The 55,646-nt window shown below is 67.8% G+C and carries 54 protein-coding genes, 1 tRNA gene and 1 other RNA gene (2 of these 56 only partly in view); 32 read left to right on the plus strand and 24 right to left on the minus strand.

The window, feature by feature from the left end:
- From AADJ02_RS06995 to AADJ02_RS07005, 3 genes are all read left to right on the plus strand, one after another.
- Nucleotides 1-1,080 carry the 3' portion of a heme lyase CcmF/NrfE family subunit gene (locus tag AADJ02_RS06995; protein ID WP_341212278.1) on the plus strand. It extends 894 nt beyond the left edge of the window, so the window shows 1,080 of its 1,974 coding nt (coding positions 895-1,974); its start codon lies beyond the left edge, outside the window; the stop codon is at nt 1,078-1,080.
- Nucleotides 1,077-1,520 (plus strand): cytochrome c-type biogenesis protein, encoded by a 444-nt coding sequence (locus AADJ02_RS07000; RefSeq protein ID WP_341212279.1) that lies wholly within the window; start codon nt 1,077-1,079, stop codon nt 1,518-1,520. The genes AADJ02_RS06995 and AADJ02_RS07000 overlap by 4 nt, the downstream gene beginning before the upstream one ends.
- A gap of 68 nt (nt 1,521-1,588) precedes the next feature.
- Complete coding sequence (locus AADJ02_RS07005) at nt 1,589-2,365, plus strand: enoyl-CoA hydratase-related protein (protein WP_341212280.1); 777 nt, start codon at nt 1,589-1,591, stop codon at nt 2,363-2,365.
- Nucleotides 2,366-2,369: 4 nt separating this feature from the next.
- Here the strand turns inward: AADJ02_RS07005 and AADJ02_RS07010 are convergent, their stop codons facing one another.
- The 3 genes from AADJ02_RS07010 to gltX form a co-directional block, all read right to left on the minus strand.
- A complete protein-coding gene (locus AADJ02_RS07010; RefSeq protein ID WP_341212281.1) occupies nt 2,370-2,978 on the minus strand; it encodes a hypothetical protein in 609 nt (202 codons plus the stop codon).
- Nucleotides 2,979-3,445: 467 nt separating this feature from the next.
- Complete coding sequence (locus AADJ02_RS07015) at nt 3,446-4,741, minus strand: citrate synthase (protein WP_341212282.1); 1,296 nt, start codon at nt 4,739-4,741, stop codon at nt 3,446-3,448.
- Nucleotides 4,742-4,844: 103 nt separating this feature from the next.
- Nucleotides 4,845-6,248 (minus strand): glutamate--tRNA ligase, encoded by a 1,404-nt coding sequence (gltX, locus tag AADJ02_RS07020; protein WP_341212283.1) that lies wholly within the window; start codon nt 6,246-6,248, stop codon nt 4,845-4,847.
- Nucleotides 6,249-6,299: 51 nt separating this feature from the next.
- On the opposite strand from gltX, the gene AADJ02_RS07025 reads away from it, so the two are divergent.
- Nucleotides 6,300-8,390, plus strand: a complete 2,091-nt coding sequence (locus tag AADJ02_RS07025; protein ID WP_341212284.1) for a ComEC/Rec2 family competence protein — start codon at nt 6,300-6,302, stop codon at nt 8,388-8,390.
- A gap of 7 nt (nt 8,391-8,397) precedes the next feature.
- Here the strand turns inward: AADJ02_RS07025 and lexA are convergent, their stop codons facing one another.
- The 7 genes from lexA to AADJ02_RS07060 all read right to left on the minus strand — a co-directional run bounded on the left by lexA (nt 8,398) and on the right by AADJ02_RS07060 (nt 13,913).
- The gene (lexA, locus tag AADJ02_RS07030; RefSeq protein ID WP_341212285.1) at nt 8,398-9,078 is read right to left on the minus strand and encodes a transcriptional repressor LexA; all 681 of its coding nucleotides are present in this window, start codon (nt 9,076-9,078) and stop codon (nt 8,398-8,400) included.
- A gap of 69 nt (nt 9,079-9,147) precedes the next feature.
- Entirely contained in the window at nt 9,148-10,320 is a 1,173-nt protein-coding gene (gene glp, locus AADJ02_RS07035; protein ID WP_341212286.1) for a gephyrin-like molybdotransferase Glp, read from the minus strand.
- Complete coding sequence (gene moaC, locus AADJ02_RS07040; protein WP_341212287.1) at nt 10,317-10,790, minus strand: cyclic pyranopterin monophosphate synthase MoaC; 474 nt, start codon at nt 10,788-10,790, stop codon at nt 10,317-10,319. The genes glp and moaC overlap by 4 nt, the downstream gene beginning before the upstream one ends.
- Entirely contained in the window at nt 10,787-11,596 is an 810-nt protein-coding gene (trpC, locus tag AADJ02_RS07045; protein WP_341212288.1) for an indole-3-glycerol phosphate synthase TrpC, read from the minus strand. The genes moaC and trpC overlap by 4 nt, the downstream gene beginning before the upstream one ends.
- 39 nt (nt 11,597-11,635) lie before the next feature.
- Nucleotides 11,636-12,298, minus strand: a complete 663-nt coding sequence (locus AADJ02_RS07050; RefSeq protein WP_341212289.1) for a uracil-DNA glycosylase — start codon at nt 12,296-12,298, stop codon at nt 11,636-11,638.
- Complete coding sequence (gene trpD / locus AADJ02_RS07055; RefSeq protein ID WP_341212290.1) at nt 12,295-13,314, minus strand: anthranilate phosphoribosyltransferase; 1,020 nt, start codon at nt 13,312-13,314, stop codon at nt 12,295-12,297. The genes AADJ02_RS07050 and trpD overlap by 4 nt, the downstream gene beginning before the upstream one ends.
- Entirely contained in the window at nt 13,311-13,913 is a 603-nt protein-coding gene (locus AADJ02_RS07060) for an aminodeoxychorismate/anthranilate synthase component II (protein ID WP_341212291.1), read from the minus strand. Before AADJ02_RS07060 ends, trpD begins: the two co-directional genes overlap by 4 nt.
- Before the next feature lie 156 nt (nt 13,914-14,069).
- On the opposite strand from AADJ02_RS07060, the gene AADJ02_RS07065 reads away from it, so the two are divergent.
- Nucleotides 14,070-15,851 carry a divergent polysaccharide deacetylase family protein gene (locus AADJ02_RS07065; protein WP_341212292.1) on the plus strand — a complete coding sequence of 594 codons (1,782 nt, stop codon included), beginning with the start codon at nt 14,070-14,072 and terminating at the stop codon, nt 15,849-15,851.
- Nucleotides 15,852-15,950: 99 nt separating this feature from the next.
- A complete protein-coding gene (locus AADJ02_RS07070; RefSeq protein ID WP_341212293.1) occupies nt 15,951-16,355 on the plus strand; it encodes a DoxX family protein in 405 nt (134 codons plus the stop codon).
- A gap of 78 nt (nt 16,356-16,433) precedes the next feature.
- Here AADJ02_RS07070 and trpE read toward each other — a convergent pair whose 3' ends face one another.
- From trpE to fabI, 5 genes are all read right to left on the minus strand, one after another.
- Complete coding sequence (trpE, locus tag AADJ02_RS07075; protein ID WP_341212294.1) at nt 16,434-17,942, minus strand: anthranilate synthase component I; 1,509 nt, start codon at nt 17,940-17,942, stop codon at nt 16,434-16,436.
- 5 nt (nt 17,943-17,947) lie between these two features.
- Nucleotides 17,948-19,846, minus strand: a complete 1,899-nt coding sequence (locus tag AADJ02_RS07080; protein WP_341212295.1) for a peptidyl-prolyl cis-trans isomerase — start codon at nt 19,844-19,846, stop codon at nt 17,948-17,950.
- A gap of 77 nt (nt 19,847-19,923) precedes the next feature.
- Nucleotides 19,924-21,099, minus strand: coding sequence for an aminotransferase (locus tag AADJ02_RS07085; RefSeq protein WP_341212296.1), 1,176 nt, complete (start codon nt 21,097-21,099; stop codon nt 19,924-19,926).
- 157 nt (nt 21,100-21,256) lie between these two features.
- Nucleotides 21,257-21,763 carry a xanthine phosphoribosyltransferase gene (gpt, locus tag AADJ02_RS07090; protein WP_341212297.1) on the minus strand — a complete coding sequence of 169 codons (507 nt, stop codon included), beginning with the start codon at nt 21,761-21,763 and terminating at the stop codon, nt 21,257-21,259.
- Nucleotides 21,764-21,767: 4 nt separating this feature from the next.
- On the minus strand, nt 21,768-22,574 hold the full coding sequence (gene fabI / locus AADJ02_RS07095; protein WP_341212298.1) for an enoyl-ACP reductase FabI: 807 nt from the start codon (nt 22,572-22,574) through the stop codon (nt 21,768-21,770).
- Nucleotides 22,575-22,742: 168 nt separating this feature from the next.
- Between fabI and pdxH the strand changes: the two genes are divergently transcribed.
- The 10 genes from pdxH (at nt 22,743) to queE (ending at nt 31,785) form a co-directional block, all read left to right on the plus strand.
- The gene (gene pdxH, locus AADJ02_RS07100; protein WP_341212299.1) at nt 22,743-23,348 is read left to right on the plus strand and encodes a pyridoxamine 5'-phosphate oxidase; all 606 of its coding nucleotides are present in this window, start codon (nt 22,743-22,745) and stop codon (nt 23,346-23,348) included.
- A gap of 100 nt (nt 23,349-23,448) precedes the next feature.
- Entirely contained in the window at nt 23,449-24,057 is a 609-nt protein-coding gene (locus AADJ02_RS07105; protein ID WP_341212300.1) for a cold shock domain-containing protein, read from the plus strand.
- On the plus strand, nt 24,054-24,527 hold the full coding sequence (locus AADJ02_RS07110; protein ID WP_341212301.1) for a DUF192 domain-containing protein: 474 nt from the start codon (nt 24,054-24,056) through the stop codon (nt 24,525-24,527). The genes AADJ02_RS07105 and AADJ02_RS07110 overlap by 4 nt, the downstream gene beginning before the upstream one ends.
- A 62-nt stretch (nt 24,528-24,589) precedes the next feature.
- A tRNA-Pro gene (locus AADJ02_RS07115) sits at nt 24,590-24,666 on the plus strand.
- Nucleotides 24,667-25,241: 575 nt separating this feature from the next.
- On the plus strand, nt 25,242-27,086 hold the full coding sequence (locus AADJ02_RS07120) for a hypothetical protein (protein WP_341212302.1): 1,845 nt from the start codon (nt 25,242-25,244) through the stop codon (nt 27,084-27,086).
- 85 nt (nt 27,087-27,171) lie between these two features.
- Nucleotides 27,172-27,759, plus strand: a complete 588-nt coding sequence (locus AADJ02_RS07125) for an exopolysaccharide biosynthesis protein (protein WP_341212303.1) — start codon at nt 27,172-27,174, stop codon at nt 27,757-27,759.
- Between the two features lie 88 nt (nt 27,760-27,847).
- Nucleotides 27,848-29,908: an NAD(+) synthase gene (locus AADJ02_RS07130; RefSeq protein WP_341212304.1), complete on the plus strand. Its 2,061-nt coding sequence runs from the start codon at nt 27,848-27,850 to the stop codon at nt 29,906-29,908.
- Nucleotides 29,909-30,002: 94 nt separating this feature from the next.
- Nucleotides 30,003-30,701, plus strand: a complete 699-nt coding sequence (gene queC, locus AADJ02_RS07135; protein ID WP_341212305.1) for a 7-cyano-7-deazaguanine synthase QueC — start codon at nt 30,003-30,005, stop codon at nt 30,699-30,701.
- On the plus strand, nt 30,701-31,069 hold the full coding sequence (locus AADJ02_RS07140) for a 6-carboxytetrahydropterin synthase (protein WP_341212306.1): 369 nt from the start codon (nt 30,701-30,703) through the stop codon (nt 31,067-31,069). The genes queC and AADJ02_RS07140 overlap by 1 nt, the downstream gene beginning before the upstream one ends.
- Entirely contained in the window at nt 31,066-31,785 is a 720-nt protein-coding gene (gene queE, locus AADJ02_RS07145) for a 7-carboxy-7-deazaguanine synthase QueE (protein WP_341212307.1), read from the plus strand. Before AADJ02_RS07140 ends, queE begins: the two co-directional genes overlap by 4 nt.
- Here the strand turns inward: queE and AADJ02_RS07150 are convergent.
- Nucleotides 31,782-32,444: a hypothetical protein gene (locus AADJ02_RS07150; RefSeq protein WP_341212308.1), complete on the minus strand. Its 663-nt coding sequence runs from the start codon at nt 32,442-32,444 to the stop codon at nt 31,782-31,784. The genes queE and AADJ02_RS07150 overlap by 4 nt on opposite strands.
- Before the next feature lie 161 nt (nt 32,445-32,605).
- Here AADJ02_RS07150 and AADJ02_RS07155 point away from each other — a divergent pair, with 161 nt between their 5' ends.
- The 12 genes from AADJ02_RS07155 (at nt 32,606) to AADJ02_RS07210 (ending at nt 45,885) form a co-directional block, all read left to right on the plus strand.
- Nucleotides 32,606-33,616 carry a c-type cytochrome gene (locus AADJ02_RS07155; RefSeq protein ID WP_341212309.1) on the plus strand — a complete coding sequence of 337 codons (1,011 nt, stop codon included), beginning with the start codon at nt 32,606-32,608 and terminating at the stop codon, nt 33,614-33,616.
- Complete coding sequence (ctaD, locus tag AADJ02_RS07160) at nt 33,613-36,183, plus strand: cytochrome c oxidase subunit I (protein ID WP_341212310.1); 2,571 nt, start codon at nt 33,613-33,615, stop codon at nt 36,181-36,183. The genes AADJ02_RS07155 and ctaD overlap by 4 nt, the downstream gene beginning before the upstream one ends.
- Before the next feature lie 10 nt (nt 36,184-36,193).
- Nucleotides 36,194-36,616: a hypothetical protein gene (locus AADJ02_RS07165; RefSeq protein WP_341212311.1), complete on the plus strand. Its 423-nt coding sequence runs from the start codon at nt 36,194-36,196 to the stop codon at nt 36,614-36,616.
- The gene (locus tag AADJ02_RS07170) at nt 36,613-37,206 is read left to right on the plus strand and encodes a cytochrome c oxidase assembly protein (protein WP_341212312.1); all 594 of its coding nucleotides are present in this window, start codon (nt 36,613-36,615) and stop codon (nt 37,204-37,206) included. The genes AADJ02_RS07165 and AADJ02_RS07170 overlap by 4 nt, the downstream gene beginning before the upstream one ends.
- The gene (locus AADJ02_RS07175) at nt 37,203-38,360 is read left to right on the plus strand and encodes a c-type cytochrome (protein ID WP_341212313.1); all 1,158 of its coding nucleotides are present in this window, start codon (nt 37,203-37,205) and stop codon (nt 38,358-38,360) included. The genes AADJ02_RS07170 and AADJ02_RS07175 overlap by 4 nt, the downstream gene beginning before the upstream one ends.
- A gap of 132 nt (nt 38,361-38,492) precedes the next feature.
- The gene (locus AADJ02_RS07180) at nt 38,493-39,722 is read left to right on the plus strand and encodes an ABC transporter substrate-binding protein (protein WP_341212314.1); all 1,230 of its coding nucleotides are present in this window, start codon (nt 38,493-38,495) and stop codon (nt 39,720-39,722) included.
- Between the two features lies 1 nt (nt 39,723).
- Nucleotides 39,724-40,554, plus strand: a complete 831-nt coding sequence (locus tag AADJ02_RS07185; protein ID WP_341212315.1) for an ABC transporter permease subunit — start codon at nt 39,724-39,726, stop codon at nt 40,552-40,554.
- Entirely contained in the window at nt 40,551-41,348 is a 798-nt protein-coding gene (locus AADJ02_RS07190) for an ABC transporter permease subunit (protein WP_341212316.1), read from the plus strand. Before AADJ02_RS07185 ends, AADJ02_RS07190 begins: the two co-directional genes overlap by 4 nt.
- Entirely contained in the window at nt 41,345-42,382 is a 1,038-nt protein-coding gene (locus AADJ02_RS07195; protein ID WP_341212317.1) for an ABC transporter ATP-binding protein, read from the plus strand. The genes AADJ02_RS07190 and AADJ02_RS07195 overlap by 4 nt, the downstream gene beginning before the upstream one ends.
- Nucleotides 42,383-42,489: 107 nt before the next feature.
- Nucleotides 42,490-43,245: a cytochrome c biogenesis protein CcdA gene (locus AADJ02_RS07200; protein ID WP_341212318.1), complete on the plus strand. Its 756-nt coding sequence runs from the start codon at nt 42,490-42,492 to the stop codon at nt 43,243-43,245.
- A 64-nt stretch (nt 43,246-43,309) separates the two neighbouring features.
- A complete protein-coding gene (locus AADJ02_RS07205) occupies nt 43,310-44,536 on the plus strand; it encodes a hypothetical protein (protein ID WP_341212319.1) in 1,227 nt (408 codons plus the stop codon).
- Entirely contained in the window at nt 44,533-45,885 is a 1,353-nt protein-coding gene (locus AADJ02_RS07210) for a cytochrome P450 (RefSeq protein WP_341212320.1), read from the plus strand. The genes AADJ02_RS07205 and AADJ02_RS07210 overlap by 4 nt, the downstream gene beginning before the upstream one ends.
- A gap of 48 nt (nt 45,886-45,933) precedes the next feature.
- Here AADJ02_RS07210 and AADJ02_RS07215 read toward each other — a convergent pair whose 3' ends face one another.
- From AADJ02_RS07215 to AADJ02_RS07250, 8 genes are all read right to left on the minus strand, one after another.
- Nucleotides 45,934-46,164, minus strand: a complete 231-nt coding sequence (locus AADJ02_RS07215) for an N-(5'-phosphoribosyl)anthranilate isomerase (RefSeq protein ID WP_341212321.1) — start codon at nt 46,162-46,164, stop codon at nt 45,934-45,936.
- Nucleotides 46,165-46,188: 24 nt separating this feature from the next.
- Nucleotides 46,189-46,407, minus strand: a complete 219-nt coding sequence (locus AADJ02_RS07220) for a ribbon-helix-helix domain-containing protein (RefSeq protein WP_341212322.1) — start codon at nt 46,405-46,407, stop codon at nt 46,189-46,191.
- On the minus strand, nt 46,400-46,576 hold the full coding sequence (locus AADJ02_RS07225) for a DUF4169 family protein (protein WP_341212323.1): 177 nt from the start codon (nt 46,574-46,576) through the stop codon (nt 46,400-46,402). Before AADJ02_RS07225 ends, AADJ02_RS07220 begins: the two co-directional genes overlap by 8 nt.
- Nucleotides 46,573-47,973 (minus strand): class II fumarate hydratase, encoded by a 1,401-nt coding sequence (gene fumC / locus AADJ02_RS07230; RefSeq protein ID WP_341212324.1) that lies wholly within the window; start codon nt 47,971-47,973, stop codon nt 46,573-46,575. Before fumC ends, AADJ02_RS07225 begins: the two co-directional genes overlap by 4 nt.
- Before the next feature lie 86 nt (nt 47,974-48,059).
- The gene (locus tag AADJ02_RS07235) at nt 48,060-48,506 is read right to left on the minus strand and encodes a ClpXP protease specificity-enhancing factor SspB (RefSeq protein ID WP_341212468.1); all 447 of its coding nucleotides are present in this window, start codon (nt 48,504-48,506) and stop codon (nt 48,060-48,062) included.
- A gap of 110 nt (nt 48,507-48,616) precedes the next feature.
- Nucleotides 48,617-49,285, minus strand: coding sequence for a DUF1194 domain-containing protein (locus AADJ02_RS07240; RefSeq protein ID WP_341212325.1), 669 nt, complete (start codon nt 49,283-49,285; stop codon nt 48,617-48,619).
- Nucleotides 49,286-49,353: 68 nt separating this feature from the next.
- Nucleotides 49,354-49,709, minus strand: a transfer-messenger RNA (tmRNA) gene (gene ssrA / locus AADJ02_RS07245).
- 46 nt (nt 49,710-49,755) lie between these two features.
- Entirely contained in the window at nt 49,756-50,796 is a 1,041-nt protein-coding gene (locus AADJ02_RS07250; RefSeq protein WP_341212326.1) for a polyamine ABC transporter substrate-binding protein, read from the minus strand.
- 156 nt (nt 50,797-50,952) lie between these two features.
- Between AADJ02_RS07250 and acuI the strand changes: the two genes are divergently transcribed.
- From acuI to AADJ02_RS07270, 4 genes are all read left to right on the plus strand, one after another.
- Nucleotides 50,953-51,942: an acryloyl-CoA reductase gene (gene acuI / locus AADJ02_RS07255; protein ID WP_341212327.1), complete on the plus strand. Its 990-nt coding sequence runs from the start codon at nt 50,953-50,955 to the stop codon at nt 51,940-51,942.
- A 135-nt stretch (nt 51,943-52,077) separates the two neighbouring features.
- On the plus strand, nt 52,078-53,793 hold the full coding sequence (locus AADJ02_RS07260; RefSeq protein ID WP_341212328.1) for a BCCT family transporter: 1,716 nt from the start codon (nt 52,078-52,080) through the stop codon (nt 53,791-53,793).
- A 118-nt stretch (nt 53,794-53,911) separates the two neighbouring features.
- A complete protein-coding gene (locus AADJ02_RS07265; RefSeq protein WP_341212329.1) occupies nt 53,912-55,018 on the plus strand; it encodes a mechanosensitive ion channel family protein in 1,107 nt (368 codons plus the stop codon).
- A gap of 51 nt (nt 55,019-55,069) precedes the next feature.
- A protein-coding gene (locus AADJ02_RS07270; RefSeq protein WP_341212330.1) for a deoxyribodipyrimidine photo-lyase crosses the window boundary here: on the plus strand, nt 55,070-55,646 show its 5' portion. Its footprint extends 839 nt past the window's final position; only the first 577 of its 1,416 coding nucleotides appear in the window; its start codon is at nt 55,070-55,072; its stop codon lies off the right edge, out of view.

Genomic DNA, 55,646 nt, shown 5'->3' on the forward strand with positions numbered 1-55,646 from the left:
ACCTCCGTGCACGCCTTCGCCAACGATCCCGAGCGCGGCGTCTTCATCCTGATGATCCTCGCCGTCTTCACCGGCGGCGCGCTGACGCTCTATGCCGCGCGCGCCCATGCGATGGAGGCCAAGGGCGTTTTCGGCCTCGTGAGCCGCGAGAGCGCGCTGGTGGCCAACAACGTGCTGCTCGCCGTGGCGGCGATGGTGGTCTTTGTCGGCACGCTCTGGCCCCTGATCGCCGAGATGGCCTTTGGCCGGGTGCTGTCGGTCGGCCCGCCGTTCTTCGACGCGGCATTCACGCCGTTCTTCGTGGCGCTGGCGCTGCTGCTGCCGCCGGGCACGCTCATCGCATGGAAGCGCGCCTCGGGCGGTCGGGTGCTGCGGCAACTTTGGCCCGCCCTGACGCTGGCGCTGGCGCTGTTGCTGCTGGGCTACGCGCTTGGTTCGGGGCGCTCGGCGTTGGGCCCGTTGGGTCTGGCCCTCGGCGGCTGGGTGATCGGCGGCGCCGGGACCGATCTCTGGGCGCGCTCGGGGCGTGGGGCGCTCTCCGCGCGCTTGGGTCGCTTGCGCCGCCTGCCGCGCGCCGATTGGGGACGCGGGATGGCGCATGGCGGGCTTGGCGTCACCATCATCGGTATCGCTGGCCTGCTGGCTTGGCAGCAAGAGGACATCCGCGTCGCCGAGATCGGCGACACTTGGACCCTTGGTCGCTATGAGATCACGCTCGACACGGTGCGCGAGGCCGAAGGGCCGAACTATCTCACCACCATCGGCGAAATGTCGGTGCGCGAAAACGACCGCGTGGTGGCGACCCTGCTGCCCGAAAAGCGGTTCTACCCGGTGGCGGGCATGCCCACCACCGAGGCCGGGATCGACGGCGGGATATGGCGCGACCTCTACCTCGTGATCGGCGATCCGCAGGACGGCGGCGGCTGGGCCGTGCGCAGCCATGTCAAACCCATGGCGGGCTGGATCTGGGCCGGTGCCATCCTGATGGCGCTTGGCGGTCTCACCTCGCTGTCCGACCGGCGGATGCGCGTGGCGGCGGGGGCACGGCGCGCCGCGCCCGCGCCGGTGGCGGCAGAGTGAGGCGGCTGGCCCTCCTCCTCGCCCTCGTGGCAGCACCCGCCTTCGCGGTGCAGCCCGACGAGGTGCTCGACGATCCCGCGCTCGAAGCGCGCGCGCGCGACATCAGCGCCGGGCTCCGCTGCCCGGTTTGCCGCAACGAGAGCATCGACGAGAGCAATGCGGGCGTCAGCCGCGATCTGCGCCTGATGGTGCGCGAGCGGCTGCTCGCGGGCGACACCGATGCCGAAACGATGCAGGCCGTGGTCGACCGCTATGGCGAATACGTGCTGCTCAAGCCCGATGCCTCGGGAGCCAACCTGATCTTGTGGCTCGCCGCCCCCGGCCTGCTGATCCTCGCGGGTGGCGTCGCCTTCGTGTCGATCCGTCGTCGCGCCTCGGGCCCCGAGGATCGCCTCACCGAAGAGGAAGAGACCAAGCTCCGGGACATCCTGAAGCCCTGACGCTTGGTTGCCCCTTTTTTCGCGCGCGCGCCGCTGTAGGCTCGCTCGCGAACCAGGGGAGAGCTTTGATGGACTACCAGACGATCGGTCTCGCGGTGAAGGAGGGCGTGGCGCTGCTCACGCTCGACCGCCCGGCGGTGATGAATGCGCTCAACACCCAGATGCGGGCCGAGATCACCCATGCCCTGCGCAACCTCGACGCCAGCGCGCGGGTGCTGGTGCTGACCGGTGCGGGCCGCGCCTTCTGCTCGGGTCAGGATCTGGGCGACACCGGCAACGCCAACGTCACCGATCTCGAGCGTGTGCTGCGCGACGAATACGTGCCGATGCTGCTCGCATTGCGGGATCTGCCGGTGCCCAGCATCGCCGCGGTGAACGGGGCCGCGGCAGGGGCAGGGGCCAACCTCGCGCTGGCCTGCGACGTGGTGATCGCCTCCGAGGCCGCGCATTTCACCCAAGCTTTCACGCGGATTGGTCTCATCCCCGACGCGGGCGGCACATGGACGCTGCCACGGCAGGTGGGGGCCGCGCGCGCGATGGGGGCGATGCTCTTCGCCGACCGGATCCCGGCGCGTCAGGCGGCCGAATGGGGCATGATCTACGAAGCCGCCCCCGAGTCCGATTTCGAGGAACGCTGGCAGGGGCGGGCGGCGCAGCTGGCGCAGGGCCCCACCGAGACCTACCGCCACCTGCGCGAAGCGATGCGCGCCAGCCCCGAGAACGGCTTCGAGGCGCAGCTTGCACACGAGGCGCGTCTGCAGGGGGCCTGCGGGCGCAGCCGCGATTTCAAGGAAGGGGTCGTGGCCTTCATCGAAAAGCGCGCGCCGCGCTTCGAAGGGCGCTGACGATTCAGGCGGCGCTGGCCCCGCGCTGCGTCAGGCGCGACATCAGCGGCAGGATGTCGTCGAGCACGCCACCGAAGACCGAACCGTCGGTCGAGGGCCGCGCCGTCCTGCCGGCGGCGGGACGCGCGGGAAAGCGGCCTTCGACGGTGAAGCTTTCGCAGGCGACGTGGTTCGCGGCCGTCGGCACGAGCTGCAGCGAAAAGTCGCGCCCGGCGAGATCGTCGAGGGTGAGCGACAGCGTGTCGTGGGCCAGCGTCAGGCGGGTCTCGCGGGGGGCGTTGATGCCCATCGCGGTGGCGCGGCCCAAACGTGCGCCGCAATCATAGCCGCGCCCCGACCGGTCGGTCCCATGCACCTTGCGGGCACCGAAGCACTGCTTGCGCAGATGCGGGCCGGTCAGGCTCATCTGACCCAGAAGATCGTGATCGGCAAAGTCGAACACAAGCGCCGCGATTCCGAGCCCCTGACCTTCGCCCTCCGCCATCTCCAGCCCGAGCAAAATGGTGCCATCCGCCGTCTCGTGCAGCGCCAGCTTGATACGAACGTCGCGGCCGAAGATGGCGTTGGCGCTTTCGGGCGTGGGGGTGGACTGCACTGCGATATGGGTCGGCATGGGTAGATCCTTCCGCTGAGGGCTGAAACTGGCACTGGTCTAACTGAACGCATTCTGTATCGCCCCGGATTGCGGCATTGCGGTGGCATCGCGGCCGGGGATCTGGGAAATGCCCTTTATCGCCAATGGCTTAGGCGAAAGGATAGGTCTCTAAAGTATAGGTCTCCTATCCTAAATTTTTTGACACCGAGGTTTTCTAAGGAAATCAAGGGTTCTTTTGAGAGCCCTGTTTGTCCGGACATGTCCCATTCGGCAGGTCGATGGCTCGACAATACGGCGGTTCGGGCAAGGATTGATGCATTGTGGTCCGCAATCTTCATCCGCGCCCATGCGGCGCGTCGATCGTGGCAAAATCATGGCGATTCCCTTGTCATTCGCTACCGGTGTTGCCCGACTCGCGCCCCGAAACGCAAACGGGCCCGGCGTCGCCGCCGGGCCCGTCCTTCGTTCCGTCGATCGCAAGCGGATCAGCGCGTCTCGATATCCACATAGTCGCGCGCGGCGGCCCCGAGATAGAGCTGGCGCGGACGGCCGATCTTGAGCTGCGGATCGGCGAGCTGCTCCTTCCACTGCGAGACCCAACCGACGGTGCGCGCCAGCGCGAAGATCGGCGTGAACATTGAGGTCGGGAAGCCCATCGCATCGAGGATGATGCCCGAATAGAAATCAACGTTCGGGTAGAGCTTCTTCTCGGAGAAGTAGGGATCTTCCAGCGCCAGACGCTCGAGCTCCTTGGCGACCTGCAGCGTCGGGTTGTTCTCGACGCCGAGCAGATCGAGCACCTCGTCGGCGCTTTCCTTCATCACCTTCGCGCGCGGGTCGAAGTTCTTGTAGACCCGGTGGCCGAAGCCCATCAGGCGGAACGGGTCGTTCTTGTCCTTGGCGCGGGCGATGAACTCGGGGATCCGGTCCGGGGTGCCGATCTCGCGCAGCATCTCGAGGCAGGCCTGGTTGGCGCCGCCATGGGCAGGGCCCCAGAGACAGGCGATGCCGGCGGCGATGCAGGCGAACGGGTTGGCGCCCGAGGAGGAGGCGAGGCGCACCGTCGAGGTCGAGGCGTTCTGCTCGTGATCGGCGTGCAGCGTGAAGATCCGGTCCATCGCGCGGGCGAGGATCGGGTTCACCTCGTATTCCTCGGCCGGGACCGAGAAGCACATGCGCAGGAAGTTCGACGCATAGTCGAGATCGTTGCGCGGATACACGAAGGGCTGGCCGATCGAGTACTTGTAGGCCATCGCCGCGATGGTCGGCATCTTCGCGATCAGGCGGATCGAGGCGACCTCGCGCTGGTGCTGGTCGTTGATGTCGGTGCTGTCGTGGTAGAAAGCCGACATCGCGCCGACCACGCCCACCATGGTGGCCATGGGATGCGCATCGCGGCGGAAGCCACGGAAGAAGTTGTGCATCTGCTCGTGGATCATCGTGTGACGCGTCACCAGCGTCTCGAACTCCTCGAGCTGCGCCGCCGAGGGCAGCTCGCCATAGAGCAGCAGGTAGCAAACCTCGAGGTAGTGCGACTGCTTGGCGAGCTGGTCGATCGGGTAGCCCCGATGCAGCAGCACGCCCGCTTCGCCATCGATATAGGTGATGGTGCTGTCGCAGGCCGCGGTCGAGGTGAAGCCCGGGTCATAGGTGAAGACGCCCGCCTGCGCATAGAGCTTGCGGATGTCGATGACTTCGGGCCCGTCGGTGGGGGCGTACATCGCCAGATCATAGCTTTCGCCGTCGATCGTCAGCTTCGCGGTCTTGGTCGTTTCGGCCATTCAGGTCCCCTTCGTGTTCCCGCCGCCGCTCAACTCGCGGCGCGGCGCTCTGATCTTTCGATGCCGCGGTGCAACATAGCGGCGGGAGGCAGGCGGGCCAGTGTCAGGCTGCCGCGTCCCCGATCCGCGCCACGCTTTCGTCGCGGCCGAGCACCAACATCATGTCGAATACGCTGGGGCTGACCATGCGCCCCGCCAGCGCGGCGCGCAAAGGCCCCGCAATCTTGCCCAGACCGAGCCCGTGAGTCTCGGCCAATGCGGTCACGACCCCCTCCAGCGCGTCCCGCTCCCAGCTAGCAGTTTGCAGCTGCGGCGTCAATTCTGCCAGTATACCACGGGATACATCATCGAGGCTCTTCGCCGATTTCTCATCCGGTTCGATCGGCCGGTCGGCCAGAACGAAATGCGCCTTTTCAAGGAGTTCCGGGAAAATCTTGGCCCGATCCTTGAGATGCGGCATCGCCTTGAGCAACCCGTCGCGCTGCCCTTCGGTCAGCGGCAATTGACCCGTGGCCTCCACGAACGCCTCAAGTTCATGCAGCAGCGCAGCATCGTCCGAGGCGGCGATGTGCTGGCGGCACAGGTTCTCGAGCTTCTTGGTGTCGAACCGGGCCGGCGATTTGCCGATGCCATTCAGGTCGAACCACTCGCGCGCCTGCGCGTCCGAGAAGAACTCGGCGTCGCCGTGGCTCCAACCAAGCCGCGTGAGATAGTTGCGCATGCCCGCCGCCGGGTAGCCCATCTGCTGGTACTCGGCCGCCCCCGTGGCGCCATGCCGCTTCGACAGCTTCTTGCCGTCGGGGCCGAAGATCAGCGGAACATGGGCAAAGACCGGAAGATCCCAGCCCATGGCGCGGTAGATCATCGCCTGCCGAAACGCATTGGTCATGTGATCGTCGCCGCGGATCACATGGGTCACGCCCATGTCGTGGTCGTCGACGACGACGGCGAGCATGTAGACCGGCGAGCCGTCCGAGCGCAGCAGCACCATGTCGTCGAGCTGGTCGTTGCCGATGGTGATCTCGCCTTGCACCTCGTCCCGGATCGTCGTCGCGCCGTCGCGCGGGGCCTTGATGCGGATCACGAAGGGGGCGTCGGGGTGGTCGGCCTTGGCCACGTCGCGCCAAGGTGATCGGTAAAGCGTCGAGCCACCTGCTTCGCGGGCGGTCTCGCGGAAGGCATCGATTTCCTCCGGCGTGGAAAAGCACTTGTAGGCCGTGCCTTCGGCCAGCATCTGCCGCGCCACCTCGGCGTGGCGCTCGGCGCCTTCGGCCTGGCTGATCGGCTCGCCGTCCCAATCCAGCCCGAGCCACGTCAGCCCGTCGAGGATCGCCTGTCGGTTCTCGGCGGTGGAGCGGGCGCGGTCGGTGTCTTCGATGCGCAGCAGGAACTTGCCGCCGCGACCACGGGCATAGAGCCAGTTGAACAGCGCGGTGCGCGCGCCACCGATATGGAGAGCGCCGGTGGGCGAGGGGGCGAAGCGGGTGACGACCGGGGTCTGGGACATGTCGGGGAGATTTAACCTTTCGCTAACCATGCTGCGCGCAGCCTTGCTTGCATGGGGGATACTCAGGTCGGGGCGCGGAAACAAGCGTGGCTCAAGGGGGCGGCCCCGGCGCCCCTGGCCCGTCTGGAGGCCGCGCTGGCGCGGCAGCGCGGGCATCTGGCCTGCTGGGCTCCCGTTTGCCTCGGGATCGGGATCGGCTGGTGGTTCGCGCAAACCGATGAGCCGGGCGCTGCTTTTTACGGGATCGCCTCGGGGCTGGCGGCGCTTTGCCTCGCATTGCGATGGGCGCTTCGACGCCATGCGCTGTGCGCTCTGGCCGTGGGAGGGCTTCTCATCTGTCTCGGGGTGCTGCTGGCCGGTGCGCGGGCGCACAGCCTGTCTGCGCCGGTGCTGGGATTTCGCTACTATGGTCCGATCGAGGGGCGGATCGTCGACATCGACCGCTCGCAAAGCGACGTGCTGCGGATCACGCTCGACCGGGTGCGGCTCGATGATGTGGCGCGTGTCCCGGCGCGGGTGCGGGTGTCGCTGCACGCAGAGGTGGCGGCCCCGCTCGCGCCCGGCGTGCGGGTGATGACCACCGGCCACCTGTCGCCGCCGCCCGGACCGGCCGAGCCGGGGGGCTTCGATTTTCGCCGCCATGCATGGTTCATCCAGCTCGGGGCGGTAGGCTACACGCGTGTGCCGGTGCTGATGGCGTCGAACGAGGGCGCGGAGGGCGCATGGCTTGCCCGTGTCCGGGTGCGGCTGAGTGCTGCGATCCGCGAGCGGATCGGCGGCGAGGCGGGCGGCTTTGCGGCGGCGGTGACGACGGGAGATCGCTCGGGCCTCGGGCGCGCGGCCAACGACGCGATGCGCGAGGCCAATCTCTATCACCTCGTGTCGATCTCGGGCATGCACATGGCGATGCTGGCGGGCTTCGTGTTCTGGCTGGTGCGCGCGGGCATCGCCGCCGTGCCGCCGCTGGCGCTGCGGCTCAACGCACGCAAGATCGCTGCCGCCACGGCGCTGCCCGCCGCCGCCTTCTACCTCGCGCTTGCCGGGCGCGATGTGGCGACCGAGCGGGCCTTCGTGATGGTCGCGGTGAGCTTGGGCGCGGTGCTGGCCGACCGCCGTGCGCTGAGCCTGCGTGGCCTTGCCATCGCGGCGATGATCGTGCTGTGTCTGAGGCCCGAGACGCTGCTCAACCCCGGCTTCCAGATGTCCTTTGCCGCCGTTCTGGCGTTGGTTGCGGTCATGGGGCGGCTGCCGCGCGGCTGGCATCGGCCACGCGGGTTTGCGCGGTTCTGGATGCCGGTGGCGCTGCTGTCGCTGACCTCGATCGTCGCGGGCTCGGCCACCGCCCCCTTTGCCGCCGCGCATTTCAATCGCGTTGCCCATTACGGGCTTCTGGCCAATCTCGCGGCCACTCCCGCGATGGGCGTTCTGGTGATGCCCGGCGCTGTGATCCTCGCCGCGACCGGCCCGCTCGGTCTGGATCAGCCCGCCGTGTGGATGATCGATTACGGCTCGCGCTGGATCCTGTGGGTGAGCGCACGCATCGCAGAACTCGACGGGGCAAGCTCCGCGGTGATCGCGCCGCCGGGCACGGTCGTGGCGCTGGTCGCGGCGGGCGGGCTGTGGCTGGTGCTGTGGCAAGGGCGGGGCCGCGCCGCCGCGCTGCTGCCCTTGGTGCTTGCCGCCGGGCTGTGGAGCCGGGCCGAACGCCCGGACCTTCTGGTGAGCGAGAGCGGCGCGCTGGTTGGGCTGATGACGCCCGAGGGACGGGCACTGTCCAAGCCCACAGGCGACGGATTTGCCGCCACGGTCTGGCTCGAAAACGACGGTGACGGGCGGGTGCAGGCCGAAGCGCATGACCCGGTGGCACTGCCGCGCCCCGACCGGGTGCTGCGGCTGCGCATCGGGAAAACGCGGATCGTGCAGGTGACGGGCAAGACCGCGCTCGCGGCGCTTGATGGCTGCGACGGAGCCGATATCCTCATCGCCAACCAGCCCGATCCCGCACCGCGCCCTTGCTGGCGGTTTGACGCGCGCCGCCTGCGCGACACCGGCGCTCTCGCGCTCTGGTCGGAGCCTGAGGGGCTGCTGATCGAGACGGTGGCCGATCGCGCCGGCGACCGTCTCTGGACCAGTGGCCGGTAGCGTAGGATCAGTAGCTGCGGATCAGCCCGACCAGACGGCCCTGCACACGCACCTGATCATCGCTGTAGATCCGGGTCTCATAGGCGGGGTTCGCGGCTTCGAGCGCAATGCGCTTGCCGTTGCGGCGGAACCGCTTGAGGGTCGCCTCCTGCTCGTCGATCAAGGCCACGACGATATCGCCGTTGTCGGCGGTGCCGGTTTCGCGGATCACCACGACGTCGCCATCGTTGATCCCGGCCTGAATCATCGAATCGCCCCGCACTTCGAGCGCGTAATGGCTGCCTTGTCCCAGCATCGAGCCCGGCACCGTGATTTCGTGGCTGATCTCGCTGATCGCGGAGATCGGCACACCGGCGGCGATGCGGCCCATCACCGGCAGGTTCATCGCCATGGCGGCGATCTCGGCGGGCATGTCCGACGGCTTGGGGTCGGCGGCAGGCGCGGCGCTTTCGGTGGCAAAGCGCGCTTCCATCGCCTCGGGCAGCTTGATGATCTCGAGCGCACGAGCGCGGTGCGCGAGGCGGCGGATAAAGCCGCGCTCCTCCAAGGCCGTGATCAACCGATGAATGCCGGATTTCGAACGCAGATCGAGCGCATCCTTCATCTCGTCGAAGGAGGGCGGAACGCCGTCGGCCTTGATCCGACGATGGATGAATTCCAGCAGGTCGGACTGTTTGCGGGTCAGCATGATTGCCCCTTTGTGCGCGCGGACGGTTGGGGCTCCGTTCTACGGCTGTTCTCGTTTTGTGTCAAGACCTCAGAGCGCGATCACCTCGACCGTCTCTCCCGCCTTGCGCGCAGGGTCGCCCGGGGGCTGCACGATCAGGCAATCGGCCTCCGACAGCACCGACAAGAGCGAGCTGTCCTGCTTGGAGAACGCAGTCACGCCCTTGGGTCCGCTCATGGCGCGCAGGTAATGCTCGCGCGGGCCATTCGCCGAAAGCGGAGCCGCGAGGCGGGCCAGACGACGCGGGGCGGGGGCGGGTGCCAGACCCGAAAGCGCCCGGATCAACGGCACGAGAAACACCTGCGCGCAGACCATGGACGATACCGGGTTACCAGGCAGACCCAAGAGCAGCGCCTCTCCGAAACGCCCCGCCATCAAAGGTTTGCCCGGTCGCAGCGCCACCTTCCAGAAGGCGCGCTCCATTCCCGCCTCGGCGGCGGCGGCGCCGACGAGGTCGTGATCGCCGACCGAGGCCCCACCGATGGTCAGCACGATATCGGCCCCTTGGGCCAGGTCGAAGGCTTGGCGCAGCGCGCCCATGCTGTCGCCCGCGATCGGCAGCAGGCGCGGCAGGCCGCCCGCCTGCGCCACCATGCCATGCAGGCCGTAGGCGTTCGACGCGATGATCTGGTCGGGGCGCGGATCGCCGCCCGGTGCCACTAGCTCGTCGCCCGTCGCGATGATCGCGACCTCGGGTCGGCGCGAGACGGTCAGGCGGTCGGCGTTCATCGCCGCCGCAAGCGCGAGATCGGCGGGGCGCAGCAGGCGCGGCGCGGCGAGCGTGTCGCCCACGCAGAAATCGGCCCCGAGCGGGCGGATGTTGCGGTTGTCGGTGATGCCGGGGCCAAGGATGACCGTGTCGCCGTCGCGGGTCGTGTCCTCTTGGATCACCACGCGGTCCGCGCCTTCGGGGACCGGCGCACCGGTGAAGATGCGCACCGCCTCCTGCGCGCCGATGCGGCCCGGATAGGCATGACCGGCGGCGGCCTCGCCGATGACCGTGAGGCGCGCACTTTCGGTACAATCCGCATCGCGGATCGCGTAGCCGTCCATGGCCGAGGCAGAAAACGGCGGTTGATCGCGCCGTGCGGTGACGGGCGCACGCAGCACCCGACCCAGACCTGCGGTCAGCCCCACCTCTTCGACGGGCAACGGAGCGACCAGTGCGAAGAGCCGGTCAAGCGCCTCGGAGACCGGGATCACGCCTCCCAGCGCCCCGATTTGCCGCCCTCTTTCAGCGCGAGGCGGATACCATCGATCTCCATGCCCTTTTCGTTGGCCTTGAGCATGTCGTAGATCGTCAGCGCCGCGACCGAGACCGCCGTCAGCGCCTCCATTTCGACGCCGGTGCGACCGGTGGTCCGCACCGTGGCGGCGATCCGCACGCCGGGCAGAGCCTCGTCGGGCTCAAGCTCGATCGTCACCTTGGACAGCGGCAGCGGGTGGCACAGCGGGATCAGGTCGGCGGTCTTCTTGGCGGCCATGATGCCCGCGAGCCGCGCGGTGCCGAGCACGTCGCCCTTGCCCGCGCGCCCCTCGCGCACCAGTGCCAGCGTCTCGGGCTGCATCCGCACCATGCCCGTCGCCACGGCGAGGCGGCCGGTCACCTGCTTGTCGGTAACATCGACCATGTGGGCGCGGCCGCTTTCGTCGAAATGGGTGAGCGCCATCACGCGCCGCCCGGAGCCGTCAGCGGATTGGCAAGGATCGACCGCGTCGCCGAGGTCACGTCCTCCTGTCGCATCAGGCTTTCACCGATGAGGAAGCTGCGCACCCCGTAACGGGCGACCTCGGCCAGATCGGCGGGCGTCGACAGCCCGCTCTCTGCGACGATCATCCGGTCGACGGGGACGTGCTTGGCCAGCTTGCGCGTCACGTCGAGCGAGGTCTCGAAGGTCTTGAGATCGCGGTTGTTGATGCCGATCATCTTGGAATTGAGCTCCGCCGCGCGCTCGAGCTCGGCGCGGTCGTGCACCTCGATCAAGGCGTCCATGCCCCAGCGGGTGGCCGCGTCCTCGAGTTCGCGCGCCTGCGCGTCCGACACGCTGGCCATGATGATCAGGATGCAGTCGGCACCGAGGCTGCGGCTCTCGGCCACCTGCCATGGATCATAGAGGAAATCCTTGCGCAGCACCGGCAGCGACGTCGCTTCGCGTGCCTGCACGAGGTATTCGTCCGCGCCCTGGAACGAGGGTCCATCGGTGAGCACCGAAAGGCAGGCCGCGCCGCCGTCCTCATAGGCACGGGCGAGAGCGGGCGGGTCGAAATCGGCGCGGATGAGGCCTTTCGACGGGCTCGCCTTCTTGACCTCGGCGATCAGGCCATAGCCCTCGCGCGCGGCCTCTGTGAGACGGGCGGCAAAGCCGCGGGGGGCGGGGGCCTGCGCAGCGCGCGCCTCGATGTCGGAAAGCGGCAGCTCCGCCTTGCGGGCCGCGACCTCTTCGAGCTTGTAGGCCTTGATCTTGTCGAGAATGTCCATGTGGTGGTTCTACCGGGGGAATTGGGGCTTGGAAAGCGTTCAGGAGACGGGGCCGCACCAGTCGACGCGGGGCGCGCTGCGCGCGTCGAGCCATTCGTTGATGCGTCCGAAGGGGCGGGAGCCAAAAAAACCGCGCCGTGCCGACAGCGGCGAGGGATGCGCGGTCTCGATCACGAGGTGGTCCGGGCCATGCGAATTGCCGGTGTAGGGGGCGGCCACCTTCTGCGCGTGGTTGCCCCAGAGCAGGAAGGCGCAAGGCTGCTGCGCCACACGGGCGAGGACCTGCGCCACCAGCGCGTCCCAGCCCCAGCGGGCATGGCCGCCAGCGGCCCCCGGTTCGACCGAAAGCGCGGTGTTGAGAAGCAGCACGCCCTGCTGCGCCCAATGCGTGAGATCGCCGTTGTTCGGCGCGCAGCCGATGTCCTCGCGCATCTCCTTGAAGATGTTGCGCAGCGACGGCGGCAGCTTGGTCAGCTCGGGCGGCACCGAAAAGGCGAGGCCCGTGGCATGGCCCGGTGTCGGATAGGGGTCTTGGCCGAGGATCACCACGCGCACCGCCTCGGGCGGGGTCAGCTCAAGCGCGCGGAACCGCTTTTCGGGCGCGGGCAGGGTGGTGGGCAGGGCGTCGATGCGGTCGCGCAAGGTGGGCCAGTCGGCCGAGAAAAACGGCAGGTCGGCCCAACCATTGGGCAGATCGTTCACGCGCGACCGGATGTGATCGCGGCGAGGCGGTCGATGGCGCGGCGCGCCGCTCCCGAATCGATGCTCGTCGCGGCCATCTGCGCGCCCGCGCGCAGATCCTCGACCCGGCCCGCTACCAGCAGACCGGCGGCGGCGTTGAGCAGCACCGCGTCGCGGTAGGCGCCGGGTGCACCGTCGAGCAATGCGGCCAGAGCACGGCCGTTTTCTTGCGGCGTGCCGCCAAGGATCGCTTCGAACGGATGCTCGGGCAGGCCCGCGTCCGAGGGGCTGATCTCGAAGCTTTCGACCCGGCCATCCTGAAGCGCCGCGACCTGTGACGGCCCGCAGATCGACAGCTCGTCCGTGCCGTCGCCGCCATGCACCAGCCAAGCCCGCTCGGAGCCAAGCTGGCCCAGCGTCTCGGCCATCGGCACGATCAGCGCCGGATCATAGGCCCCGGTGAGCTGGCGTTTGACGCCCGCCGGGTTGGTGAGCGGGCCGAGGATGTTGAACAGGGTGCGGATGCCGATTTCGGCGCGGATCGGGCCTACGTGCTTCATCGCCGGGTGGTGCATCGGCGCCATCATAAAGCCGATCCCGGCCTCGCGCAGGGCGCGCTCGACCACTTCGGCCCCGACCATGACCTCGACCCCCATCTGGCCCAGCGCATCCGCCGTGCCGGATTTCGAGGAGAGGTTGCGGTTGCCGTGCTTGGCCACCGGCACGCCTGCGCCCGCCACGACAAAGGCCGTCGCGGTCGAGATATTTAGCGTGTTCTTGCCGTCGCCGCCCGTGCCCACGATGTCGATCGCGCCCTCCGGCGCCGCTACCTTGAGGCAGCGGGCGCGCATCACGCTCGCGGCGGCGGTGATCTCGGAAACCGTCTCGCCGCGCATCCGAAGCGTCACGAGGAACGCCGCCATCTGGGCGGGCGTGGCGTCACCGTCGAACAGGATGCCGAAGGCCGCCTCGGCCTGCTCTCGCGTGAGCGGCCCAGTCAGCGCGGCGGCGATCAGCGGCTTGAGCCGGTCGCTCATGCCGCCACCGGGGTGCCGGGCACTTGGCCGGGCAACCGGTCGAGAAAGTTCTTCAGCATCTGGTGGCCATGCTCGGAGGCGATGCTCTCGGGGTGAAACTGCACACCCTCGATCGGCAGCTCGCGGTGCATGAGCCCCATGATCGTGCCGTCGGCCAGCTCGGCAGTCACTTCGAGGCAGTCGGGCAGGCTGTCGCGCTCGACCACCAGCGAGTGATAGCGCGTCGCCTTGAACGGCGAGGGCAGCCCCGCGAAGACGCCCCGGCCCGCGTGCAGCATCTCGGCGGTCTTGCCATGCACGATCTCGTGGCAGCGCACCACCTTGCCGCCAAAGGCCTGACCGATGGTCTGGTGCCCGAGGCAGACGCCCAGAAGCGGCATGCGCGCCTCGGCGGCGGCGCGGGTGAGAGCGAGGCAGATGCCCGCCTGATCGGGGTCGCAGGGGCCGGGCGAAAGCACGATACCCTCTGGCGCCATCGCCATCGCCGCTTCGACGTCGATCTCGTCGTTGCGCTTGACCACGACCTCGGCCCCCAGCTCGCCAAGGTAGTGCACGAGGTTCCAGGTGAAGCTGTCGTAGTTGTCGATCAACAGAAGCATGGTCCCTCCGGCCGGGGCGGTTCGGTGCAAATTCGGGGCTACCGTTCGCCGGCGGTCCCTTGGTAAGGTCGGGCCATAAATGGGACCGCAGGACGGGAAACGTCAAGGTCCGGGACTGGGGCGAATGTCGGCAAACGGCGCAGCGGGGCAGGAAACGTGGGATCTGGGTTCATCATCGGCGGACTCTGGGGTCTGATCGTATCGGCGGGGGCCTTGGCCATCGCCTCCTTGATCGGGGAGCCACCGCGCGACAGGGCGGCGGTGCCCGAGGTGTTGCAGCAGATCCCCGGCACACAGGCGATCACGGAGGATGGCACGGCGGTCACGCGGCCCAGCGATGCGCCCGCCGAGGCGCCGACCACCGGCACGGCTACCAGCACTGCGCCTGCCGCCCTGCCGGAGGCGGGCAGCGTCGACACCATGCCGCAGGTGGTGGAGGGGCCGACCGAGCCATCGGGTGATCCGTTGGGCGAACCTGCGGGCGAGCCTCTGAGCGACGTCGCGCCGCCGGTCAGCGCCGAAGCGCCCTCGGCCCCCGCCGCGCAGACCCCGTTGAGCGAAGCGCCGAATGCCCCGCGCCCGGATGCGGGCGCCGACGCGCTGCCGCGGACCCCGCGCGCCGATGTGCCCGCCGGGCGCGGCGACGTGCCTGTGGCCGACACCATGCCGATGCAGCGCCCCCGCGCCGATGACGCGATCGAGACGCCCGCCACCGGCCCCGTGCCGCCTGCATTGCCGCGTCTTGACGCGGGCTCCGAAGAGCCGGTGCTGCCGGGGCCGCAATCGCGGGTGATCGAGATCCCCGCCAACGAAGCCGACATCACCGTCGTGACCGACCCGCCCCCGGCCCCCTCCGCCGCGCCGCGCGAAGTGTTCGATGAGACACCCGCCATGCCCGGTGAGCCGGACACTGAGGGCGCGACCCTGCCGACGAGTTCGGTCGAAGAGGGGTCGGGCGGCCTTTCGGATGATGCGCCCGCCACGCAGGCGGATGGGGCGGTCGGGTCGGCGCCGCCGCCGTCGGTCACGTCGGAGAGGCCGCCGCTGCGCGTGCCGTCGCCGCCTTCGCGCCCCGAACGGCTGCCCGGTTTCGCCGCCGGCACGATCACCGTGCTGCCGGAGCCGGGCGCGCCGGAACTGCCGGGCCGGGCCGCCGGGTTTCAGGACGATTCCGCCGTCGTGGTGCGCAGACCGGGCGCCGAAGCGTCCGAGCCTGAGCCCGCCCCCGCGCCCGAGTTCGACGAGGACACCCCGGCGCTGCTGCGGTTCGCGGCCCCCGATGTTGCCGAAGCCGGAGCGCCGCGGGTGTCGGTGGTGTTGATCGACGACGGCGCGCTCGACGATCCGGTTGCCGCGGCCTCGAGCATCCCCTTTCCCGTCACCATCGCGCTCGACCCCGCAATGGCGCAGGCCGGGACACGCGCGGCCCGTTGGCGCGAAGCGGGTTACGAGATCGTCGCTACGACGCGGCTTCCGGCGGGGGCCACGCCCTCGGATGTCGAGGTCACCTACGAATCCGCCTTTGCCACCTTGCCCGAGACGGTGGCGTTGCTCGACACGGGCGCGGCGGGGCTCACCTCCGACAAGGCGGTGACGGCGCAGGCACTGGAACGGTTGGCGCAGGACGGGCGCGGGTTGGCGGCCCTCTCCGCCGGGCTGGCCACGCCGCTGCGACAGGCACGCGGCGCCGGTGTGCCTGCGATCGAGATCTACCGCGATCTGGGCGAAGTCGGTCAGGACGACCGGGTGATCCGGCGCTTTCTCGATCAGGCCGCGTTTCGCGCGCGTCAGCAGGGGGCGGTGGCGCTGCTGGGTCAGCTCAACCCCGAGACAATCACCGCGCTGACGCTCTGGGGCAACCGCGCCGATCGCGACGGAGTCGTGCCCGCGCCGCTCAGCGCGCTGTTGCAGATGCAGGAAACCGGGCTGGCCAAATAAAGCTTGTGCGCGCTGGCGCACAGATGCCGTGATTTGACCCCGTGAGTAGGGCGGGACATGCGTCTCATGTCCCGCCTCATCCCGAATGGATCCCTACGCATGACCACCCAAACGCCGACCACTGGCCTCTCCGCCCGCGCGCCCGAAATGCTCAGCGTGCTGCGCATCGTCAGCGCGCTGATCTTCATGCTGCATGGCACCCAGAAGCTGTTCGCCTTTCCGCCAACGGATCAGCAGCCGCCGCTTGCCTCGCTGTTCGGCATGGGCGGTCTGATCGAATTCGTCGGCGGGGTGATGCTGCTTCTGGGGCTGTTCAGCCGCCCCGTGGCCTTCGTGCTCTCGGGCATGATGGCCGTGGCCTACTGGATGTTCCACGCACCGGGCAACCTGTTCCCGACGCTGAACGGCGGCGACGCGGCGATCCTGTATTGCTTCGTGTTCCTCTACATCTTCGTCGCAGGCCCCGGCCCGTGGAGCCTCGATGCGATCATGCGCCGTCGCTGAACCGCGCGGCCTTCGATGCGAAAAGGGCGGGGAAATCCCCGCCCTTTGTCGTGTCACCGCTTGGCTCTCGGGCCGAACTCAGCCGTTGCCCTCGGGGCGGAACATGGTGGCGTCCGCGGCCGCCCGCCTGAGCGCGTTCGATTTGTGCACCGTTTCCTGATACTCGGCCTCGGGGTCGCTGTCGTAGACCACGCCGCCGCCCGCCTGAATATAGAGCTTGCCGTTCTGGACCACCGCCGTGCGTAGCGCGATGCACATGTCCATGTCGCCATTGGCGCTGAAATACCCCAAGCCGCCGCCATAGACGCCGCGCTTTTCGGGCTCGAGCTCGTCGATGATCTCCATCGCCCGCACCTTGGGCGCGCCGGAGACCGTGCCCGCCGGAAGCCCCGCCAGCAGCGCCGAGAGCGCGTCCTGACCTTCGCGCAGCTCGCCCACCACGTTCGACACGATGTGCATCACGTGGGAGTAGCGCTCGATGATGAAACGCTCGGTGGGGCGCACGGTGCCGGGCCGGGCGACCCGGCCCACGTCGTTTCGGCCCAGATCGAGCAGCATCAGATGCTCGCTGAGCTCCTTGGCATCGGCGAGCAGGCTCTCCTCGTGGGCGCGGTCCTCCTCGGGCGTGGCGCCTCTGGGCCGCGTGCCTGCGATGGGACGGATGGTCACCTCGCCGCCCATGACCCGCACGAGGATCTCGGGGCTGGCCCCGACCACCTGATAGCCGCCGAAGTTGAAGTAGAACATGAACGGCGAGGGGTTGGTGCGGCGCAAGCTGCGGTAGAGCGCGAAGGGGGGCTCGGGAAAATCCTGCGTCCAGCGCTGGGCGGGGACCACCTGAAAGATGTCGCCTGCGCGGATGTACTCCTTGGCCTTCTCCACGGCGGCGAGATACCCCTCGTGGGTGAAGTTCGACACAGGCTCGGCCAGCGGCGCGGGCTTTTGCAGCGCGCGGGCTTCCTGCGGCACGGGACGGTCGAGCGCGCGCATGGCCTCGGTGACGCGCTCGGCGGCCTGCGCGAAGGCGGCGCGGGCCGATTGCTCCTGACCGGCCCAGACCGGGGCCACGAGGATCACCTCGCCCTTCACCCCATCGAGCACCGCCACCACGGTGGGGCGCATCATCACGGCGTCGGGCAGGCCGAGCGGGTCGGGGTTCACGTTCGGCAGGCGTTCGACCAGACGGATCATGTCGTAGCCCAGATAGCCGAACAGCCCGGCGCTGGCGGCGGGCAGGTCCTCGGGCAGGTCGATCCGGCTTTCGGCGAGAAGCGCGCGCAGCGTGTCGAGCGGATGGCCGTCGAGCGTCTGATACGCGTCCTCGTCATAGCGCGCGGCGCGGTTGACGCGGCTCGTGGTGCCGCGGCAATCCCAGATCAGGTCGGGGTTCATGCCGATGATCGAATAGCGGCCCCGCACCTCGCCCCCGGTGACGCTTTCGAGGATGAAGGCGTGCTTTCCGGCGTTGGCGAGCTTGAGCATCAGCGAGACCGGCGTGTCGAGATCGGCGGCGAGCCGGGTCCAGACGACCTGGTTCGCGCCAGATTCGAAGCCTGTGCGGAACGTCTCGAAATCGGGGCTGAGCATGGGCGTTACCTGAAGGAGCTGTGGACCGCCTGAACGGCGGCATCGTCGATGCGGATCTCGGTGCTCGATTGCACGGCGGTGGCGAAGGCGGCGTAGATGTCTTGCGCCAGCCCGGTGCCGAGCCGCTCCTCGATCGCCTGACGCTCGGCCACGACGCCTTCGTCGTCCTCGGCGGGCGGCTGGGTCGCGTCGAGCCGGACCACGGCGGCAAAGCCTTCGCCGGTGATCACGCGCGTCTCGCCCTCGTCCATCGCAAAGACCTCGCGGATGAACTCGGGCGAGGTGCCCTCGACAAAGGAGCGGCGCGTGAGGTTCGCGGCGGTCCGGGGCGTGAGACCGGCGGCCTCGAAGCTCTCGCCATCGGCGATGCGGGCGGCCAGCGCCTCGGCACGCTCGGCGCGCAGGCGCAGGCGCGTCTCGGCCTCGACATCGGCGATCACCTGATCGCGCACCTCGTCCAGCGGACGCAGCGCGGGCGCGGTCACACCGTCGAGCCGCACGGCGAAGACGCCGCCATCCTCGAAGGCCATCAGCTCGGGAAAATCGCCCTCCTGCACCGAAGCCGCCGACTCGCGGAACGGGGCGTAATCGGCAATGCCGCCGGTCATCTCGGCGGTCCAGTCGATCTGGCCCAGCGTCATGCCGGTGCGATCGGCGAGATCCTCGAGCGCGGCGCCGCCCGCCATGAGATCGGTGATCTCGTCCGAGCGGCGGTCGATCTCGCGCCGGGCGCGGGCGCGGGCCAGCTCTTCGCGCAGGTCGGGTGCGGCCTCCTCGAAGGTCACTTCCTCGGCGGAGAGCACGGCGTTGACGCGAAACAGCGCCGGGCCGAGGTCGGTCTCGACGGGGCCGATCACGTCACCGGCCTCGGCCGCGAACACCGCGTCGGCGGCGGCGCGCAGATCGCCGCGCGCCACGTCGCCGAGATCGACGGCCTGCAGCGTCAGACCGCGTGCGGTCACCAGCTCTTCGAAGCTGGCCTCTTCTGCCTCGAGGCGGGCAAGCGCCTTGGTCGCGGCCTCTGCGTTGGGATAGACCAGACGCTCGACCAGACGGCGCTCTTCCTGCACGTATTCGGAAATCCGCTGCTCATAGAGGGCGCGCACCTCCTCCTCGTCGATCTCGACCTCGCCTGCGACATCCTCGGGGGACAGCCAGACATAGCTGATCTGACGGATCTCGGGGGCGGTGTAGGCGTCGGGTGCGGCCGCGTAACGGGCTTCGATCTCGGCCTCGGTGGGGGCGGGGACCTCGGCGTCGAGTGCGATCTCGGGCAGGATCACGCGCGGGCGGTCACCTTCGGCGCGCGGGGCGGCCGCACCGCTCAGGGTCACGGGTGCCCAGGTGATGTCGCGCCGCGCCATCAGGAACTCGACCAGCGCCTCGACATGGGTGTCGGAGGCGCCGATGCCGCTGACCACCGCCGCCTGCAGCAGCGTGCGGGCCGCACCCTCGCGCAGGCTCTGTTCGAATTCCGAGACCGAAAGCCCGTTTCGGCTCAGCGCCTCGCGGTAGGTTTCGCGGTCGAAATTGCCGCTCAGCCCCTGAAACGCGGGGATCGCGAGCACCTGATCGCGCACCGCCGCATCACCGACCGACAGGCCGAGCCCATCGGCGGCGTTGTCCATCACCCGTTCGGTGACGAGCTGGCCCAGCACCGTGCGGTCGAGACCGATCTGCTGCGCCTGCGCCATGCTCACAGCCGAGCCGGTTTGGCTTTCGAAGGCACGGATGCGCGACTGCAGCGCGTTGGCATAGGCCTGCACGTCCAGCTCCTTGTCGCCCACGGTGCCAAGCCGGGTCGCGTTGCCCGAGAGCCCCGTCGCACCAAACCCGATCAAGCCCACGAAGAGCAGGATCAGGATGATCCAGACGAATACGCGGTTGCCCTTGCTCGATGCCATTGCGGTCTCCCTGTCGCGCGCCCATTCGGCGTCTGAAGCTGAATAGGCAAGCGGGCAGGGCCGCGCAAGCCGATGGCTCAGTCGGGCAGGGCGCCAAGCCGCGCCGCAAGCTCCGAAAGGCCCGCCGCGTCGACATTGGCGAAGGCGATGCGCAGCTGGCGGCGTCCCGCCTCCGACCCCGGTGCGGTGAACATCGTGCCGGGCAGCAGCAGCACGCCCGCATCGCGCACCAGCCGCTGCGCCAGCACGTCGGAGGCCTCTGCAAAGGGGTGCTCGATCCAGCCGAAATATGCGCCGCAGCCCATCAGTCGCCAGCCTTTGTCCGCCAGCGTCGCGAAGTTCTCTTCCATCGACCGGCGCCGCGCGATGATCTCGGCCCGCTCGCCCGCGAGCCAGGAGCCTAGATTCTGCATCCCCCACAGCGCCGCTTTCTGGCCGAGGCTGGTGGGGCAGATTGTCACCGTGTCGAGAAACCGCTCGATCTGCGCCAGACGCTCGACGCTCGCGGTCACCGCGCCGATGCGGTGGCCGGTGAGGCGGAAGGCCTTGGAAAAGGAATAAAGCTGCACCAGCACTTCGGCCCAGTCGGGGTCCGAAAAAAGATCATGCGCCGGGCCTTCGCGGCTGTCGAAATCGCGGTAGGTCTCGTCGAGGATCAGCGCGAGGCCGCGGCTGCGGCACAGGTCGCGGAACGCGGCGAGCAGGGCCGCGGGGTATTCGACGCCGCCGGGGTTGTTGGGGCTGACCAGCACGATGGCGCGGGTCGCGGGGGTGATCAGCTCGGCGGCGCGCTCGGGGTCGGGCAGCAGGGTGGGGCCGGTCTCCAGCGCCACGGTCCTCACGCCGGTCATGTCGTTCCACATGCGGTGGTTGAAGTACCACGGGCTGGGCAGGATCACCTCCGAGCCTTCGCCGCAGAGCGCCGCGATGGCCGCACAATAGGCCTGATTGCAGCCCGAGGTGATGGCGACATGCTCGGGGGTCACCTCGCCGCGGTAGTCCCGTGACCATTGCCGCGCGATCTCCTCGCGCAGCTCCGGCAGGCCCAGCACCGGCCCGTAAAGATGCGCGCTCGCGTCCTGCATCACGATCTCGGCCATGGCGCAGCGCAGCGGCTCGGGCGGCGGGTCGACGGGGGCCGCTTGGCTGACGTTGAGAAGCGGGCGTTCGGGCGCAAAGCTCACCCCCTTCAGCCAGCGGCGGGCCTCCATGACCGGAGGGGCAAAGGTCGAAGCGGTGCGCGCAATGGTCATGGGGCCTCCCTTGGGGTGTCGCGGGTGACGCTAGCCACCACGCGCCGCGGGTGCAATCGCCCGATCTTGAAACCGGACAAACCCTGAAACCAAGCAGACCTTGAAACGAAAAAGGCCCCGCCGATCCGGCGAGGCCTTGCAACGAGGGCAGGGCGGTTCAGTCCTTGCCGCGGTAAGGCTCGACGTATTGCAGGGCCATGTCCCAAGGAAAGAAGATCCAGGTGTCCTGGCTCACTTCGGTGACATAGGTGTCGACCTGTGCGTTGCCCATGGGCTTGGCGTAGACGGTGGCGAAATGCGCCTTGGGATAGAGTTTGCGCACCAGCTCCAGCGTGCGGCCGGTGTCGACGAGATCGTCGACCACCAGAATCCCGGTGCCGTCCCCCATGATCTCGGCGTCGGGGGACTTGAGCACCTTGGCGCCCGACTGGTCCTGATGCTCGTAGGATTTGACCGAGATCGTGTCGACGGTGCGGATGCCCAGCTCGCGCGCGACGATCATCGCGGGCGCCATGCCGCCACGGGTGATCCCGACCACCGCCTTCCAGGCGCCTTCGGCCTCGGGGCCGCGCCCGTCGAGCCGCCAGGCGAGCGCGCGGGAATCGCGATGCAGCTGGTCCCAGGAGACGTGGAAGCCTTTTTCATGCGGCAGTCGGTCGGTCATCGGTTCAGCCTCTCGTGATGTCGGGCGCGTCGGGATTCTTCATGCCGATCACGTGATAACCGGCGTCGACATGGTGAACCTCGCCGGTAACCGCGCGGCCCAGATCCGACAAGAGGTAGAGGGCGGAATTTCCGACCTCGTCCTGGGTGACCGTGCGGCGCAGCGGCGAATTGTACTCGTTCCACTTCATGATATAGCGGAAATCGCCGATGCCGGAGGCGGCCAGCGTCTTGATCGTGCCGGCGGAGATCGCGTTGACGCGGATCGCGTCGCGGCCCAGATCCTCGGCGAGGTAGCGCACGCTCGCCTCGAGCGCCGCCTTGGCCACGCCCATGACGTTGTAATGCGGCATGACCTTCTCGGCGCCATAATAGGTGAGCGTCAGGCAGGAGCCGCCTTCGGTCATCATCGGTGCCGCGCGCTTGACCACCGAGGTGAAGGACCACACCGAGATGTCCATCGACATCAGGAAATTGTTCTTCGAGGTGTCGACATAACGGCCGCGCAGCTCGGATTTGTCGGAAAAGCCGATGGCATGGACGATGAAGTCGAGTTTGCCCCATTTTTCCTGCAGCGCGGTGAACAGCGCGTCGATGCTGTCCTCGTCGCCCACGTCACAGGGCAGCACGATGTCCGAGCCCAGTTCGGCCGCCAAAGGATCGACCCGCTTTTTCAGCGCGTCGCCCTGATAGGAGAAAGCCAGTTCGGCACCCGCGCCGGCACAAGCCTTGGCGATGCCCCAGGCAATCGACTTGTCGTTGGCGAGCCCCATGATGAGTCCGCGTTTTCCCGCCATCAACTGCGATGTCATGAATATTCCTCTTGCCGATCCGGCGCCGTTTCGATCCGGTGTAGGCGATCGGTCGATAGGCATCAAGACTGTGGTCTACGTCACGTCACCGCTGGTCCAGACGATCAGGTAGCGCAAAAGATGACTTATAAGGTACAATGACAGCGTACGAGTGAGTGAGATGGTATGATGGATGACCGCCAAGGTATCTTTGCGGGTGACGATCCATTCGGAATTGCAAGGCGCTGGCTCGGCGAGGCCGAGGCCCAGGAGCCATCCGATCCGAATGCAGCGGCGCTCGCCACGGTTGACGACGACGGCTTGCCGGACGTGCGGATCGTGTTGGTCAAAGATATCGAGGACGAGGGTTTTCTCTTCTTCACCAATTACGAAAGCGCCAAGGCGCGCCAGATCGCAACGGGCGGCAAGGCCGCGCTGGTGCTGCACTGGAAATCGCTACGCCGCCAGATCCGCGTGCGCGGGGTGGTGGAGCGCGAGGACGGGGCAAAGGCAGACGCCTATTACCGAAGCCGTGCCCTTGAGAGCCGGATCGGGGCCTGGGCCTCACCGCAGAGCCGACCGATTGCCTCGCGCGCCGCGCTCGAGGCCGAAGTCGCGCGGCTCGAGGCGGAACTCGGCCCTGATCCCGCGCGCCCGCCATTTTGGGGTGGTTTTCGCATTCGGCCAATTGAGATGGAATTCTGGGCCGACGGTGCCCACCGGCTTCACGATCGCTACAAATGGACGAGACCGGGGCCTTCGGGGTCGTTCAATGTGCTACGGTTGGGTCCCTAATTTCATGCCAGATGAAATTCGGTGCTTGTAGTGAAATCCTGACTGTGCTGCACAGGCACCAAAAGATGATCGGCTCGACCGACGACCGCTGGAGGCGGAGATGAACGAGATGCTGGATAAGCAGGCGGAAGACCGCTTCGAGCTCGAGGGCCACGTGAAGTGGTTCGATCCGGCAAAAGGATTCGGCTTCATCGTGCCTGATGAAGGTGGCGCGGATATTTTGCTGCATGCAAATGTACTGCGCAATTACGGGCAAAACTCGGTCGCCGATGGCGCCCGAATCCGCATTCTGGCGCAGCGCACGGAACGTGGCACGCAGGCCGTGGCGATCCTGACGCTGGATCCGCCGCCGACGGCCTCGGCGGTGCCACTTGCCGATTTCGCGGAATTCGATCCCGAGTATCTCGCCAGCCGCCCGCTGGAGCCTGCGCGGATCAAGTGGTTCGACAAGGCCAAGGGCTTTGGCTTTGCGAACCAGTTCGGCGCGCCAGACGATATATTCCTGCATGTCGAAGTCCTGCGCAGCTCGGGGCTGTCGGATCTCGAACCGGGCGAGGCGGTGGCGTTACGGGTGATTCAGGGACGTCGGGGGCGCATGGCCACCGAGATTCTGCCATGGGACGCGGCAGTGCGTGTGGCGCAGGCCAAGACGGACGAGAACGACCATCCCGATGCGGACCGGGGCAGCGACGACGGCGCGACCGAATGAAGGCCGTGGCCCTGACGGCACTGCTGCTGGGCCTACCCGTCGCGGGCTTGGCCGCCGATTGCACGCCGGACCGCATCACCGTGCGCGGAGACTGGGGGCAGGCGGGGTTTGCGGTCGAGGTTGCCGACGATCCGTCCGAGCGCGCCCAAGGCCTCATGAACCGGGCCGAGATGCCACGGATGGCGGGCATGCTCTTTGTCTATGATGCACCCCAAGCGGTGTCTTTCTGGATGCGCAACACGCTGATCCCGCTCGACATGATCTTTGCCAGCGCCGATGGCACGATCCAGAGCATCCACGCTCGCGCAAAGCCGCTCGACGAGACGCCGATACCGGGCGGGATGGATATTCAATACGTGCTCGAGATCAACGGCGGCATGGCGGCCCGTCTCGGCATCGCCGAGGGCGACACGCTGCGCCATCCCGCGATCGGCTCCGACGAAGTTCCTGCCGCCGATCCCTGCGACTGATCCTAAAACCGGCACGCAGACGCTTGCACCCCGGCGCGGAGCGGCCTAGAAGGGCGGCGGTTCGGGGCGTAGCGCAGCCTGGTAGCGCATCTGTTTTGGGAACAGAGGGTCGCAGGTTCGAATCCTGCCGCCCCGACCAGATTTCTCCCTTTCGATGATGAGTGCACCCGCTCCCCTGAGGGGAACGAGCGTGGTCGACTGCGACCCTGCGCTGTCGTCAAGATCGGCCCTGCGAATCCTCTCCCGACGTCAGTTGACCCGGTGCGTCGGTCAATCCCCCCTAACCGAGCCCATCCGCCGGCGCATGGCGGATCCACCGCTGCAATCCTGACCAGCCCCTCGGTTGGGGCGGTAAAACGGCCTGTGGCAGTGCCGACACGCTCCGACGTGGACAACTTTGCCCGCTGCGCCAAGCCCCCTGTGGACAAGTCGGATGCCCCTTGGTCAAGGCGACCGTTCTGCGTCGTCCCGCAGGCTGAAAACCCTCCCCTGCAAGGGCCTTGGGCTCGGCCGGACAGGTTGCATAAGCCTGTGGAAAACCCTGTGGGGGAAACGCGAACTGCGGTGGGCAAAAAACGCTTCGATCCGGGCGGCTTCGGGATTCGACGGTGGCCCCGTCTTGGCGCGTTGACCGTGCCCGCCATGCTGCACAGGGTCGTGCGACTTGCGGGGGGCCAAAGGCGTCCCGCTCTTGATCCGACACGGGAACGCGGCATGCAGATCGAACGAGGCTACACCACCGCAGGGCGCGATCCGCTGGCCGGTCTGGCGATGCGCCGGGTGGAGCTGTCGGACGGTCGTCGCGTGCAGGTGCCTCAAGACTGGACCCAGCGCGCCGCCCAAGGTCTTTGCGTTCAGATGACGGGCGATGACGGTGCGTTGGACCTGCGCCGCGCCGCGGACCAGCTGGCGGTGCGTCTTCGGGCGCGGGCCGACGCGCAGGGGCGCATCTCCGATCCGGCCGATGCGGCGATCTGGGCCGACGAGATGCGTTACATGATCGCCCGACGGATCGCGGTCGTCGCCCCCGAGATGTGGTCGGGCCACGCGCGCTCGCCCCAGACGGCTTCGCTGCCGCTTGCGGTCGAGATGGCCGCCGTGCTCCCGCAGGACATGTCGCGTTTGTCGCAGGCCGCACGGTACGGCGCGCCGCTCGAGTTGCGCTTCGGTGCCGCCCCCGTCACGCCGCGCGTGGTGCTTGATCTGGGTCGTTTCGTCGAGGACGGCACGGTGGCCATCGAGGCGCTGGTCCGGGCGGTGCGGGTCTGGACGCTGGCCCTTGCGGTCGATGCGGGGCAGGGGGCCATCGGGCTGGCCGGCATGGGCGGCGCGCTGATGCGGCTGGGCCTTGGCCCCACCACGCGAGAGGGCCGGGTCATGGCCGCGGCCATGGCCGCGCTTGTCGAAGCCGCGCGACTGGCGGCGGCGGATGAGCTGGGATTGAGCTTTGACGCCGCAGCAGGGGCCGCCGGTCTGGCACAACTGCGCGCGAGGCCCGATGCCTCCTGTGCGGCACTGCTGCTGTCGCGGGCATCGGCGCTGCGCGAGGGCCTTGTCGGCAGGTCGGATGGCCCCCGGGCCCCGCGCCTCGTCATCGCACCTTTGGGCGACGCGGCGGCGATCCTGGGCACGGGGGCGGACCCGTTCGCACCGCTTACGACGCAGATGATCGACACCGAAACCCCCACCGGTCATCGCCGCGTGGCCGCGCCCGAACTGGTCGCGGGCCTCGTGGCGCAGGGCCACGGCCCCGACCGGATCGCGGCGCTGCTGCGACACGTGGTGGGCCATGGTAGCCTCGCGGCGGCCCCGGGGATCGACCACGCGACCTTGCGCGCCTGCGGGCTCGACGCCACCCAGATCGCCCGGATCGAAGCGGCGCTGCCGGAGGCACGCGATCTGCGCGCGGTGATCACGCCTTGGCGTCTGGGCCGGGCGTTCTGCGCCGATCATCTCGGTCTCGCGCCTGAAAAGGTCTCCGGCCACGGCATGGAGTTGCTGGAGCGCCTGGGCTTCTCGCCCGCGCAGATCGAGGGGGCGAACCGGCATGTGTTCGGCCACGGGAGCCTTCGGGGCGCGCGCGGGATCGACGCGGCGCAGGCCGCCGTTTTCGACGCTCCGGCGCAGGAGACGGACCTGCGCGCGCGGCTTGCCATGGCGGGGGAGGTGTCGGCGATGATCGAGGGGCCGGTGACGGCGCTGTTGCCGCTGGGCGAGGCCGTGCCTGTGGCGCGCGTCGCCCGTGCGATCCGCGCCGCGCGTCGCGCAGGTCTGGCCGCTCTCGTGACTTCGATCGATACCGCCGACAGCCCGCCGCTTGCGGCGCGACTGCGCGAGATCCTGGCGATGCTGCCGTCGGGCATCCGGCCCGGCACCACCCCCGCCGAAGTGCTCGAGATTCTGGATGCGGCCGGGCGTAGCCGCCCCGAGGCCCGCCGCCATGCCCGCGCGCTGCGCGAGCGGCTTTTGTCGGATCCGCTGCCGCAGGGCCGGACCCCGCGTCGTATCGCCGGGATTGCCGAGCCCGAGCGCCCACAGCCCCAGTCCGGACGCGACTGACCGTCCCTGCACGGAACGACTCTGCACGGAACGACCACGCATCGACCGGGTTGCTGACCTGAGTGAGCAAACCGGGAGACGGGCCATGGGTCGTGAGTCGCACGCGGTCGAGGACATCCTCGATCGGTTGGAGCAGGAAGGCCGCGACGACGACCGCGCCACGGTCGGCGACGTCACCGACGCGCTGGGGGATCGTGGCTTCGGCCCGTTTCTTTTCGTGCCCGCGCTGATCGAGATCTCGCCCATCGGCGGCATTCCCGGCATCCCGACGCTGCTGGCGCTGATCATCGCGCTGTTCGCGATCCAGATCGTCATGGGCCGCGACGAAATGTGGCTGCCGGGGTTTCTCGAAAACCGCTCGGTCTCGGGCGACAAGCTTGCCAAGTCCGCCGACAAGCTGCGCGGCATCGGCCGCTGGCTCGACCGCTGGTTTCACGGGCGGCTCCGCGCCTTGACCGGTCCGAAGGTGTCGCGCATCGCCGGGGTCGTGGTGGTGCTGTTGTGCCTGACCGTGCCGCCGCTGGAGCTTTTGCCCTTTGCCTCCACTGCACCCATGGCCGCCATCGCGGCGATCGGTTTGGCGATGACGCTGCGCGACGGGCTTCTGATGGCCTTGGGCTTCGTGTTGAGCGTCGTGGCGCTGGGCGTCGGGCTGGGTATGTTGGGCGGCTGAACGCGCCCCCGTCGGACTTGCGAAGGGCTGGCGCATTTCGTGCGTACGCGGCATGGTCGCGGCGCCCGCAACGCCCGGAGACGACGAAATGACGATCATGCGCAAGGGACCCGACGCCTTTCATTCCCTGCACCGCCACGGCTTTGTCCGCGTCGCCACCGCGACGCCGCGTGTGCGGCCCGCAGATGTGTCGTTCAACCGCGACGCTGTGATCGCCGAGGCCCGGCGCGCGCATGACGCCAAGGCGGATCTCGTGGTGTTCCCCGAGCTTTGCGTCTCCTCCTACGCCATCGACGACCTGCATCTTCAGACCGCGCTCATGGACGCCGTGGAGGCGGCGGTGGGGCGGATCGTGGAGGAGAGCGCCGCTTTGGCCCCGGTGCTGCTGATCGGCGCGCCGCTGCGGCACGAAGGGCGGCTCTATAACTGCGCCGTGGCGATCTCGCGCGGGCGCATTCTGGGCATCGTCCCGAAAAGCTTCCTGCCCAACTACCGCGAGTTCTATGAAAAGCGCTGGTTCGCCGAAGGGCGCGGCGTCACGGGGCGGATGCTGCGGATCGCGGGGCAGGAGGTGCCGTTCGGCACCGATTTGATCTTCGAGGCCGAGGATCTTCCGGGCCTCATATTTCACACCGAGATTTGCGAGGATTTCTGGGCCCCCGTGCCGCCGTCGAGCGCGGCGGCCACCGAAGGCGCGCTGATCCTCACCAACCTTTCGGCGTCGAACATCGTCATCGGCAAATCCGACGACCGCCATGTGCTGTGCCGCAGCCATGGCATGCGCAGCTTTGCCGCCTATGCCTATTCCGCCGCAGGGCCGGGCGAGAGCACCACCGACCTTGCATGGGACGGGCAGGGCGCGATCTACGAGATGGGCGACCTGCTGGCGCAATCGACGCGCTTCGATCTGGAGCCAGAGCTGTGCATGGCCGATGTCGACACGCAGCGGCTCTTGAACGAGCGGCTGCGCACCGGCACCTACAACGACGCAGGAAAAGGGCAGGCCCCGGTCTTTCGGCGCATCCGGTTCGAACACCAGCCGCATTTCGAGGACGCCGGGCTTTTGCGCCCGATCCGCCGCTTTCCCTATGTCCCGAACCGCGAAAGCCACCTCGATCTCGACTGCTACGAGGCGTTCAACATTCAGGTGGAGGGCCTGCGCCGCCGCTTCGAGGCGGTGGGCGGTGGCAAGCTGGTGATCGGCATCTCGGGCGGGCTCGACAGCACCCATGCTTTGATCGTCGCGGCCAAGTGCTGTGACAAGATGGGCCTGCCGCGCGACACGATCCTCGGCTACACCATGCCGGGCTTTGCCACCGGCGACGCCACCAAGTCCAACGCCTGGAAGCTGATGCGCGCCATGGGCATTTCGGCAGCCGAAATCGACATCCGCCCCGCCGCGAGGCAGATGCTCAAGGACATGGGCCACCCCTTTGCCGATGGCGAGCCGGTCTATGACGTGACCTTCGAGAACGTGCAGGCAGGACTGCGCACCGATTACCTGTTCCGGCTGGCGAACCAGAACCGGGGCATCGTCGTCGGCACCGGCGATCTGAGCGAGCTGGCGCTGGGCTGGTGCACCTACGGCGTCGGCGACCAGATGAGCCATTACGCCGTCAACGCGGGCGTGCCCAAGACGCTGATCCAGTATCTCATTCGCTGGTCCGTCACGTCGCAACAGTTCGACCCGGCCACCGACGCCATCCTGACCGCGATCCTCGACACCGAGATATCGCCCGAACTGGTGCCCGCCGATGCGGCGGGGGGGCTGCAATCCACCGAGGAAAAGATCGGACCCTACGCGCTCAACGACTTCTTTTTGTTCCACATCATGCGCTACGGGCTGCCACCATCCAAGGTGGCGTTCCTGTGCTGGCACGCGTGGCACGACGCCGAGGCGGGCCTCTGGCCGATCGGGTTCCCGCAAGACAAGCGCAAGCAATACGACCTCGCCGAGATCCGGCATTGGCTCGAGCACTTTCTCAAGCGGTTCTTCGGGTTTTCGCAGTTCAAACGCTCTGCCCTGCCCAACGGGCCCAAGGTCTCGGCGGGTGGCGCGCTATCCCCACGCGGCGACTGGCGCGCGCCGTCGGATTCCTCTGCCGCCGTCTGGGTCGATGAGCTGCACGAAAACGTGCCCGAAGGCTGATCTTTTCCGTCCGGCCGAGATGCGCTAGAGGGGATCGCCCGGAATGGTCCGGGCGCCGGTCGCAGCCTACCCGGTCAAAACAAGGACGGATCAAATGAAAACCTATGTCATCTGCTCGGGCGGGCTCGATAGCGTGTCGCTCGCCCACAAGGTCGCCGCCGAGAACGAACTCGCGGGCCTCATCTCCTTCGACTACGGACAGCGCCACTCCAAGGAGCTGGACTTTGCCCGCGCCGCCGCCACGCGGCTCGGCGTGCCGTTCCACCTGATCGACATGCGCTCGATCGGCGCGCATCTGACCGGATCGGCTCTCACCGACGATGTCGATGTGCCGGACGGGCATTATGCCGAAGAGACGATGAAATCGACCGTGGTGCCGAACCGCAACGCGATCATGCTCGCCGTGGCCTTCGGCCTCGCGGCGGCGCAGAAGGCCGACGCAGTGGCGACGGCCGTGCATGGTGGCGATCACTTCATCTACCCCGATTGCCGCCCGGCCTTCACCGAAGCTTTCGATGCGATGCAGCGTCAGGCGCTCGACGGCTATGCCGACGTCCGGCTCTACACGCCTTTCGTGCACGAGCCGAAATCGGCCATCGTCACGGAAGGCGCGCGGTACGATACGCCGTTCGCCGAAACATGGTCGTGCTACAAGGGCGGCGAGACGCATTGCGGCCGCTGCGGCACCTGTGTCGAGCGGCGCGAGGCGTTCCACCTTGCGGGCGTCACGGACCCGACGGTCTATGCCGACCCCGACTTCTGGCTTGAGGCCGTCGCGCGGGGGGCGAAGTGATGTACACGATCACCAAGGAATTCCACTTCTCCGCCAGCCACCAGCTCTGCGGCCTGCCGGGCGACCACCCCTGCGCGCGGCTGCACGGGCACAACTACATCGCCGAGGTCGAGCTTCGGGCAGAGGCGCTCGACGAGAACGGCTTCGTGCTCGACTACCGCGCGCTCGACCCGCTCAAGCGTTGGATCGACGATACGCTCGACCACCGCCACCTCAACGAGGTGTTCGGACATGACGGCGTGACCTCCGAGGTTCTGGCCAAGGCGATCTTCGATTGGGCGCGCGCGCGCTGGGAACAGGTCAGCGCCGTCCGCATCTCCGAGACGCCAAAGACATGGGCGGAATACCGGCCCCGAGGCGCGGCATGAGCACGCTGCGCGTCTCAGAGATCTTCGGCCCGACGATCCAGGGCGAGGGCGCTCTGATCGGGCAGGCGACGGTCTTCGTGCGGCTGGGCGGCTGCGACTACCGCTGCTCGTGGTGCGACAGCCTGCACTCGGTCGACAGCGAGTACCGCCACACCTGGACGCCGATGCAAACCGATGAGGTCTGGGCACGGGTGGTGGAGCTGTCCGGCGGGCGGCCCCTCACCGTGACCGTCTCGGGCGGCAACCCGGCAATTCAGGACTGCGGCCCGCTGATCGAGCGCGGCCGCGCGCTTGGCTACCGTTTCGCGCTCGAGACCCAAGGCTCGGTCGCGCGCGACTGGTTCTCGCGGTTGGAGCCCTTGGTGCTTTCCCCCAAACCCCCATCGTCCGGCGAGACGCCCGATTGGGACCGCTTCGACGACTGCCTCAGGGCTGCGGGCGAGGCCGAGGCGATCCTGAAGATCGTGGTCTTCGACGAGACCGATTACCTCTGGGCCCGCGACGTGGCCGCGCGCTACCCGCAGCTCCCGGTCTATCTGCAGCCCGGCAACCACACCCCGCCGCCGCCCGAGGCCGAGGATGCCGAGATCGACATGGAGGGCATCACCGACCGCATGGACTGGGTGGTGAGCCGGACGCTCGCCGATGGCTGGTTCGAGGCACGCGTGCTGCCGCAGCTGCACGTGCTGATCTGGGGCAACAAGCGCGGCGTCTAGACCGCGAGGCTGTGCCGGGCCCTGATGAAGCCGCTTAGAAACGCGGCTTCGGCGAGAAGCTTGACGCTCTCCTCCAAGATCTCGCCCAGATCATGCGCGAGATCGGGCCGGGCGGCGGAAAAGCCCGAGAACAGCACCCATGACGCGTCGTTGAGCAGCGCGTCGATCGCCACCTGCAGCACCAGCAGCGCCGCGCCGGTAGCAAGCCAGCCCAGCATCTGGGGAAAGCGCCGCAGCTCGGAGCGGCAAGCCCACATGACGCCCGCGCCGATGAGGCCGTAGGCAAGGATGATCAGATCGTCCAACCGGTCGGTGAGCGGGGTTTCCTCGATCCCGGCCAGTCGGTGCAGCAGCCGGTCGAGGTTCTCGTGAATCTGTGCAAGATCGTCGAGCGCCAGCCAGACAAAGCCCAGCCCGATCGCCAGCCAGACGATGCGCGGATCGCGCCATGACCATCCCGCGCCTTCGCGGCGCAGCCGGCCGATGCGCAGGCTCGTCGCCGCTGTCAGCGCCAGAAGTGCTGCGGAGGTATAGGTGACGATGCCACTTTCGCGGAACTGGTGATCAAGATCCTGCAGAGCGATGCCGGTGGCTATGGCCAGCACGAGAGCCAGCCCGGCTGTGATGAAGGCATGGATGGGTCGTATCCGGTCCAGCATGATTGTTCGGCCCTTTCAGAGAGATGGTGGGCCCGTTTGTCCCGACCGGCGGTGTTTTTCACGTAAGCCGCGCCTTTAACGGCATGGGGAGGTTGACCGCAACGCCGCGCGCGCTCTCATTGTCGTGACCCAGGCCAGACGGCTGTTTTCTTGGACGATACATGACCCGCGACGCACGTGCCCGTAGATATCTGCCGCGCCGGGCATCGTGGCTGGTTCTGGCTTTGCCCCTGCTGCTCGCCGCCTGCGAGGGGCGGCAGTCGGTGCTGGTGCCCGCAGGAGAGGACGCGCGCATTCTGGGCGACCTGTTCTGGGTGATGCTCATCGGCGCGGTGGTGCTGTGGATCGGCATGAACGGGCTGTTTTACTGGGCCACCCGCCGCAGCCCGGCCGAGCATTCGCAGACCCTCGCCAACTGGCTCGTGATCCTGGGTGGCATCTTCTTTCCGACGGTGACGCTCGGCGCGCTGCTGGTTTACGGCCTGACCATCATGCCCGACCTGCGGGCCACCGGCGACGGGCCGGTGATCCGCGTGACCGGCGAGCAGTGGTGGTGGCGCGTCGAATACGAGCGCGAGGACGGCTCGACCGTGATCACCGCCAACGAGATCCGGCTTCCGGCGGGCGTGCGATCGACCTTCCTTCTGGACAGCAAGAAGGTGATCCATTCGTTCTGGGTGCCGAGCTTGGGCGGCAAGATGGACATGTTTCCCGGCCGGGTGAACGAGATGACGCTGGGGCCCGAGAAACCGGGCGTCTACCGCGGCCAATGCGCCGAGTTCTGCGGCGAGAGCCACGCATGGATGGCGTTCGAGGCCGAGGTGATGGAGCCCGACGCCTTTTCCGCATGGCTCGACGCCGAGGCCGCCGATGCGGTGCCCCCCGCAGGTGAGGATGCCCGGCGCGGCGCGGCGCTGTTTCTTGCCCAAGGCTGCGGCGCCTGCCACGCGGTGCGCGGCACGCCCGCCGTGGGGCAGGTGGGGCCGGACCTCACCCATGTCGGCTCGCGCCACTCGCTCGCCGCCGGGCGGCTGGGCACAAGCGTCGAGGATTTCGCCAAATGGGTCGCCAACCCCGGCGCGTGGAAGCCCGGCGTCGAAATGCCCGCCTATGATCACCTCACAGACGCGCAGATCGGCGCGATCGCCGCCTATCTCGAGGGCCTCGAATGACCGACCACAACACCCCCGCAGGCGACCTCAGGCCCGAAGGGATCTATCCGCCCACCGAGGAGATGCTGAACGAGCCGGTGCCGCTTGAGGTGCAGGAGAGACAGAAGGAACGCTTGGGCCGCGCTTGGAAGACGCCCGAGGGCTGGCGCTACTGGACCGCCGTGAACAACTCCGAAGTCGGCGTCTGGTACACGATGACCGCCTTCGTGTTCATGCTGATCGCGGGCGTGATGGCGCTTTTGATGCGGTTGCAACTCTGGGTGCCGGAGAACGACCTGATCTCGGCGGATCTCTTCAACCAGCTCTTCACCATGCACGGCTCGGCGATGATGTTCCTCTTCGCCGTGCCGATGTTCGAGGCGATCTCGATCCTTTTGCTGCCCGCCTTCCTAGGCGCGCGCGACATGCCGTTTCCGAGGCTCTCGGCCTATGGCTACTGGAGCTTTCTGATCGGCGGCATCTTCGTGATCGGCTCGATCCTGTTTTCGGCGGCCCCCAAAGCGGGCTGGTTCATGTATCCGCCCTTGGCTACGCTCGAACTTGGCATCGGCTCGGACATCTGGCTCTTGGGTCTGAGCTTCATCGAGGTGGCCTCGATCGCCGCGGCCGTCGAGCTGATCGTCGGCGCGCTGAAGTGCCGCCCCCCCGGCATGCGCGTCAACGTCATGCCGCTCTACGCGTGGTACGTGCTGGTGGTCGGCGGCATGATCCTGTTTGCCTTCCCGCCGCTGATCGCGGGCGATTTCCTGTTCGAGCTGGAGCGCTCGTTCGACTGGCCCTTCTTCGATCATACGCGCGGCGGCGACCCGATGCTGTGGCAGCACCTGTTCTGGATCTTCGGTCACCCGGAGGTCTACATCATCTTCCTGCCCTCGATCGCCATCGCAGCGATGATCGTTCCGACGGTCGCACGACGCCCGATCCTGGGCTATTCGTGGATCGTGCTCTCGGCCGTGGGTACGGGGTTCCTGAGCTTCGGGCTCTGGGTACATCACATGTTCACCACCGGCCTGCCCAACATCTCGCTCGGCTTTTTCTCGGCGGCGTCCGAGGCGGTGGTGATCCCGACCGGCATTCAGCTCTTCGCCTTCGTTGCCACGCTGATCGCGGGGCGGGTGAAGATGACGTTGCCGATGCTGTGGATCGCGGGCGCTCTGGCGATCTTCACCGCAGGCGGTCTCACGGGCGTCATGGTCGCCGTGGCCCCTTTCGACTGGCAGGTGCACGACACCTATTTCATCGTGGCGCACCTGCACTACACGCTGTTCGGCGGCATGGTCTTCCCGGTGATCGCGGGGGTCTATTACTTCTTTCCCTTCATCGCCAAGAAGATGCTCTCGGAGCGTTTGGGCCGTTGGTCGTTCTGGCTGATCTTCACCGGCTTCAACATCACCTTCCTGCCGATGCATCTCACCGGTCTTCTGGGCATGCCGCGCCGGGTCTACACCTACCCCGAGGGGCTTGGCATCGACTGGCTGAACCAGATCTCGACCGTGGGGTCGTTCATCGTCGCCGCCGGCTTCGCGGTCTTTGCCTGGGACATCGTCCGCCCCAAGAAGGACCAGCCGCAGATCCCCCGCAACCCGTGGGGGTCCGGCACGCTCGAGTGGAGCCATGAGATCCCCGAGACCAAGTGGGGCGTCCGCTCGATCCCGCACATCACCTCGCGCTACCCGCTGTGGGACCAGCCCAAGCTGGTGGATCGCATGGATCAGGGGCGCTACTACCTCCCCGACGCCGAGGAGGGGCTGCGCGAAACCATCGTGACCAGCGTGATCGACGCGCGCCCGATCCAGGTGCAGCGGGTCACCGGCCCCGCCTACATCACCATCTGGGCGGCGGCCTTCACCGGGGGCGCCTTTATCCTGCCGACCTTCCACATCTACACTCCGGCCATCGTTTCGGCGGCCTTCGCGGTGGTCTGCATCCTCTATTGGCTCTGGACCTCGACCGCGCGCCCGCCCGAGAAGGACATGAAGGATGTCGGCCTTGGTCTCAGCCTCCCGACCTATGCGGCGGGCCCGCAGGCGGTGGGCTGGTGGGCGGTGTGGATCACCATGCTGGGCGATTCCACGGCCTTCGCCTCTCTGGTGTTCGGCGCGTTCTTCTACTGGACCTCGAACACCGCCTTTCCGCCGCCCGGTGCGGAGCATGCGAGCGGCTATCTCGTGGCGCTGGCCACGGCGGCTTTCGCGGTGTCTTGGGCACTGACGCGGGCCGCGCGGGGCCTGAACCGGGCGGGGCGCGTCGGGCTGGCCCGGGGCGCGCTGGCGCTGGCGCCGATCCTGACGCTGTCGGGGATGGCAGGCTTCGGCATCTCCGTGCTCGATCTCGATCCGACCAGCCATGTCTACCCGGCGATGATGTGGGCTCTGATGATCTGGGTCGTGGCGCATGGGGCGCTGGGCACGATCATGCAGCTCTATTGCCTCGCGGGATCGATCTTCGGCAAACTCACCCCGCGCTACGACGCGGATCTGTGGAACGTCACGCTGTTTTGGCATTTCATGGGGATCACCGCCTTGGTGACCGGTGCGATGATGGGCCTCGTGCCCCGGTTGATGTGAGGGAGGCGGCATGAGCAGCAACGACCACGACCGCCAACCGCACCCGCGCGAGGACGAGCACGAGTTCGGCGAGGAGCGCGAGAGCCTGTGGCGGATCGCCTTTGCCCCCACCATCTGGGCGTTCCACTTCGCGATCAGCTACGCTGCCGTCTCGGTCTACTGCTTTCGCTACGAGCAGATGTATTCGATGGGCACCCTGCGCGCGGGGCTGATCGTGATGACGCTGGCGATGCTGGCCGCCATTGCATGGATCGGCTGGCGTGCCTTTCAGCGGTGGGACGTGCGCGGCACCGGCGAATTCTCGAACCCTGCGGGAAGCGCCGAGGACCGGCACCAGTTTCTCGGCCATGCGGGGTTCCTGCTGGCGATCGTGTCCTTCATCGGTGTGGCCTTTGACACCTTGCCCATCGTGATCTTGGGCACCTGCCGGTGAGGTCTGGCCCGATCAGACCAGTGCCGCTGATCCTCGGGGTCGGGCTTTTGGTCGCGGTCTGGGTCGCGCCGCTCTCGATGTGGCTCGGATCGGCTTTCGCGGGGCATATGCTGCGGCACATGACGCTGGTGGCGCTGGCGGCCCCGCTTCTGATCATCGGCTGGCCCTGGGTGGCGCGGGCCTTGGCGCTGCACCCGATCGCCGCCGCCGCTCTCGAATTCGCGGTGGTCTGGGGCTGGCATCTGCCGCGCGCGCATGGCCTGGCCTACCGCGCCGACGCGGGCTTTGTCGCCGAGCAGGCGAGCTTCCTGCTGGTCGGCCTGCTGGTCTGGGCAGGCTGCCTGCGCGCGAGCCATCCGCTTGCGGGGGCGGGGGGGCTGCTTTTGACCTCTATGCACATGACGCTGCTGGGCGCGCTGTTGATCCTCGCGCCGCGCGATCTCTATTCCGCGTGGTGCGGGCTGCTGCCGAACCTGAGCGGTCAGCAACTTGGCGGCATGTTGATGCTGGGCATCGGCACGCCGGTCTATCTCGTGGCGGGGCTGTGGCTCACCTCCCGAGCGGTGAACGAAAAGGAGACCGCGGCATGAAGCAGCGGACAAGGACGGTTCTGGCCACGCTTGGTGTCCTGGCGGGGCTGGGGGCCGTGGCGGGCGGCGCGACGGTGGCCTTCGGGCTTTACAACGTGTCGGCCCGCGCGGGCCATCTGCCGCCCGTCTACTGGGCGCTGCACACGACGTTCCGCCAGTCGGTCGACCTTCGCGCCGGTGCGCCCGAGACGCCCGCGCCGGATCTCACCGACCCGACGCTGGTCGAGCTTGGCGCGCGGCATTTCGAGACCGCCTGCGCGATGTGCCACGCGGTGCCGGGCCAAGAGCGCAGCGCCACCGTGCGGGGCATGAACCCCGAGCCGCCGCATATCCTTGAGGCCGTGGGGAACTGGAGCGCCGATGAGCTGCACTGGATCGTCTTCGAGGGCGTGAAGATGTCGGGCATGCCGCCTTGGCCCTCGTCGCGCGAAGACGACGTCTGGGCCGTCGTGGCCTATCTGCGGGGCATCCAGACCGAAGTGGTCACACCCGAGCGGCAGCTGCAGATCACCGCGCGAGAGGACATGGACGCCCCCGAGGGGGCGGCGTGGTGCGCGGGATGCCACGGCGGCACGCAGGCGCATGTGCCGCGTCTCGACATCTTCGACGCCGATTACATCGAAGCCTCGCTAATGGCCTACCGCGAGGGGCGGCGCGAGAGCGGGATCATGCAGCAGGCGGCGACGGCGCTGAGCCCTGCGGCACTGCGCGACCTCGCCGAATGGTTCGCCGAAAGCGCGCCGTCAGAGCGCAGCCCGTCCGCCCGCGTGCCCGACGCCGAGACGCTGGACCGCGGCGCGGTGCTGGCCCGCGCGGGCACCGACGACGTGCCCGCCTGCACCGCCTGCCATGGTCCGGGGCCGCGCGATCTCGCGGGCTTTGGCGGCGATGATCTGGACGGAAAATTTCCGCCGCTCGCCGGTCAGGACGAGGCCTATCTGATTACCCAGCTCCGGCTCTGGCGCGACGGCGTGCGTGGCGGCACCGAGGCCTACAACCTGATGCGCGTCGCGGCGCAGGAGTTGGAGGAGGACGAGATCGAGGCGCTTGCCGCGTGGTATGCCTCGCTCGATCCGGTCACGGGGGAGGTATCCAACGCGCGGAAGGCACAAGGGAGCGATCCCAACCCGATGCGCCAGCCCGTCGACCACTGAGCCGCGCCGTTGCTGCAGGGCCGTGTTGCAAGGCCCTGACATTTTGGTGTGTTGCGCCGATCCCGGCGCAAAGGCACTACCCTGACACCGAGGCCGGGCGACACGACCCGGCGCGACCGACAGGAGGACGACATGGTGCGGATGATGGCAGGGCTGGGCGGTGCGCTGATCCTCGCGGGGGGCATGGCCCATGCGCAGGATGGTACGTCGGACACGGAGGCGCTGCTGGGTCAAAGCTGGGACGAGATCGTCGAGGCGGCCCGCGGCGGCGAGGTCAATGTCTTCATGTGGGGCGGGGCCGACAACATCAATGCCTATGTCTCGGACTACATCGGTGGCCTGCTCGAAGAGGATTACGGCATCACCCTCAACCGCGTGCCGCTCACCGACACGGCCGAGGCGGTGAACATCGTGCTGGGCGAGGTCGAGGCCGGGGCCAAAGCGGGCGCGGTCGACATGATCTGGATCAACGGCGAAAACTTCCGCACCATGAAGCAGGGCGATCTCGCATGGTGCGGGTATGTGGACAAACTGCCGAACGCGGCGCTCGTCAACTTCGACAACCCCGCCATCGCCAACGACTTCGGCACGCCGGTCGAGGGCTGCGAGGTGCCGTGGAGCCGGGTGCAATTCGCCTTTGCCCATGACACCGCCCGCACCGACGCGCCGCCGCGCTCGATCCCCGAACTGCTGGGCTGGGCAGAGGCGAACCCCGGTCGCTTCACCTATCCCGCGCCGCCCGATTTCACCGGCGCCGCCTTCGTGCGCCACGTCTTCACCCATTTCGCGGGCGGTGCGGACGCGCTGATCGGCCCCTTCGATCAGGCAAGGTTCGACGAGGTGGCCGCCGAGACCTGGCAGATCCTCAACGATCTGGAGCCGTCGCTCTGGCGCGAGGGCGCGACCTATCCGACCTCGATTACCCAGCTGCAACAGATGTTCGCCAACCAAGAAGTGGACCTGTTCTTCACCTATGACCCGGCAGAGGTCGGCACGGCGGTGGTCAACGGTATCTTCCCCGAAACGGCGCAGTCCTATGGGCTCACCGACGGCACCTTGGCCAACACCAACTACATGGTGATCCCGGTCAACGCCGCGAACAAGGCCGCTGCCATGGTGACGCAGAACCTGCTGCTCTCTGGCGAAGCACAGCTTGAAAAGGCGCAGCCGGATGTCTGGGGCGCGGCCACGGTGATCGAGCCGGATCGCGCCTCCCAAGAGGTGCAGGCGGGCTTTGCGGCGCTGGAACGGCACCCGTCGGTCGTCTCGATCGAGGAGTTGGGGCAGGCGGCGCTTCCCGAGCTTCAGGCTGACTGGACCTCGGCCATCGAGGACGGCTGGATCGCAAACGTCGGCAATTGAGGTGATCGGGCGCGGGCATCCATGGCTGTCGCTCGCGCCCGCGCTTGGCGTGACAGCGGTGCTGTTCGGCGGCGGCCTCGTGCTGGGGCTGATGGGCTCCTTTGGCATGGGGCGCGGCGGTTTCACGTTTGACGCGTGGTCGGCCGTGCTGTCGGAAGGCCGCGTCTGGCGCTCGCTCGGCCTGTCGCTCTGGATCGCCTTTGCCTCGACCGCGCTGGCCTGCGTCATCGGTCTTGGCGCGGCGCTGCTGCTCCGCCGTCGCTTTCCGGGGCAGGGGCTGGCGCGGCTGCTGTTCCAGATCAACCTCACCATCCCGCACGCGGTCGGCGCGCTGGGTATCCTGTGGCTCCTGTCGCAGTCGGGCTTCCTTGCACGGCTCTCGGCCGGAACCGGGCTGATCGACGGCCCCGCCGGGTTTCCGGCGCTGACGCAGGACCGCTACGCCATCGGCATCATCGCGCATTACGTCTGGAAGGAGGTGCCTTTCATCGGGCTGATCCTGCTGGCCAATATGCAGTCTCTGGGCGACGACCCCGAGGCCGCCGCGCGCTCGCTCGGGGCCTCTCCCTTTGCCGCCATGCGCCTCGTGCTGCTGCCGCTGCTGCGCCCCGCTCTGATCCGCGCGGGCGCCATCGTCTTCGCCTTTTCCTTCGGTGCGTGGGAGGTGCCCGTGCTCCTGGGCCAGAGCGCGCCCACCGCGCTGCCGGTGCTGGCATGGCAGCGCTTCACCGATCCTGACCTCGCCGCGCGCCCCGAGGCGATGGCTCTGGCCATGCTGATCGCGCTGGTCTCGGCGCTGCTCATTCGCGCGGCCTTTGCGGGGCGGTCATGAGCGCGCGGATGCGTACGGCGCTCGGCCTCGTGCTGATCGCGGCGCTGATGGCGCCGCTGGTGCCGCTGGCCCTGTGGTCGGTGGCGCGCGGCTGGTTCTTTCCGCAGATCCTGCCCGCGACATGGACACTCGAGCCATGGATGCGCGCCTTCGCGCCGCGCTCAGACATCCCTGGTGCGCTGCTGACCACGACGCTCATCGCGCTGGCAGCGGCGGGGCTCGCGCTGGCGCTTGGCATTCCGGCGGGCCGGGCGCTCGGGCTCTATCGCTTCCGCGGCAAGGCTCTGGTGGAGCTTGCGCTGCTCGCCCCGGTGATCGTGCCGGGCATCGCGGTGGGCCTCGGGGTCCACGGCGTTTTCCTGCGGCTGGGGCTGACCAATTCCGCGCTTGGCGTGGTGCTGGTGCATCTCGTGCCGACGCTGCCTTACGTGATCTTCGTCATGTCCGGCGTCTTTGCCAATTACGACGCCGAGGCCGAGGCCCAGGCCCGCAGCCTCGGCGCGCGCCCCCTTCAGGTGCTGTGGCACGTCATGCTGCCCGCTATCGCGCCGGGCGTCATGGTGGCGGGGCTCTTCGCCTTTCTCGTCTCGTGGTCGCAATACATCCTGACGCTGACCATCGGCGGTGGCCGGGTGGTGACGCTGCCGCTCCTGCTCTATGCGCAAGCAGGCGCGGGGCGCAACGATCAGGCGGGCGTGCTCGCCATGCTGAGCCTCGCGCCGGGCCTCGTCATCCTCGCGCTGGTGGCGCGGCAGCTGTCGGGGCGCGGCATGACATTCGGAGGAACGCGGTGACGCGGCTGACGCTCGAAAACCTGCAGCTGCGCCATCCCGGCGCGGAGCGCCCTGCGCTCGATGCGCTGTCGCTCGATGTCGCGGATGGCGAGATGGTGGCGCTCTTGGGTCCTTCGGGCTGCGGCAAGACCACGGCGCTGCGCGTCATCGCCGGGCTGATCGGCCCCGATGCGGGTGAGGTGCGCTTTGACGGGGCCTCGGTCGGGCATCTGCCGCCGGAACGGCGCGAGGCGGTGCTGGTGTTCCAGTCGGGCCAGCTCTTTGCGCATATGGACGTGGCCACCAACGTCGGCTTCGGCCTCAGGATGCAGCGCCGCCCCAAGCGCGAGATCGCCGCGCGCGTGGCCGAGGCGCTGGCGCAGGTGCAACTTGGCGATCTCGGCCACCGCCGCCCGCACGAGTTGTCCGGCGGCCAGCGCCAGCGCGTGGCGCTGGCCCGCGCGTTGGTGTTGAAGCCCGGATTGCTGCTGCTTGACGAGCCGCTGTCTTCGCTCGATGCGCATCTGCGGACCGAAATGCGCGCCCTGATCCGCCGCCTGCAACGAGAGACCGGGATCACCACGCTGGTGGTGACGCATGATCAGGAAGAGGCGGCGGTGCTGGGCGACCGTGTCGCCCTGATGCTGGGCGGCCGCATCCATCAGATCGGCGCGGGGGCGGCGCTTTGGAACCGGCCCGCCGATCTCGACGTGGCGCGCTTTTTCGGCGGCTGCAACTTCATCCCCGGCCGTTCCTCGGACGGGGCGTTCGACGGCCCGCTGGGGCAACTGACCTTGCCCGAGGGGGCACCCGAAGGCGAAGGCTGCCTGACGCTGCGCCCCGAAGCGATCGAGCCGGGCGACGGCGAGAACGCGGTGACGCTGCGGGTGATCGAGACCCGGTTCGAGGGGCTGCTCACCCGGATCACGGCCGAGGTCGCGGGGCTGAGGCTCGAGGCGCTGATGCGCGCGGGCGCGGCGCGCGGCGCCGTGCCGGGGCAGGACGTCCGCTGGCGGCTCCCGCGCGAGGCGTTGTGGGTGCTGCCCGGCGTCTAATCCTTTCCGCGCGGGACTGACACATTGCCGCACGACCAAGTGAGAGCCGGGCTGGTGACGCCCAGCGCGGCGGCTGATAGCCTCGCCGAACCAAAGGAGTACCCCCGATGTTTTCAGCCGACATGATCCTCGACGCGACACTTCTGCCCGCGATGATGATCGCGCTGTCGGCGGGGCTTCTGTCCTTCCTGAGCCCCTGCGTGCTGCCGATCGTGCCGCCCTATCTCGCCTATATGGGCGGGGTGTCGGTCACGGACCTCTCGGCCCCCAAGGGCGATCGGCGGCGCGTCATGACGGCGGCGCTGTTCTTCGTTCTCGGCCTTTCGACGGTGTTCTTGCTGCTCGGCGTCGCCTTTTCGGCTTTGGGCCGGGCGTTCTTGCAGTTTCAGGATTGGTTCAACATCATCGCGGGGATCACCATCATGATCTTCGGCGCGCATTTCACCGGTGTCATCCGCATCCCCTTTCTCGATCGTGAGGCGCGGGTGTCGGGCGGCGATCGGGGCGGCTCGGCCTTTGGGGCCTATGTGCTGGGCCTCGCCTTTGCCTTCGGCTGGACGCCCTGCCTTGGCCCGATCCTCGGCACCATCCTCGGGCTGGCCGCGACCGAAGCGGATGTGACGCGCGGGGCGGCGCTGCTGGCGGTCTACGCCGCGGGGCTGGGCATTCCTTTCCTGCTGGTCGCGGCGTTTTTCCCGCGGCTTGGCGGAGCGATGGCCTGGATGAAGCGGCACATGGGCCGGATCGAGCGGACTTCGGGGCTGCTGCTCTGGACCGTGGGTTTGATGATGCTGACAGGTCAATTCTCGGACTTCAGCTTCTGGCTGCTCGAAACCTTTCCCTCGCTCGCAGCACTCGGCTGACGCCCGCATTCGGCCTTATGGTGGCCCGCTTCCTCCTCTAGTCTGACGGAGAAAGGGGGCGGTCATGGACGGATCATCGATGCAACGGGTGCGCCGGCGGCGGGTGTTCTACATCCCCGGTTTCGACCCGATCCACCCGCGCCGCTACCGCGAGCTGTACCGCAGCGAGGCGGCCGCACAGGCGGAGATATCGGGCTTCGACCTCACTCTTTCGCCTGCCAAGGGCCGTCGCTTCGGCTGGGACGTCTCGGCCCGGATCGAGGGCGGCGAGGTGCGGACCGAGTTCGAGGTGCTGATCTGGTCGGACATCGTGCGCGAGCAGATGCAGGGCGGGATTCTCGCGACCTATGGGCAACTGCTGCGCACCGCATGGACCTATATCGCGAGCGGGGCGCTGGGGCGGCTGATGCGGCTACGCAAGGGGCCGGTGATCGCGGCACTCTACCCGGTGGTGATGCTTCTGGTGCAGCTTGGGCTGGCGCTGGGTCTGGGCGCTGTGGCGGGCGGGCTCGCGGACATGCCTGCGCGGTGGGCCAGACTGCCGGGCGGGCTGGCGTTCTGGCCGGTGCTGGCGGTGGTGGTCTGGGGCGTGCTGCATTGGTTTCGCCGCCATGACCGCAGGTTCTTTGCCTATTACCTGATGCATGACTATGCCTTTGCCGCGCGTTGGGGCGGGGCCAACCCCGCGGCACTCGAGGCGCGGTTGGCGCTGTTCGAGAACCACATCGCCGCAGCCTTGCGCGAGGATGTCGACGAGGTGCTGGTGGTGGGTCATTCCTCGGGGGCGCACCTCGCGGTTTCGGTGCTGTCGGATCTGATCCGCGCCGGTCGCTGGCCCGAAGGCGGGCCGGCCTTGGGTTTCTTGTCGCTGGGGCAGGTGGTGCCGATGATGTCGTTTCTGCCCGAGGCCCGCCGCCTGCGCGCCGATCTGGCCTATCTCTCGGCGCGAGAGGAGCTAACATGGCTCGACGTGACGGCACCCGGCGACGGCTGCGCCTTTGCGCTGTGTGACCCGGTGGCGGTGTCCGGCGTGGCGCCCGAGGCTCAGCGCTGGCCGCTGGTGATCTCAGCGGCCTTCACCCGCACACTGAGCCCGGCGCGCTGGCGCGAGCTGCGCTGGCGCTTCTTTCGGCTGCATTTCCAGTATCTCTGCGCATTCGACCGACCCGGCGACTACGACTATTTCCGCGTCACCGCCGGGCCGCTGACGCTGGCCGAGCGGTTCGCGGATCGTGCGCCGTCGCGACAGGCGATCCGCCGCGCGCTGTCGCCGCACACCATCACCGCATGAGCCTGCCGCCCAAGCCTACCGCCCGAGCGCCACGGGTGTCGCTCTGGCGGCACCTGCGGCTGTTTCGCACCGACATCCTTTCGGCCCAGCCCGCGCGGCTCTACCGCGCTTGGATGGCTGAATTCCGTACGCCGTTCTTCCGCTCGGTGCTGGTCAACGATCCGGCCCTGCTGCGGCTGATACTCAACGAACGACCCCGCGATTTTCCCAAATCCGAGAGGATCGGCGTAGGGCTGCGCCCTCTCTTGGGGGCTTCGGTGTTTCTCACCAACGGCGCGGTATGGGAGCGGCAGCGGCGGATCATCGACCCGGCCTTCGAGGGTGGCAAGCTGCGCGAGAGCTTTGCCGCGATGCGGGCGGCGGGCAAGGCGGCGGTGGCGCGGCTCGCCCCCTTGGCTGACGGGCGCGCGGTCGAGGTCGAGGCGCAAGCGAGCCATGCCGCCGCCGACGTGATCTTTCGCACGCTGTTCTCGATCCCGATCGAGCATGAGACGGCGCGCGCGACCTTTGAGGCGTTCCACACGCATCAACGCAGCCAGCCGCTCTTGAACCTCGCGGCCTTCGTGAAGGGGCCGTCTTGGATGCCGCGTCTGCACTCGCGCGAGACGCGGCGCACGGCACGGCGGATCCGCGCGTTGATCGCAGGTCTGGTGACGGCACGGGCCGAGGCAATCGCAACGGGCAAAGCGCCGCCCGACCTCGCCACCAAAATCATGACCACGCCGGATCCAGAGACGGGGGAGCGGTTTTCGCCACAGGAGATGGTCGATCAGGTGGCAATTTTCTTCCTCGCCGGGCACGAGACCAGCGCATCGACGTTGGGGTGGACGCTCTACCTCATGGCCACGCATCCCGAGGTGCAGGACCGGGCAGCCGTGGAGGCGATGGCGTTTTCGGGTGAGTTCTCAGGGCTTTCCAAGCTGAAGCTCATTCGCGATTGCACGCGCGAGGCGCTGCGGCTCTATCCGCCGGTGCCGATGATGGTGCGGGAGACGACCCGGCCCGAGCGGTTCCGCGACCGCGCGCTCGGGCGTGGCACTCAGGTGGTGTTGTCGCCATGGCACCTGCACCGGCACGAGCGGTTCTGGGACAGCCCCGACGCCTTCGACCCCGACCGCTGGAGCCGGGCCGAGACGAAAGACAGCGCCCGGCGGGCCTTCCTGCCGTTCAGCGCCGGGCCGCGCGTCTGCCCCGGCGCGGGCTTTGCCATGGCCGAGGCGGCGGTGCTGCTGGCGGCACTGCTGGCACGGTATCGCTTCGAGGCCGTGGAGGGTAGCGTGCCGGTGCCAGTGGCGCATCTGACGGTACGTGCGAAAGATGGGATCAGGCTACGCGTTTGGAAGCGTTGATGGGCAAAACTCTTCGAAGAGTTTTTGAAGTTCCTTCGAAGGAACTTGTCAGCACAGGGGCCGCACCGGATTGTGGTTGCAGAAGATGACAACTTGCCCGGCGTTCTCAATGGCCCGAAAGCCGCGCCATTTGATTTCATGCACGAAACGCGTGCGCCCAACGATCCGATCGACATCGCGCAGGCCACGCCGGACGATGCCACCGGAGGCCGCGGCCTGCGAAGCGAAGAGTTGGCACAGCCAGCGCTCAGGACTGATCACGGCGGGTGGGGTGGTCATATGCCGAGCCAGGCACGCGAAGTCTTAAGTTTTCATGACCTGGCGCAACACGAAGACCCGGATCGCCGAGGCCAGCCCGACATCACCGCGCGCGGCGTCGATTTCGGCGGCCAATCCATTGATCGTGCGGCCTTCGGCGGTGGCGATGTCACGAAAGGCGCGCCAGAACGCGTCCTCCAGAGACACGCTCGTGCGGTGACCCTTGAGCGTGAGCGAGCGTTTGACGGGCCGGCCGTCACTCATCGTCGCGCTGGTGCCCGTCAAGCCGCCGAGCCGTGATGTCGGCCTCTGCGGCGTCGCGTGTCTTTTCGGCCTTGGAGCGGCCGAACTTGACGGCATTGGCGTCGGCGCGGGCCTTGTCCTCGGCCCGCGCCTTCCGTTTCCTGAACTGGTTCAGGTTCACCGGCTTCATTTCGGGCCGATCATCTCCTCGGGGCGCACCACCCGGTCGAAGGTCTCGGCGTCGACGAAGCCGAGGTTGATGGCCTCTTCCTTCAGGGTCGTGCCGTTCTCGTGCGCGGTCTTGGCGACCGTTGTGGCGTTGTCGTAGCCGATGGTCGGGGCCAGCGCCGTCACCAGCATCAGGCTTTCGCGCATCAGCTTGTTGATCCGCTCTTCGTCGGCGCGGATGCCGTTCACGCAGTTTTCGGTGAAGCAGGAAGCGGCATCGCCCAGAAGCTGCATGGATTGCAGCACGTTGTAGGCCATCATCGGCTTCATCACGTTCAGCTCGAAATGCCCCTGGCTTCCGGCAAAGCCCACGGCGGCATCGTTGCCCATGACATGGGCGCAGACCTGCGTCAGCGCCTCGACCTGCGTCGGGTTGACCTTGCCCGGCATGATCGAGGAGCCGGGCTCGTTCTCGGGCAGCATCAGCTCGCCCAAGCCGCAGCGCGGGCCGGAGCCGAGCAGGCGGATGTCGCTCGCGATCTTGTAGAGCGAGGCCGCGACCGACCGCAGCGCGCCCGACATCTCGACCAAGGCGTCATGCGCGGCCAGCGCCTCGAACTTGTTGGGAGCCGTGACGAAGGGCAGACCGGTGATCTTGGCCATGTTCTCGGCCACGGTCTCACCCCAGCCTTGCGGCGTGTTGAGGCCGGTGCCCACGGCGGTGCCGCCCTGCGCCAGTTCGTAGATCGCTGGCAGCGCCGCCTTGACGCGGCGGATGCCCATCGCGACCTGGTGTGCGTAACCGCCGAACTCCTGGCCCAGCGTCAGCGGCGTCGCATCCATGGTGTGGGTGCGGCCGATCTTGATGATGTCCTTGAAGGCCTCGGCCTTCTCGACCAGCGCGGCGTGCAGCGTCTCCAGCCCCGGCAGCGTCACGTCGCGCGCGGTGGTGGCGACAGCGATGTGCATCGCTGTCGGGAAGGTGTCGTTCGAGGACTGGCCCATGTTGACGTGGTCGTTGGGGTGCACCGGATCCTTGGAACCGATGGTGCCGCCGAGCATCTCGATGGCGCGGTTCGAGATCACCTCGTTGGCGTTCATGTTCGACTGGGTCCCCGAGCCGGTCTGCCAGACCACGAGCGGAAAGTGATCGTCGAGCTTGCCTGCCACGACCTCGGCGGCCGCCGCGATCATCGCATCGGCAAGGCGGGCATCGAGCTTGCCGCGCGCCTTGTTGGCCTCCGCGCAGGCCTGCTTGATGACGCCGAGCGCGCGGACGATGGCCACGGGCTGCTTTTCCCAGCCGATCGGGAAGTTCAGGATCGAGCGCTGCGTCTGCGCCCCCCAGTAGCGGTCGGAGCGAACCTCGAGCGGGCCGAAGCTGTCGGATTCGGTGCGGGTGGGGGTGGTCTGGCTCATCGCGGTCTCCCTGGTATGCCGTCGCATGCCATGTACCGCGCGGGCCCCCTCAGGGGCAATTGCCTATTTGCGACGGGCGGCGCGGCTCAGGACTTGCGAAAGCTGTCGAGGCTGACCACTTGGGCGTCGCCCTTCTTGGGGGCGTCCTCCTCGGGCTCGGCCATTTCCTGCATCGGCGCCTCTTCGTCGTCTTCCTCCTCGCCGTCATCCTCCTGGTTCTCGAAGCGCAGACCGAATTCGACCGAGGGGTCGACGAAGGTGCGGATCGCATCGAAGGGGATATACAGCGGCTCGGGGCTGTCGCCGAAGTTGAGCGTGATCGAGAATCCCTCGTCGGTGACGGTGAGATTGTCGAACCAGTGCTGGATTACGATGGTCATCTCGCCCGGATAGCGATCGGACAGCCAATCGGCGATTTCCACGTCGGGATGCATGGTGTCGAAGGTGATGAAGAAGTGGTGCTTGCCCGGCAACCCCTCCGTGGAAATGCGGGTCAGCACCTCCTGGATCAGCCCGCGCATCGCCCGATGCATCAGGTTTCCATAGTCGATCGAACGGTTGGCAGGGCGGGTCACGTTGCGTCATCCTTTCGCGGTCGCGCCAAGCATAAGGGATTCGGGGGCGGATGAAAGGGGGCCGGAGATCACTGGGCCTGCGTCTCGCCCATCACCCGGACAAGTTCGCGCCGCAACTTGAGGCGGATCGCGCGCGGAAAGTCGCGATGCCCGCGCGCGGTGAGCACGAAGCCGTCGCGGGTGGCGATGTGACGCTTGTAGAATCCGGTGATCGCCTGACCGAGGCTTTCGATCGCAAGGCCGTTGATGGTGACATTCATCGCCTCGGCGCGGCGTCTGGCAATGCCGACATCGCCGCCATCGTTGGGCGTGCCGTCGCCCGATACGTCGATTACCCGGCGGTGGCAATCAGGCGCGCGCTTCATCAAGAGCAGCGCCGCGTGCAGCGCCTCGGCGGGGGCGGTGCCGCCCATGACGAAGGCACGCGGCGTGGTCCGGACCCGGTTGGCAAACCCTGAGAGCGCCGCGCGATCATGCGGTTGGGTCCAATCCATGACGACGACCTGCTGGCCCGCGTCGGACCATTGCAGCACCGCGAGGGCAACCCGTCCGACGATTACCGCCTCGATCACCACGGGGTCGGTCAAGGCGTCGGCCAGCCCGTCGATCTGCAACCGGTATTCGGCCTCGTCGACCGAGTTCGACACATCCATCGCCAGCACCAGCGCCGTATCGCAGGCCCGCGATATCGCGGGCAGGAGCGCGCAGGCGAGGGCGAGGAGCAAAAGCCGGGCCATGGCCCATGCTGCACCGGGGCGCACACGCAGAGCAAGATTCTTGTCCAGCGGTGAGCGGAAAGGGGGAAAGTGCAGGCTTCTGTTGCCAGGTGCCTGCGAACCCCGCCTTACGCTGCTAGGCGCAAGGGCTTAAGTTTCGGCAACCCGGACTGCTTAAGCAGCCAGAGCCATAGCCGGAGCACGGTTGTCGTTGGCAACTGTACAATTTTGGACCGATATCGGTGGTACCTCACCGAGACAAAGCCATCCTCTTTACACGTTCGTCGATCCTGTTTCGGCCCCATCTGCCCCCAACGAGGGATGTATGGTGGAGCCGCCGGGTACCGCCCCCGGGTCCGATCCGCTTATTACAGGCGCGTTTATGTCCATAGTTCCACAAGGGAACATCCTGAATATAGGCGCGGGATGGACGGATGAAAAGGGGGCCGCGCGACAAAGCGTGGCTCCCTCGGCTGCGAGGCAGGTCCGGATCAGAAGCCCGACTTGATCATCTCGAAGGTCTCTGCGTGCTGCTCGCGCAGCGCGTTCGAGATCGGCAGCTGCGCCAGCACCGGCACGTCGATCTTCTCAAGCCCCGAGGCGGTCAACGTCGCCTCGTCGATCTCGCCCAGCGCCGCTTCGTTCGCGGTGCCGAAACCCGCCTCCAAGAGAGGCATCGCGGCCTCGGGGGCCAGCATCGCGTTGACGTAGTCATAGGCCAGATCCTCGGACCCCGGCGCGTCCTTCATCTTCACATAGCCGCACAGCCAGAGCGACGAGCCCTCGCTCGCCTCGCGCTGAAAGCCGATCGGGCGGCCTTCCTCGACCATCGCGGGGAAGGTCTCGTTCCAGGCCCAGCTCACCAGAACCTCTCCGGTCGCCAGAAGCTGGCTCAGCTCGGCGGGGTCGGTCCAGTAGGTGCGCAGGTTCGGATGCACCTCGCGCAGCCAGTTGCTGGCGGCCTCGAACTCGGCCTCGCCGGCTTGGGTCCAGTCGGTGGTGCCGGTGGCGAGATACGCCAGCGCATAGGCATCGTCGACGTTGTCGGGCAGCGCCATGCGGCCCGCGTAGGCGGGGTTCTTGAACACCTCAAGCGTGGCCACGTCCTCGGCCGGAACCTCGTCGGGGTTGTAGGCAACGGCGGTGGAGCCGAAGTCGGTCGGCAGGAAATAGACTTCCTCGGTCTTGCCGCCGACCTGCTGGCCGGTGAGGTTCTGATCCAGATCGGCCCAGGCGTCGATCCGATCCGTGTCCCATGGCGCGATCAGGCCGCTTTCGGTCCACTTGGTGACCGAGCCCGCGCAGATATGGGTGATATCGGCGCGAAAGCCCGAACGCAGCTTCTGGAACGCCTCTTCCTCATCGCCGAAGAAGGAGAAGGTCGGCTCGCCATGCGCTTCGCCGTAGGCTGGATGGAACGACGGTTCCTCGAATCCCGGATAGTCGAGGACGGTGAGGCTGCCGTCCTGTGCCGCGGCGGCGGTGGCGAGGGCTGCGAGAGAGGCGGCACCGAAGAGACGAAGTCGGATCATGCAATGGCTCCAGTTGGTTGCGCGGCTCCCGCGCGGCAGGTGAAGCCTAGAAGCGGCCCCTTGCCGCATCAAGTCCCATGATGGCCGCGCGATTGCGCCGCCCTTCGGGACGTGCATTCATGCCCGCCAGACAGGTTGGCCCAAGGGAGGATGTCCATGTTCAAGGCGCTTTTGGTCGAGAAGGACGAGGCGGGGGCCACCCACGCCTCGGTGCAGGAACTGGGTGACGATCGGCTGCCCGAAGGCGAAGTCACCGTCGCGGTCGAATACTCGACGCTGAACTACAAGGACGGCCTGTGCATCGGGCCGGGTGGCGGGCTGGTGCGCAATTACCCGCATGTTCCAGGCATCGATTTTTCGGGCACCGTCGAGACCTCGGACGACGATCGCTACAAGCCCGGCGACAAGGTCGTGCTCACCGGCTGGCGCGTCGGCGAGGCGCATTGGGGCGGTTATGCCACCCGCGCGCGGGTCAAGGCCGATTGGCTGGTGCCGCTGCCTGAGGCGCTTTCGACGCGCGACGCGATGGCGGTGGGCACCGCCGGTCTCACGGCGATGCTCGCGGTGATGGCGCTCGAGGCGCATGGGCTGAAAACCGGGCAGGGGCCGGTGCTGGTCACCGGGGCCGCGGGCGGCGTGGGTTCGGTCGCCACAGCGATCCTCGCCTCGCTCGGCCACGAGGTCGCCGCCGTGACCGGTCGCCCCGAGACCGAGGATTACCTGCGCGATCTCGGCGCCGCCTCGATCGTGCCGCGCGCCGAACTCAACGAGACCACCAAGCGCCCGTTGGAGAGCGAGCGCTGGGCGGGCTGCGTCGATGCGGTGGGCGGCGCGATGCTGGCGCGGGTGCTGGGGCAGCTCAACTACGGCGCGTCTGTCGCCTCGGTGGGCCTCGCGGGGGGCACGGATCTGCCCGCCAAGGTGATCCCCTTTCTGCTGCGCGGCGTGAACCTTCTGGGCATCGACAGCGTCATGCAGCCCTATGACAACCGCATGAAGGCCTGGGAGCGGATCGCGCGTGACCTGCCGATGGACAAGCTGCGCGCGATGATCCGCCCCGCGCGTCTGGGCGATCTGCCCGAGCTTGGGGCCGAGATCCTGAACGGACAGGTGCGCGGCCGCGTCGTGGTCGACGTCGCGGGCTGACAGCCCGGAGGTTGAACCCGAGGAGCGCGGCCCCACGGGGTCGCGTTCCGTGCTACGATGTGACAGACGCACGTTTTCTTGACCTTGGCCCCTCGGGCCTAGGTTTTTGCGTGACATCAAGCATTGGGGGTGACGATGACGACGCCGGACATTGATCCAGACGCCGCGGACACGACGCGGCTCATAGACGAAACCGACTACGAGGTCGGTCAGGACAACATCCAGACGCAGATCGGGCCCTTCGGTCTCGACATCCACAACCCGGTCTTCTTGATCGCGGGTCTGGGGATCGTGGCCTTCGTGCTGGGCACGCTGATGGTGCCCGAAGCGGCGACCTCGCTGTTCCAGAGCGTGCGCGACTGGCTCACCGGCAACTTCTCGTGGTTCTTCATCCTGTCGGGCAACATCTTCGTGCTGTTCGGCATACTGCTGATCGTGACGCCCTTGGGATCGGTTCGGCTTGGTGGTGCGGCGGCACGTCCCGATTACGGCTATCTCGGCTGGTTCTCGATGCTCTTTGCCGCCGGCATGGGCATCGGCCTGATGTTCTACGGCGTCTCCGAGCCTCTGTCGCATTTCTCGAGCTCCTTCGCCGAAGGCGCGGGCGGACCCGAAAGCTGGGCGCCGCTGGCCGGTGCTGCGGGCGACGCCGAAGCCGCGCGCCGGCTCGGCATGGCCGCCACGATCTACCACTGGGGCCTGCACCCTTGGGCGATGTACGCGGTCGTGGCGCTGGCGCTGGGTCTGTTTTCCTACAACCAAGGCCTGCCCCTGACGATCCGTTCGGCCTTCTACCCGATCTTCGGTGAGCGGGTCTGGGGCTGGACCGGGCACATCATCGACATCGTGGCGGTTTTTGCCACGCTGTTCGGCCTTGCCACCTCGCTGGGCTTCGGCGCGGAGCAGGCGATTGCCGGCATGGACTTCCTGTTCGGCAGCGGTGTCGCGGAAGAGAGCACCCGCAGCGTTTTCGGCCTGTCCTACAACAATCCCGTGCTTGACGCGGCGGGCGAAGAGGTCGGCCGCTCGGGGGCGGGTCTCAAGATCCTGTTGATCGTCGGCATCACCGCCGTGGCGACCGTGTCGGTCATGGCCGGCCTCGACGGCGGCGTGAAGCGCGCCTCCGAGATCAACATGGTGCTGGCCTTCGGGCTTCTGGCCTTCGTGCTCTTCGTGGGCCCGACCGGCACGATCATCAGCACCTTCTTCACGGCGCTCTGGGCCTATGTCACCAACTTCCCGGCGCTGAGCCAGCCCTTCGGGCGCGAGGACGCGAACTTCTCCCAAGGCTGGACCGCGTTCTATTGGGCGTGGTGGATCAGCTGGTCCCCCTTCGTCGGCATGTTCATCGCCCGCGTCAGCCGCGGCCGCACGGTGCGTGAATTCATGATCGCCGTGCTGCTCGTGCCCTCGATGGTCTGCGTGCTGTGGATGAGCGTCTTCGGCGGCACCGCGATCACGCAGGTCGTGCAGGACAGCTTCATGGGGGCGGCGGAAGCGGCGCTTCCGGTGCAGCTCTTCGAGATGCTGAGCCAGCTGCCTCTGGCCACCATCACCTCGCTGATCGGCATCGTGCTGGTGATCGTGTTCTTCGTGACCTCCTCGGACTCCGGCAGCCTCGTGATCGACACCATCACCTCGGGCGGCAAGGTCGACGGCCCGCTGCCGCAGCGGGTGTTCTGGTGTATTTTCGAGGGCCTCGTGGCGATCGCGCTGCTCTTGGGTGGCGGTCTCGCCGCACTTCAGGCGATGGCGGTGGCGACGGGCTTTCCGTTTGCCTTCCTGCTTCTTGTCATGTGCGTGGCGATCTTCATCGCGCTCAGGAACGAGCGCAAGAACCCGACGCCGTGATGCGTCCTTGGGCGGTCTCCTTCGGAGGCCGCCCGCTTCGGCAAGGATATGCCGCACTGCGGCAAAAATTCGTGCCCACGGGCTTTTCGGCGGCCTGTCCGCCCTATGATATGACCCCATGATGCTTTTCCAGACATTCTCCGACTTCGGCCTTGGCTGGCTTCCGGCCTGGGCCGTGATCCTGATCGACATGGGGCTGGCCATCGCGCTGGCCGTGATCGTGCACGCCTGCCTCTACGCGGCCCTGCGCCGCTGGGCGCGCGGCAGCAAGATGTTCCGCCGCCACCTCGTGGAGCAGACGCGCGGGCCTGCGCGTCTGGCCATGATCTTCCTGTTCATCGCCCCTGCGGCCAGCGTCGCGCCGCTGTCGCCCTCGGACGAACAGCTCCTGCACCACATCGTTCTGGTGGGAACGATCCTGCTCATAGGCTGGGTCGCGCGCATCGTCCTCGATGTCTGGGCCAGGCTGCACCTGCGCCGCTTCACGCTCGATGCCGAAGACAATCTGATGGCGCGCAAGCACATCACCCAGACCAAGATATTCCTGCGCGTCTCCTCGGTGATGATCTCGCTCGTCGCCATCGCCACGGCGTTGATGACCTTCGAGGAGGTGCGCCAGTACGGCGTGTCGCTTCTGGCCTCGGCTGGGGCGGCGGGCATCGTCGCGGGCTTGGCATTGCAGCCAGTGCTCAAGAACCTCTTCGCAGGAATCCAGCTTGCCATGACGCAGCCCATCCGCATCGACGACGCGCTGATCGTCGAGGGCGAATGGGGCAACGTCGAGGAGATCACCTCGACCTATGTGGTGATCCGGATCTGGGACTGGCGGCGGATGATCGTGCCGCTGAGCTATTTCATCGAGCAGCCGTTCCAGAACTGGACCCGCGAAAGCTCCAAGCTCATCGGCACGGTGCTGATCTACCTCGACCATTCCGCGCCCATCGACCGGATCCGCGAGAAGGCCCGCGAGATCGCCGAAGGCAGCACGCTGTGGGACCGCGACGTGTTCAACCTCGCCGTCACCGATTTTCGCGAGCGGGTGATCGAGGTGCGGTTGCTGGTTTCGGCGCGCAACGCGCCGCGCGCCTTCGATCTGCGCTGCGAGATGCGCGAAAAGCTGGTGGCCTGGATACAGGCCGAAATCCCGCATGCGCTGCCGCGCACGCGCGAGGAGCTGACCGTTCAGACCGGGCATCCGGGCGTCGAGGCGCCACGTCGCGCTTGATCGGGCGGGTGGGGCGCTAACTCGGGGCTGAGACCGAACCAAGGAGAGCCCATGTCCGCCCCGATCCTGATCTGGCTGCGCCGCGACCTGCGGCTCGCCGACCATCCGCTGCTGAGCGAGGCCGTGCAGACCGGCGCGCCGCTGATCCCGGTCTTCGTGCATGACGAGCTGGTCGAGGGGCAGGGGGCGGCGCCGCGCTTCCGGCTCGGTCTTTCGGTCGAGAGCCTCGCGCGCGATCTCGAGGCCATCGGCGCGAAGCTTGTGCTTCGCCGGGGCCGGGCGCTCGATGTCCTGCGGGCGCTGGCGGCCGAGACCGGCGCGCGCGCCGTCTGGTGGAGCCGCGCCTACGACCCCGAGGCCCGCGCGCGCGACGGCGAGGTCATGGAGGGGCTGGACGCCGAGGGCCTTGAGACCCGCGATTTCACGGGCCACCTGCTGTTTGAACCCGAAAGTGTGGAGACCAAGACGGGGGGCTATTACAAGGTCTACACGCCCTACATGAAGTCGGTGCGCAGCCGAGACCCCGGAGAGACGCTGCCCGCGCCCACGCGACTGGCCGCGCCAGATCGCTGGCCCGAGAGCGAGGGTCTCGAAGGCTGGGACATGGGCCGCGACATGCACAGGGGCG

Source organism: uncultured Limimaricola sp. (assembly GCF_964022235.1).
In the GTDB taxonomy this organism is placed as follows: Bacteria; Pseudomonadota; Alphaproteobacteria; order Rhodobacterales; family Rhodobacteraceae; genus Limimaricola.

What these genes read in the sequence shown, in the direction of transcription:
- AADJ02_RS07005 (WP_341212280.1), top strand. Translation starts at nt 1,589, where the DNA reads ATGGACTACCAGACGATCGGTCTCGCGGTGAAGGAGGGCGTGGCGCTG.
- AADJ02_RS07010 (WP_341212281.1), bottom strand. Translation starts at nt 2,978, where the DNA reads ATGCCGACCCATATCGCAGTGCAGTCCACCCCCACGCCCGAAAGCGCC.
- AADJ02_RS07015 (WP_341212282.1), bottom strand. Translation starts at nt 4,741, where the DNA reads ATGGCCGAAACGACCAAGACCGCGAAGCTGACGATCGACGGCGAAAGC.
- gltX (WP_341212283.1), bottom strand. Translation starts at nt 6,248, where the DNA reads ATGTCCCAGACCCCGGTCGTCACCCGCTTCGCCCCCTCGCCCACCGGC.
- AADJ02_RS07025 (WP_341212284.1), top strand. Translation starts at nt 6,300, where the DNA reads ATGGGGGATACTCAGGTCGGGGCGCGGAAACAAGCGTGGCTCAAGGGG.
- lexA (WP_341212285.1), bottom strand. Translation starts at nt 9,078, where the DNA reads ATGCTGACCCGCAAACAGTCCGACCTGCTGGAATTCATCCATCGTCGG.
- trpC (WP_341212288.1), bottom strand. Translation starts at nt 11,596, where the DNA reads ATGGACATTCTCGACAAGATCAAGGCCTACAAGCTCGAAGAGGTCGCG.
- trpD (WP_341212290.1), bottom strand. Translation starts at nt 13,314, where the DNA reads ATGAGCGACCGGCTCAAGCCGCTGATCGCCGCCGCGCTGACTGGGCCG.
- AADJ02_RS07060 (WP_341212291.1), bottom strand. Translation starts at nt 13,913, where the DNA reads ATGCTTCTGTTGATCGACAACTACGACAGCTTCACCTGGAACCTCGTG.
- AADJ02_RS07070 (WP_341212293.1), top strand. Translation starts at nt 15,951, where the DNA reads ATGACCACCCAAACGCCGACCACTGGCCTCTCCGCCCGCGCGCCCGAA.
- trpE (WP_341212294.1), bottom strand. Translation starts at nt 17,942, where the DNA reads ATGCTCAGCCCCGATTTCGAGACGTTCCGCACAGGCTTCGAATCTGGC.
- AADJ02_RS07080 (WP_341212295.1), bottom strand. Translation starts at nt 19,846, where the DNA reads ATGGCATCGAGCAAGGGCAACCGCGTATTCGTCTGGATCATCCTGATC.
- AADJ02_RS07085 (WP_341212296.1), bottom strand. Translation starts at nt 21,099, where the DNA reads ATGACCATTGCGCGCACCGCTTCGACCTTTGCCCCTCCGGTCATGGAG.
- gpt (WP_341212297.1), bottom strand. Translation starts at nt 21,763, where the DNA reads ATGACCGACCGACTGCCGCATGAAAAAGGCTTCCACGTCTCCTGGGAC.
- fabI (WP_341212298.1), bottom strand. Translation starts at nt 22,574, where the DNA reads ATGACATCGCAGTTGATGGCGGGAAAACGCGGACTCATCATGGGGCTC.
- pdxH (WP_341212299.1), top strand. Translation starts at nt 22,743, where the DNA reads ATGGATGACCGCCAAGGTATCTTTGCGGGTGACGATCCATTCGGAATT.
- AADJ02_RS07105 (WP_341212300.1), top strand. Translation starts at nt 23,449, where the DNA reads ATGAACGAGATGCTGGATAAGCAGGCGGAAGACCGCTTCGAGCTCGAG.
- AADJ02_RS07110 (WP_341212301.1), top strand. Translation starts at nt 24,054, where the DNA reads ATGAAGGCCGTGGCCCTGACGGCACTGCTGCTGGGCCTACCCGTCGCG.
- AADJ02_RS07120 (WP_341212302.1), top strand. Translation starts at nt 25,242, where the DNA reads ATGCAGATCGAACGAGGCTACACCACCGCAGGGCGCGATCCGCTGGCC.
- AADJ02_RS07125 (WP_341212303.1), top strand. Translation starts at nt 27,172, where the DNA reads ATGGGTCGTGAGTCGCACGCGGTCGAGGACATCCTCGATCGGTTGGAG.
- AADJ02_RS07130 (WP_341212304.1), top strand. Translation starts at nt 27,848, where the DNA reads ATGACGATCATGCGCAAGGGACCCGACGCCTTTCATTCCCTGCACCGC.
- queC (WP_341212305.1), top strand. Translation starts at nt 30,003, where the DNA reads ATGAAAACCTATGTCATCTGCTCGGGCGGGCTCGATAGCGTGTCGCTC.
- AADJ02_RS07140 (WP_341212306.1), top strand. Translation starts at nt 30,701, where the DNA reads ATGTACACGATCACCAAGGAATTCCACTTCTCCGCCAGCCACCAGCTC.
- queE (WP_341212307.1), top strand. Translation starts at nt 31,066, where the DNA reads ATGAGCACGCTGCGCGTCTCAGAGATCTTCGGCCCGACGATCCAGGGC.
- AADJ02_RS07150 (WP_341212308.1), bottom strand. Translation starts at nt 32,444, where the DNA reads ATGCTGGACCGGATACGACCCATCCATGCCTTCATCACAGCCGGGCTG.
- AADJ02_RS07155 (WP_341212309.1), top strand. Translation starts at nt 32,606, where the DNA reads ATGACCCGCGACGCACGTGCCCGTAGATATCTGCCGCGCCGGGCATCG.
- ctaD (WP_341212310.1), top strand. Translation starts at nt 33,613, where the DNA reads ATGACCGACCACAACACCCCCGCAGGCGACCTCAGGCCCGAAGGGATC.
- AADJ02_RS07165 (WP_341212311.1), top strand. Translation starts at nt 36,194, where the DNA reads ATGAGCAGCAACGACCACGACCGCCAACCGCACCCGCGCGAGGACGAG.
- AADJ02_RS07175 (WP_341212313.1), top strand. Translation starts at nt 37,203, where the DNA reads ATGAAGCAGCGGACAAGGACGGTTCTGGCCACGCTTGGTGTCCTGGCG.
- AADJ02_RS07180 (WP_341212314.1), top strand. Translation starts at nt 38,493, where the DNA reads ATGGTGCGGATGATGGCAGGGCTGGGCGGTGCGCTGATCCTCGCGGGG.
- AADJ02_RS07190 (WP_341212316.1), top strand. Translation starts at nt 40,551, where the DNA reads ATGAGCGCGCGGATGCGTACGGCGCTCGGCCTCGTGCTGATCGCGGCG.
- AADJ02_RS07200 (WP_341212318.1), top strand. Translation starts at nt 42,490, where the DNA reads ATGTTTTCAGCCGACATGATCCTCGACGCGACACTTCTGCCCGCGATG.
- AADJ02_RS07205 (WP_341212319.1), top strand. Translation starts at nt 43,310, where the DNA reads ATGGACGGATCATCGATGCAACGGGTGCGCCGGCGGCGGGTGTTCTAC.
- AADJ02_RS07210 (WP_341212320.1), top strand. Translation starts at nt 44,533, where the DNA reads ATGAGCCTGCCGCCCAAGCCTACCGCCCGAGCGCCACGGGTGTCGCTC.
- AADJ02_RS07215 (WP_341212321.1), bottom strand. Translation starts at nt 46,164, where the DNA reads ATGACCACCCCACCCGCCGTGATCAGTCCTGAGCGCTGGCTGTGCCAA.
- AADJ02_RS07220 (WP_341212322.1), bottom strand. Translation starts at nt 46,407, where the DNA reads ATGAGTGACGGCCGGCCCGTCAAACGCTCGCTCACGCTCAAGGGTCAC.
- AADJ02_RS07225 (WP_341212323.1), bottom strand. Translation starts at nt 46,576, where the DNA reads ATGAAGCCGGTGAACCTGAACCAGTTCAGGAAACGGAAGGCGCGGGCC.
- fumC (WP_341212324.1), bottom strand. Translation starts at nt 47,973, where the DNA reads ATGAGCCAGACCACCCCCACCCGCACCGAATCCGACAGCTTCGGCCCG.
- AADJ02_RS07235 (WP_341212468.1), bottom strand. Translation starts at nt 48,506, where the DNA reads ATGCATCGGGCGATGCGCGGGCTGATCCAGGAGGTGCTGACCCGCATT.
- AADJ02_RS07240 (WP_341212325.1), bottom strand. Translation starts at nt 49,285, where the DNA reads ATGGCCCGGCTTTTGCTCCTCGCCCTCGCCTGCGCGCTCCTGCCCGCG.
- AADJ02_RS07250 (WP_341212326.1), bottom strand. Translation starts at nt 50,796, where the DNA reads ATGATCCGACTTCGTCTCTTCGGTGCCGCCTCTCTCGCAGCCCTCGCC.
- acuI (WP_341212327.1), top strand. Translation starts at nt 50,953, where the DNA reads ATGTTCAAGGCGCTTTTGGTCGAGAAGGACGAGGCGGGGGCCACCCAC.
- AADJ02_RS07260 (WP_341212328.1), top strand. Translation starts at nt 52,078, where the DNA reads ATGACGACGCCGGACATTGATCCAGACGCCGCGGACACGACGCGGCTC.
- AADJ02_RS07265 (WP_341212329.1), top strand. Translation starts at nt 53,912, where the DNA reads ATGATGCTTTTCCAGACATTCTCCGACTTCGGCCTTGGCTGGCTTCCG.